Origin of the sequence: Microbacterium sp. KRD172 (genome assembly GCF_017168295.1) — a bacterium.
Lineage (GTDB): Bacteria > Actinomycetota > Actinomycetes > Actinomycetales > Microbacteriaceae > Microbacterium > Microbacterium profundi.
Genome location: NZ_JABFAS010000002.1, coordinates 2,289,715 through 2,345,411 on the forward strand (window position 1 = coordinate 2,289,715; position 55,697 = coordinate 2,345,411).

Sequence of the window (55,697 nt, forward strand, 5' to 3'; positions counted from 1 at the left end):
GGGTACGACATGACGCCGCGAAGATCGCGACCGGTGATGGTAGGAAGCGTGCTCATGTGTTCTCCTTGATAGTTTCCGGCGCGCAGTGTTGCGGTACCGGGCTTGTGGGCATGGGGATGTGTCAGTCTTCGAAACCAGGGGTGGATGCTGCCACCGCAGTGCCCGTCAGCCACTCGGGCACCGGCTCGTACGCCAGCACCTCGAACGGGGCGCCGATCGCGCCCGCAGCAGCGATCCACGTGCGTATCTCGTGCGCACCGTTGCCGGCCGCGTCGATCTCCTGAGGCGAGTAGCTCCTGAGTTGCTCCGGGTCGCCGCTCTCGATGCGAGCGAGGAAGTCCCGATCGAACTCTTCATTGACGGTGCCGGATTCCGGAAGGCCCACCCAGTGGGAGAGGCCACCTGTGCCGACGACGATGACACGTTGCACCTCATCCTGCGCTTCGATGGCCCGACGGATCATCACGCCGAAGTCGTAACTGCGCTTGGCCGTCGGCCACGGAGGATTCACTCCGTTGACGATGATCGGAACCAAGGGGTACTTCGACTCGGGATCGAAATGCTTGAACGGCACACAGAAGTTCTCGTCGAACGCCATCCCACCCTCGACCAGGGCGGGGTCGAACTCCTGGGTCAATGCGAACTCGTAGATGTGACGGCCCAGCGCGCCGTTGCTCGGATACTGGTGCTGTTCGACGTTGATGAACTCCGCCATCTCGGGCGTCACCGGACCGAGATGCGAATCCGCAGTGGAGATCGCGAATGCCGGCAGATTGCCGAAGTTGAAGTTGGTGAAGTGCTCCACCGATACCCCTACGATCGCGTCCGGGGCGAGTGCATCGATACGGCGTCGTGCTTCGGCGAACGCCTTCTCGATCGCCTCGCGCTTGTGCGGCTCGGCGCGCTCAGGCCATCCGGTGACGCCAGGCGAGTGGGAGCCTGCGAATGCTCCGACGATTTTGCCCATCAGTTCTTCTCCTCACGGATCTGCGCGTAGTAGTCGGCACGGTCTACCTGAAGCTGGATGGCGCAGAAATAGATCAGATACGGGTTCGCGCCGAGCTCGTGCAGCTTCTTGAAGTCGAGTTCGAGCATTGCCACGCGGGCTTCACCTTCCATCTCGTACTCGTCGAGGACCTCTGATGCGCTCGCGCGGAACCGCTGAGCCAGCGCCGGATCCTTCCGAATGTCCCAAAGCAGCGTGTGCAGGCGGTACATCTGGATGTCCTTCCTCGTGTCATCCCCGCGACCGTGCGGTGGGGTGGGTGCCCCGCCGATCGGGGCTGGTCGAGTGTTCTTCCGCTCAAGAGCCGGGCCTGACCGTGTCAGATTCCGTTGCGGCAGCGCTTCGGAATCAGGGCGAGATCTGCGCGGCTTCGAGCAGTGCCGCCACTCTAATCTTAAATGTCGACAAAATGCAACGGGGTCGCACCAAGAAGATCCCCTGGCCGAAATTCCCGTCTTGGTAAGCCGGAAAACCCCACACTTGCGCATGTAGATCCCCGTGAATTCAACGATCCTGGGGAGCGACCGATCCTAGAAGGCCCTCCTGTCGAGTCGGCACCGACGAGACGTCATCGCAGTGGACCGTACAAACAACACTCGCGTGTGAAGATTTTGTCTCACATTTGTCGACAATCACTCCCGCCTGAGCACGAGATACTTGCCGCGGGGCCTCTAGATGCCCGATTGAGAGTTTGTCGACATTTGTAGATGAGATCACACGGTCGAAGCCGTCTGGCGGATGCAGCTCCGATCGCGCTAGTGACCAATGAAGTCAAAGGAACGACGCCGGCTGGATACGACACAATTCCCGGCCATGCTCGTTGGATTTCCCACCTATGAGGCTTCAACTCTTGAGTTCTGTCGACATTCATGGCTAGGGTCAACCCAACCCGTCGCGACATTCTCGTACTTCCGTCGTTGATGAGAGCCCGTCCCGTGGGCCAAGGATCTTTGGTCGCCTTGAAAACACCGATGTTCGAAGGAGAACAAAATGCATGCACGCCGCACGCTGACCGGAATCGCCTTGATCGCCGCCGGTGCACTCGCGATGAGCGGATGCACGCCAGGTGGTGCTGACGCGGACACCAGTTCCGGCGAGACGATCAAGCTCACGTATGCGTTCTTCGCGCCGGCAGCCTCGTTTCCGGCTGTTCAGATGCAGGAATGGGCCGATCAGCTCAACGAACGCACCGACGGACGAGTCGAGGTCGAACTCTTCGTCGGCGGGACTTTGCTCGGCTCGGGTGACATCTACGATGGCGTCACCCAAGGAGTCGTGGACGTGGGCCTCGACTCACCTGCATATGACACCAGTCGATTCCCGCTTTCCTCCGTCATCAACGTGCCGATCGGCATGGAGAATGCCGAGACCGCGTCGAAGACCTTCCTTGATCTGCTTACGGAGTTCGAACCAGAGGAGTTCGACGACTTCGAGATCATCACAGCGTTCACCACGGAGGCGGCGTACATCCAGTCCGAAGACGCACTGACCAACCGTGACGACCTCGACGGCGTGTCCCTGCGGGGCTCGGCTGCGGTCGTCCCCGTGCTTGAAGCGCTCGGCGCTGCGCCGGTCGGCATGTCGATGTCCGAGGTCAGCGAAGCCATGAACACGGGAGTCATCAAGGGGTACGTCTCTTCACGCGAAGTGATGAAAGACTTCGGACTCGCCGAATCGGTGAAGTACGTGACCGATTACCCTCTGGGGATCAGCAATAGCTTCGTCGCTGTCATGGACAAGGCCCGCTTCGATTCACTTCCTGAGGACGTGCAACAGGTCATTCGCGACCTCAGGGTCGAGATGATGGAATTCGCTTCGGGTGTCCACGACGAGGCGGGCGTGCAGAGTGCGCTCGACTATGCGAAGGATGACTTCGGGGTCGAAACGGTCGAAGTCGATGCCGATGACGTCGACGCCTGGGATGAAGCAGTGAACGCTCGGCAGGCCGAGTGGGTCGCGGCCAACGAGTCCTCATCCTTCGACGCTCAAGAGGTGCTCGACCGTGCTCTCGAGCTCGCAGCTGACAACGGCGAGTAGCCCATGAATCTCGCAACACGCATAGTACGTGCCGCGACGATGGGAGCCGCGGGCGTCTCCGGCGTCCTGCTCAGCGCCGTGATGCTGATGCTCGTCGCCAACGTAGTGCTCCGGCTTCTCGGAATGCCCATTCTGGGGTTGTACGAGATCATGACGTCAGCATCCGTCATGATGCTCGGGCTGAGCCTCGCCGATGCCCAACGTGAGAAGCAGAACGTCGCCATCGATCTCGTGACGACGCGACTCCCGAAGCGAGTGCAGAACGCGATCGCTGCATTCACCACGGTTCTCTCGTGCGTGGTATTCGCGGTGATCGCGATCGCGCTCATTCGCTACGCAGGTTTCCAACTCGACACAGGTACGACCTCCGAGCTGCTGCGGTTGCCGACATGGCCGGCACTCGTCGCACTCACCGTCGGTATCATCCTGGTTCTGTGTGTCCTTCTGATGGATTTCATCCGCCAGACAGAGTCGCTCGTGACGGGCGTTCAGAAGAAGGAGATCTGGTGACCCCCGTCATGCTGTCGATCCTCGGGATCGTCTTGTTGCTCGTGCTGCTCGCGTTGCGGATGCCGATCGCGTTCGCGATGGCCGGCGTCGGGCTCCTGGGAATGGTGATGCTCCGCGGCATCGATTCCTCCATGCAGTTGGTCGCCGGCGATGTCTTCCGACAATTCGGTTCCATCAGCATGGCGGTGATCCCGCTGTTCATCTTCATGGGGCAGATCGTCTATCACACGGGAATGAGCACGAAGCTGTTCGACGCCGCGTACAAATGGTTCGGATCCTTGCCTGGGGGACTCGCAGCGACGACCCTGGCATCGAGCGCCCTGTTCTCTGCGGTATCCGGCTCGAACTCGGCGGGCACCGCCACCATCGGCGCGATCGCCCTACCCGAGATGAAGAAGTACAAGTACGACAAGGGCTTCGCGGCTGGAACCGTCGCGATCGGCGGGACGCTGGGTATTCTGATTCCGCCGTCAACGGCGCTGATCATCGTCGCAGTGCAGGCTGAGCAGTCGATTGCGACCTTGTTCCGCGTCGCTCTCGGACCTGGTCTGATGATCACCGCTCTGCTGATCATCACTGCAGTTGTCATCGCCAAGATCAGGCCGAACCTCGCCCCGACCGGCGAGCGGTACAGCCTGGGCGTGCGGCTGCGTTCGTTGAGTGGCGTGCTCGAGATCATCGTGCTGTTCACCGTGGCGATCGTGGGCATGATGGTCGGGCTGTTCACTCCGACGGAAGCTGCCGGCGTCGGCGCGTTCGGCGCGATCATGATCGGGCTGATCACACGCCAGCTTTCATGGAAGAAGTTCCTCAAGGCAACGATCGAGACCTTGCGGATCACATCGTTCGTCGTCATGCTCATCGTGTCTGCGGTGATCTTCGGCCGATTCCTGACGCTCACTCGGCTGCCTTTCGACCTCGCGATGTGGGCGGCAGATCTGCCGGTCGCCCCCGTGGTCGTTCTACTCCTCGTCATCGGCATCTATCTGATCGGTGGCGCGTTGATGGATGGACTCGGGTTCCTGGTCCTCAGCATCCCGCTGTTCTACCCCTTGCTCGGCGCTCTCGGATACGACCTCATATGGGTCACGATCATCGTCGTCCTGGTCACGACGATAGGCGCGGTCACCCCGCCCGTCGGAGTGAACGCATTCATCGTTTCCGGACTCGCCGACGAGACCAGCATCATCGACGTGTTCAAGGGAGTGGCTCCTTACTATCTGCCGTACGCGGTTGTGATCGCCGCGTTCATAATCTGGCCGGACCTCATCATGTGGGCGGCGTGATCTCGCTACGCAGGACCGGCCTCTGAACTGTCGAAGTCTGTCCTGTGTAGCACTCAGGCCTGAACCTCAATCTGATTCGAGTGCGACCACCACAGCTTCGACGGAGGCGCCAGCACTCGCAGCGCTCGACGCGCCTCGAGCGCTGGCGGCGTCAATGCTCTTCCGTCAACCCACGCACATGAGACCGGAACCGGGGCAGGAGTCGGATCGAGCGGTCGCGCGACGATTCCAAGCCCCTCATAGGACACATCGGAGGCGGGATGCTGCACGACGACCGAGTATCCGATCCCTCGAGCGACAAGAGAGCGCACAACCTCGAAGTCCTGGAACCGGAACCGCGGCTTGGACACCAATCCGTGTGCAGCGAAATACAGCCGAACGTTCTCTGAACTCGGTGGCGTGTCGAGCAGAATGAGGGTCTCTCGCATCAGTTGCTCAGGACGAACCACTTCTTGCGCAGCGAGTCTGTGTCCGTGGGGAAGAATCACGTGCATGCGGTCCTCGTACAGATCTTCCGTGTCAAGGGTATCCGTGGCATGAAGACCGTAACCGATCGCCAGCTCGATCTCGCCCGATTCGAGCAGTGCTTCCAATTCGTCATGCGCGCCTGTGCGTAATCGCAACTTCACTTCAGGGTAATTGTCGCGGAAGTGTGCGAACAACGACGGAATGAGGGTGGGCCCGAGCGACGCGAAGCAACCGATGCCCAACCGGCCAGACAGCTCGTCGCCGCGCAACGTCGCCTCGATGCGACTGGCCGATTCGATCAGCTCGTTGCTCATCTCCAGCAGGTGCACGCCGACAGGAGTGAGCATGACGCCCTTCGCCTTATGTCTGGTCAGCAATTGACAGCCGAGGATGGCTTCGAGATCGGTGATCGCCGAAGCGAGCGCGGATCTCGATATCCGTTCCTGCTCGGCAGCAGCGCTGATGCTGCCTTGCTGGGCGACGGCGCGGAAATACTCGAGTTGCCTGAAGGTGAAGTTCAACACCGAGAAACCACCGATCCCACATCGTCGAGTCGTCTGCGTGCAGGGGCGTCATCGACCCGCTTAGGTCATCGCCGTACGTGCACTGATTGTTCCATCGAATAGCGTCGAATGCGACTTTTGTCGACAAATTTTCTTCGAGATCAGATGGAACTAGGACTCAGAACTGAATCACCGACGCTGATTGTGGACAAAGTTATGCATCTCCCTTCCTCGCCGCGAGCTATGAGGATAGGCTCAAGCTCGCACCCCGTACGACACTCTGAAAGTATCCATGTCAACCGTTGATCATCCACAGAACATCAACTCTCCCGCAGATCTCCGAGAGGCCTTGAGACGTGACATCGCCAGCGGTGAGTACTCACCGGGGATGAAACTCGTCGAACGCGAACTCACCCAGCGTTACGGCGTCGGCCGCACCGGCATACGTGATGCCTTGAGGCACCTCGCTGCCGAAGGCCATGTCGAACTCACTGAGAATCGTGGGGCGCGCGTCAGCGAGCTCAGCTTCGCTGAGGCACTCGATATGTACCAGGTGCGCGGGGTTTTGGAGGGGCTTGCGGGGGAACTGTTCGCGGTTCGTGGGACCGCAACGGAGAAGATCGAATTCGCTGAATCACTTCCGCCGATCAGTGAGGCAATCCATCGAAAAGACATCTCCGGGGCTCTCGCTGCGAGCGACGTTTACTACGCTCACCTGCTCAAAGGCGCTCGCAATGCCGAGCTGCGAGAGAGCGTCGAACGACTGCATACTCGCATAACCCAGCTCCGCCGCATCTCGCTTTCCATGGCGGAAGGTTCAGAGGCGATGATACCGACGCTCCAACGCATCGTGAACGCCGTGCTTTCCGGCGATTCCAATGAGGCTCGTGAGGCATGCATCGCGCACGTCAAGCGCTCAGCCTCAGTCACGCTGCCGGCGCTGGCTGCGCTGGGCGGTGCCGCGCCCGTGGATGCCGATACCACGCAGTCGTAGTATCGCGTCGCTCGCTGCGAAAGCGGCTACGTGATACTCGATAAGCACGGCCACTGAGCGCTCACAGCTCCGTGACCTGCCCCGCCTCCACACGCCAGCGCCGATCGGTCTGCACGGTGTCGAGCATCCGCCGGTCGTGTGTGACCAGCAGCAGCGTTCCTCGATAAGAATCCAATGCCTGTTCCAGTTGCTCGATGGCCGGCAGGTCGAGGTGGTTCGTCGGTTCATCCAGCACCAGCAGATTGATGCCGCGCGCCTGCAACAGTGCCAGCGCCGCGCGTGTGCGCTCCCCCGGCGACAGCTCGTCGACGGGGCGCCCCACGTGGTCGGCCCTGAGACCGAATTTGGCCAGCAGCGTGCGCACCTCTCCTGAGGCCAGCTCCGGGACCAGCGCTTCGAAAGCCTCGGCGAGCGGCCGGTCGCCGGTCAGCAGCGAGCGCGCCTGGTCGATCTCTCCGATCCGGATGCTGGCGCCGAGGCTCACCGTGCCCTCATCCGGATGCTGCTGACCGAGCAGCGCACGCAGCAGGGTCGATTTTCCCGCGCCGTTGGGCCCGGTGATGCCGATGCGCTCCCCCGCATTCACCTGCAGCGAGACAGGGCCCAGGGTGAACGCTCCCTGCCGGAGCACGGCCTTGCTGAGCGTCGAGACCACCGAGCTGGAGCGCGGCGCAGAGCCGATCGTGAACTCGAGCTGCCATTCCTTGCGCGGCTCCTCCACCTCGTCGAGCTGCGCGATCCGGCTCTCCATCTGGCGCACCTTCTGCGCCTGCTTCTCGCTCGATTCGACGGATGCCTTGCGCCTGATCTTGTCGTTGTCGGGCGACTTCTTCATGGCGTTGCGCACGCCCTGGCTCGACCATTCCCGCTGCACTCTCGCCCGCGAGACGAGGTCGGCCTTCTTGTCGGCGAACTCGTCGTACTTCTCGCGTGCATGGCGTCGGATCGTGGTGCGCTCCTCGAGGTAGGCATCGTAGCCGCCACCGTAGACGCGGTTCGAGTTCTGCGCGAGGTCGAGTTCCAGCACGCGCGTGACGCTGCGTGCGAGGAACTCCCGGTCATGGCTCACGAGCACGACACCACCCCGGAGCCCACGGACGAACGCTTCCAACCGTTCCAGCCCGTCGAGGTCGAGATCGTTCGTCGGCTCGTCGAGAAGCACGATGTCGAACCTCGACAGCAGGAGCGCGGCCAGCCCGACGCGTGCGGCTTGACCGCCGGAGAGCGAAGTCATCAGCGCATCCTCGGCGCGCGCGCCTTCGAAGACGAGGCCGAGGTCGGCGAGCACCGCCGGGGTGCGCTCCTCGAGGTCGGCGGCGCCGCTCGCGAGCCAGCGTTCGAGTGCCGCGGAGTACACATCCGCCGGGTCGGCGCCGTCCGCAGCGAGCGAGGGGTCGCCGAGCGCCGCTGCCGCAGCATCCATCTCCCTTGTCGCGGCGGCGCAGCCGGTGCGGCGGCCGATGTAGTCGGCCACGGTCTCCCCTATGACGCGCTCGTGCTCCTGCGGGAGCCACCCGACGAACGCATCGGAGGGCGCCAAGGTGATCGAGCCCGCCTGCGGTTCGTCGATCCCGGCGAGAAGCCGCAGCAGCGTGGACTTGCCGGCGCCGTTGGCGCCGACGACGCCGATGACGTCGCCGGGCGCGACGGTGAGGTCGAGGTCATCGAACAGCGTGCGGTGGCCATAGCCTCCGGCGACGCCTCGAGCCACGAGAGTTGTGGTCATCAGACGATTCTCCCATCGGTCTCGTCACGATCTTCATCGCACTGCGGCACACTTGTGGAGTGGATGATCTGCGTGTGCCTCCTGGACCGGGAGCCCCGCACGGTCTCAGGATTCCGGCGAGTGATCTGATCGAGCAGTTCTCGCGCTCTTCGGGCCCGGGCGGACAGGGCGTGAACACCGCCGACTCGCGCGTACAGCTCAGTCTCGATCTCGCCGCGACAACCGCGTTGAGCGACGTCCAACGTGCGCGTGTCATCGATGGGCTCGCGTCGCGGTTGGCTGGCACGGTGCTCACCATCAGCGCCAGCGAGCACCGTTCACAGCGGCAGAATCGGGTGGCGGCGCGGGAGCGACTGTCCGGCCTCATCCGCGAAGCAGTCATGCCACCCAGCATCCGTCGCTCCACGAAGCCGACAAAGGGCTCGCGGCGGCGTCGGCTGGATGAGAAGCACCGGCGCTCGGAGACCAAGTCGGGTCGCAGACGGCCCACCGGTCAGGATTGACCGCTCGTCGTACTCAGCTCTTCGGATGCCGCGATCGCAGCTTGTCGAGACTCTGCTGCGCCCCGCGACGGACCTCGACCTCCGGGTCCTTGAGCAAGGCGCGAACCGGGTCGATGTCTTCCGCCGATCCGATGGCGCCGAGCGCCCTGACGGCAGCGGTACGCACCCGGGGCACCTCGTCGCCGAGAAGAGTGGCGAGTTCGGATGCCGCGTCGAGCTCACGTGCGGCCGCGAGCCTGGCACCCATCTCCCGCACGCGCCAGGCGGGGTTGGTCAGCGTGCTGATCAGCAGCGCGGTGGCGGGCTCGTCGATGACCGATGCGTCCCAGACGTGCAGCAGCGCACGTGCACCCCAGAGTTCGGGCCAGTACAGCACCGGTGCACCGTCGATGATGCCACGTGCGTGCTCACCGCCGACGAAGAGGAGGAAGTCCGCACCCTCATTGTTTCCGGCGAGCAGCGAGAGCGAGCGCGACACGACGGCCTGCTCGCCGTACCGCTCGACGGCGACCGCCAGACGACGCTCGAGGGGAAGCTCGACGGGAACGGGGGCCGGGGATGCAGGAGAGTTTCGGGACACACCTCAACCATAGGTTCTCTCGGGTCGCGGGAAGGCGATCCCTAGTCCCAGTCGAGGTACTCCTCGATGATCACGGCGGTCTCGATCGGATGCGTGGCAGGGAACAGGTGGTCGGCGCCGTCGACGATCTTGATGCTCGCACGCTCCGGAGCGGTGGCGTGCAGCGCCTCCGCCGTGGCAGGCGGCGTGACGGCATCATCCGTGGCCTGCACGATCAGCACGGGGATCGCCGGGGCCAGCGGAATCTCGTCATCCTCGACGCCGAGCAGCAGCAGTCCGTTGACACGATCGGTGTGCTCTGCGGCGAAGATGCGTGCCGCGGTGCCGCCGAAGGCATGACCGCCGATCCAGGTGTGATCGAGTCCGAGGTGGTCGATCACCAGAACGGCATCCTCGACGCGCTCGCGCAGCGTCGTCGCACGATCCTGGCCGCTCGAATCCGCTCTGGGGCCGATCCGCACGACGTGGAAGCCCGCCTCTTCTGCGAGATAGTGCGCGACCACGGCGAGCCCGTCGCCGCTGAGGGCGCGTCCCGAGATCAACACCAGGGGAACCGGGCCTTCGCCCTCCTCGATGTAGGGAATCGCACGGCCGTCCGACTCGAGGATGCTCTGCTGCGTCATATGTCGTCTTCCTCTGGTGCTGGTGGCGGCTGGCTGGGCCTGTTTCGTCGCTGACATCAACGATACTGGCCGACGTGATCGATCAGGATTCGAGAAGCGCCGGATCAGCCGCGGTCGTAACTTGGTCGTAGGTGCATTCGGCACCGCGATCGAGTGAGGAGCCCGTCATGGCTGAGAAGACTGCTGGACTGTCGAAGGACGAGCGCGACGCCGTCAAACAGCGCGCCGCTGAACTGCGCGCTGAGGCGAAGGCCGGGAAGACCCGTGCCGCCGGTGAGAAGGCCGTGCGCGAAGCCATCGCCGCGATGCCGGATGACGACCGCGCGCTCGCGGAAGGCATCGATCGCATCGTCAGCGAGGTCGCCCCGCAGCTGGTTCCGAAGACCTGGTACGGCTTTCCCTCCTACGCCGACGCAGACGGGAAGATCGTGGTGTTCTTCAAAGCGGCATCCAAGTTCACCACCCGCTACGCGACCCTCGGCTTCGAGGAATCAGCGCAGCTCGACGACGGCGACCTGTGGGTGACGTCGTTCGCGCTGCTGAAGTTGACCCCGGAGACGGAGAAGACGATCGCGGAGCACATCCGGAAGGCGGCAGGCTGAGGACGTTCGCGAAGTTGCGCCGAGGGGGCCCCGGAGCGGCAGAGTTCCGACGGCAGTCCTCGCCCGTGTCGGCTTCACCCGACGCCGTGATGCACGCTCTGCCCTCACCTGTGATCGGGAGCGCCGCTCCTGGTCCATCGTGGAGCAAGTGACCGGTTCTGCACCGTGGCGCTTCCGAGACGAACCGAAGGGTGGCCGACGTGTATCCGAGCGGCGACGATATGCCCTGGTGGGCCTGGCTCTTCCCCGTCGCCCTCGTGCTCGGACTCATCGTGCGGATCATCTGGGTGTGGAGGCGCGGCGGCTTCCGCCAGGCCGACACGCCTGCGCGGGCGACTGCCGAGCCAGGCGCGGCGACCTACCCGGAGGTCTGGGCGCGCGCCATGGAAGGTCGCACCCCTGAGGTGGCATCATCAAGCGACTCCGCAGATCCTGCGTCAATAACGCTAGACGTTAAACCGAAAATCAACCACGTCGCCACGGTTGTCGAATGTCAGCAGGATCACCCTGGGCCGGCTGCCGCGATACGCCGAACGAAGACGTCGACCCAGGCCATAGCCTCGCCAAGCGACGGCAGTACATCCAATCCGTCTGCCGCCTCGACGTAGAGGCTGCCCCACTCCTGTCGCGCGACAATGGACGGTGGCCACGCCTGCTGACGTCGATACTCGAAGAGCCTGACGCACGTCGTCGCAACCAACTCGAGGTCGAGGTCCTCAGCCCCATCGAGAAGTTGAAGGTCAACGAGGTCACGAGCACGTTCACTGCCTTCGCTAGAAACAGCGTGGAGCTTCTGCGCGACCTGGTGCTCAGCGCGCATCACCGGCACCGGCCTCGGCGATTCCAGACCGACCTCGGTGAAGAGGTCAGCCAGGTCTGTCGCGAGATGGAACTGCCATGCTGACCCGGCGGCGCAACGCCAACCCGTCGTCGCCTTCGAGGTTGCGGATGCGCTGTTCCAAGGAGCGCACATTCGTCGGTGCACCGCTGTATGTCATCGACGAATGTCCTTCGTCAGCTGCTGCCATTCGACGGTGGTGAGGAGTCCTTCCGCTCGCGCCTGCTTGGCGGCCGCCAGGAGACGCTCGCCCTCGATACGGCCGCGACACTCGAGGAGCGCGTCAGCAACCGTCTGAGACTCGAGCCCCTCGTACAGCGTCGTTTTCATCGCATCCCGAACCCGCGTCAGTTCGACGAACGCTGGCAGCTTCGGCCTTGCGCGCCTGGGGACGGCAATATTGATTCGTCGGGGATTCACATCAGCGAGGCCGAACAACGCCAGCACGGACTCGCCGTGCAGGTACGCGCCCTCACCAGCGCGCAGGAGCGCTTCAGCGAACTGGTCGTATCGGGTCGGAGGGATGTCCGGCACTCGGTACAGTCCGTAGGCGATGTTGTCCAGACCTCCCCGGGCTGCGAGCTTCGGGAGCTCGACGGCAGGCACTCCCGCTTCGGCGGCGGCCTTGGTGGTGACGAATCCGTAGTGGTCGAGCGCGATCTCGCGCACGACATCCCGGTACTTCGCCGTCATCGTCATGTCACAACTCTACCGAAAACGGTAGTCTTGTGACAAGTGGCATGGGATGTAAGACTTGGCGTATGGACCTCTTCCGAACCCCTCAGGTCGTCCTGTTCACACGTGACATCGACCGTGCCGTGGCCTTCTACGGCGCTCTCGGCTTCGACGAAGCGTTCCGCACGCCGACAGCAGGAACGCCTATCCACGTCGACCTTGTCCTCGACGGATACCGGCTCGGCCTCGCCACCGAAACCAGCACCCGCGATGACCACGGTCTCGACCCGGTCACCGATGGCCAGCGGGCAGCCGTGATCCTGTGGACTGACGACGTTCCCTCAGGCTACGAGCGACTCATCGAGCTCGGCGCAACGCCCGTCAAGTCGCCAGAGCCCTGGCTCGATCGTCTACTGATCGCCTGGGTCGAGGACCCGGACGGCCACCTGGTGCAGGTTGTCCAAGCCACGAGCTGACGAGACGTTGAACCGAAACGCGACTACACGTTGAAGCGGAACTCGACCGGGTTACGTCACCGTTAGCGGTCTCACCGAACTTCCGGGACGATCTCCCCGAGCCGCGCACCAAACCCGGCACACAGCACGTGGCCCTGATCGAGAGGAACCCAGTAGCACGTCCGCTGCTGCGCAACACCGCCATCCGACGGGGCTTCCTCACCAGCACCCCACCGCTCAGGTGGATCATCCAGGTCCACCAGCGCCAGTTGGAAGAAATGCCGCTCGTGCACTTCCGATTTGGAGGGCCACACGTCGTAGCGCTCGATACCCAGTGCGCTGACAACTCGAACGGCGCACCCCGTCTCCTCGAAGACCTCGCGCACGACGGCGGCCTCAGGAGACTCATCCGGCTCGATCGTGCCGGCAGGCACCTGAACACCGGTCACGTCGAGAGGCACATCGTCGTGCGTGAACACAAGCAGCCGCCCCTCATGCACGACGTAGCCGACGACCTTCCGGACGACTCGACGCTCTGGCCCGCTGCTCACGCGGCCTTCAGCGGTGTGATGGCGGCGACCTTGTCACGCAGAGCCCGTCGCTCAAGCCGCAGCTCGTAGTTCGACTGCAGGTTCATCCAGAACTCCTCCGAGGTGCCGAAGTAGCGTGCCAGGCGGATCGCGGTATCCGCGGTGATGCCGCGCTTACCATGCACGATCTCATTGATGCGCCGCGGCGGCACTCCAATCGACACTGCCAGCTTGTTCTGTGTGATCCCGAAGCCCTCGATGAAGTCCTCCATCAGGATCTCCCCCGGGTGGATGGGCTCGATCAGGTCAGCCTCAGTGATAATCGACGAGTTCGACATCTTCCGCTCCTCCATCTCTCCAGACGAAACAGATACGCCATTGCGAGTTCACCCGGATGCTGTGCTGCCCGCGCCGGTCACCGACCAACCGCTCCAACCGATTGCCCGGCGGGATCCGAAGGTCCTCAACATCCTTGGCCGCGTGAATCAACTCAAGCTTGCGCAACGTCGCTCGCTGCACCAGCCGGTCAACACCCTTGACGTACCGTTCATGCCAGATGCGCTCGGTCTCTTTGCTCCCGAACGATCTGATCACACGGTTAGTGTATAACGAAGAGCGTCATTAACGTTAGACGTTAAACCGGAACTCCACCACGTCGCCATCCTGCATGACGTAGTCCTTGCCCTCGAGGCGGGCCTTGCCCTTCGCGCGGGCCTCGGCGACCGATCCGGTCGCGACGAGATCGTCGAACGAGATGACCTCCGCCTTGATGAAGCCCTTCTCGAAGTCGGTGTGGATGACACCGGCGGCCTGCGGCGCCTTCGACCCCTTGGGGATCGTCCAGGCACGAGCCTCCTTGGGACCGGCAGTGAGGTACGTCTGCAGGCCCAACGTGTCGAAGCCGATGCGGGCGAGCTGGTCGAGGCCCGACTCGTCCTGACCTGTCGACGCGAGCAGCTCGGCCGCATCCTCCGGGTCGAGGTCGATGAGCTCCGACTCGATCTTCGCGTCGAGGAAGATCGCCTTGGCCGGTGCGACAAGCGCTTCGAGTTCGGCCTTGCGCCCAGCATCCGTCAGCACGGCCTCGTCGACGTTGAACACGAAGATGACCGGCTTCGAGGTGAGGAGACCGAGCTCTTTGATCGGGGCGAGGTCGATACCGCTCACCGAGAGCAGGATGCCGCGTTCCAGAGCATCCTTCGCAGCGTTCGCCGCCTCGAGCACCGAGGGATCGGCCTTCTTGCCACGCACTTCCTTCTCGAACCGCGGAATCGCCTTCTCAACGGTCTGCAGATCGGCGAGCATGAGCTCGGCGTTGATCGTCTCGAGATCGTCCTTGGGGTTGATCGCACCCTCGACATGAACGACGTCGTCGTCGTCGAATCCGCGCACGACCTGGGCGATGGCATCCGCCTCACGGATGTTCGCGAGGAACTGGTTGCCCAGTCCCTCTCCCTCGCTCGCACCGCGCACGATGCCGGCGATGTCGACGAATGACACGGCCGCCGGGAGGATGCGCTCACTGCCGAAGATCTCCGCGAGCACGTCGAGACGCGAATCGGGAAGGTTCACCACACCTACGTTCGGCTCGATCGTCGCGAACGGATAGTTCGCCGCGAGCACGTCGTTCTTGGTGAGTGCGTTGAAAAGAGTCGACTTGCCGACGTTGGGCAAGCCCACGATCCCGATAGTTAGAGCCACGGGATACGAGTCTACCCGGCGCGGATGCCGCGGCTCAGCCGCGCACGGCGCGGAATGCTCGCGTCACATAGGGCACATCGATCGTTCCCGATTCGTCGAGGCCGATCTCATCGAACAACGTGTCCATTCCGCGCCTGATGAGCCGCTTCTCGTCCTCTGACGCCGTGATGACGTAGCTGCGCGATGCCGCCATGCGGTGCAATTGCGCACGGGTCATCGGTCGGATCCATTCCCATCGCTGAGACTCCAGTTCGCCGAACGGCGCCGCCACCACGGGCCCCTCGTCCTCGAGGAGTTCCTCGGCGACGCTCGGGTGCATCGCCGCGGTCAGTCGACGCACCCACTCCACACGGCCATCGCGCGTGTTCCAGATCAGCCCCAGCGTGCCGCCGTCACGCACGACGCGCCCGATCTCAGCGGACGCTGCGACAGGATCCACCCAATGCCATGCCTGGCCGAGCACCACGGCATCGAGACCGGAATCCGGCAGCGGCAGGTGCTCGGCAGTGCCCGTGAAGGTCGGCACGCCGGGGACGCTCTCCCGCAGCTTCGCAAGCATCACCGGGTCAGGATCGATCGCGACGACCTCGGCATCCGGCGCCGCGACGAGCACGCGCGTGAGCTTGCCCGTGCCGGCGCCGACGTCGGCGATCCGGCGCGATCCGTGCGGCAGGTTCTCGAGCATCCAGGCGACCGCATCGAACGGATACTCCGGCCGCGCAGCCTCGTAGTGGTCGGCCGCCGCACCGAAGGAAGTCGCCCGCGCATCGCTCATATCGCCAGCCTACGGCGAGTCTGCGGCATCGCGCATGGCCCCGGAGAGAAGGTGGTCAGGTGCCCCTGGACTTCACCGCAATCGACTTCGAGACGGCGAATTCCAGTCCCGCCTCGGCATGCTCCGTCGGACTCGTCCGCGTTCGCGACGGCCGCGCCGTCGCCACCGCGAGCTGGCTCATCCGCCCTCCGGCAGGGCACGACGAGTTCCAGGACTGGAACATCAAGATCCACGGCATCCACCCTCACCAGGTGCGCACGGCCGCGACCTGGGAGGAGCAGTTCGACCGCCTGTGCTCGTTCGCCGGCGCCGACGTGCTCGTCGCGCACAATGCCGGTTTCGACACGAAGGTGCTGCGCACGGCATCCGAGGTCACCGGTCTCGAATGCCCGCCGTACCGTTCACTGTGCAGCCTCCAGGTCGCACGCAAGATCTACGACCTCGACTCGTACCGCCTGCCTGTCGCCGCCGCTGCCGCAGGGTTCGCCGAGTTCTCCCACCATGACGCGTTGGCGGATGCTCGGGCCTGCGCCCAGATCGTCATCGACGCTGCCGCGCGCGCCGGTGCCGCGGACGTCGACGAGCTCGCCCTGGCCCTGAGCCTGCGCATCGCAGAACCGCCCGTGCGCGTGCTGGAGCGCGCCGTGGCCTGACGCAGCGCGCCGCTGCCGCACCAGGGCACAATGAGTGCATGACGAATCCCACCGGCGACTCCCCCGTCAGCCTCGAGGTCATCGAGGGCACCTTCGATCTCGCGCGTCAGGGCCGGACCGGTCCGCTCGGCGAGATGATCGACGCCGGTGTGCCGATCGACGTGCGCAATCCGCGCGGCGACACCGTGCTGATCGTGGCGACGTACGCCGAGCAGGAGCACACCGTCGCAGACCTCGTGCGTCGCGGCGCCGACCTGAACGCGCTGAACGCCGCGGGGCAGACCGCGATCTCCTGCGCGGTGTTCCGCAAGAACGAGACCCTGCTGCGCATGCTGCTCGACGCGGGCGCCGATCCGGATGCCGGACCTCTGTCGGCCGTCGCGATCACCGAGCAGTTCGCGCTGCCAGAGATGCGCGCGATCCTCGACGAGTACGCGAGCCGCTGACACCAGCGGCGCCGTGAGCGGAGCGGCGTGCGTACGATGTCGGTGGCCGGGTGCACCCTGGAGCCATGGATGCTCCGCTGATCGCTCTCATCGCCGCAGTCGCACTCGCGATCGGCCTCGTCGTGGGCTGGTTCGCACGTGCGGCGCGTGACGCCGCCGAGCACACTCGCGACACCACCGAACTCGCTCGAACCCAGGCCGAGCTCGCCGCCGCCCGAGACGATCGCGACCGGCAGTACGACCTGTATCGCGATGCCGTCGAGCACTCCCGCACCGAGCAGCGCGCGGAGGCGCAGCGCGTGCAGCAGCAGAACGCCGTTCTGACGGCGCTGGCTCCGGTGCGCGAGTCGCTGCAGCAGATGCAGAGCAAGGTCGCATCGCTCGAGCAGGAGCGGCATGCGCAGTTCGGCTCCCTCACGGAACAGCTGCGCAGGGCGCAGGAGTCCGATGAGGCGCTGCGTGCGACGACCGAGTCACTCGCGGGTGCGCTCCGTTCGACATCGACCCGCGGAGTGTGGGGCGAGACGCAACTGCGCCGTGTGGTCGAGGCGGCGGGTCTCACGCGTCACGTCGACTTCGACCTGCAGTCCACGATCTCGTCGGATCGCGGCCAGGGCCGCCCCGACATGGTCATCCGCCTCGCCGGGGGAAGCTCGATCGCCGTCGATGCCAAGGTGCCCCTCGACGCGTATCTCGAAGCGAGTGCGCTGACGGGTGGTGACGCGCAGGAAGGGCAGCGCCGCCAGTTCATGCAGAGGCACGTCAAGGCCGTCCGTGCGCACGTCGACGCGCTGGCGAAGAAGGCGTACTGGTCGGGCCTCGATGCGAGCCCGGAGTTCGTGATCTGCTTCCTGCCCAGCGAGTCGCTGCTCGCGTCCGCGATCGACGAAGACCCGACGCTGCTCGACTACGCGTTCAGCAAGCACGTCGCGCTCGCCTCTCCTGTGAACCTGTGGGCCGTGCTGAAGACCGTCGCGTTCACCTGGACCCAGCAGGAGGTCTCGACCGAGGCGCGCACACTGCTCAACCTCGGAACGCAGCTGTTCGACCGCCTCGGCGTCGTCGCCGGGCACGCCGATGATATGAGACGGGCGCTGGAGCGCACGGTGGAGAGTTACAACCGCTTCGCCGGCTCGCTGGAGAGCCGCGTGCTGGTCACCGCCCGCCAGTTCCCCGGGATCGACGCGTCGGCACTGGAGGCGGCTCCGCAGCCGATCACGACCACACCGCGCCGATTCACCGCGCCGGAGCTGGTCGGCGACGCCGAGCCTGCTGAGCGTGCAGCGCTGTTCGAGAACGCACAGCTGGACGGGATCCAGGCCGACCTCGACGCCGTGCGGCACCGTGTGGACGAGAGTTAGGCGTTACCGGGCACCCAGCTGAGCAGGGCGATCACGAGGCCGGAGCTCACGACGAACGCGCCGATCATCCACCACGAACTGAGTTCGTGCCCCTCGGGCCGCCGCACGCGGAAGAGCACGTCTGCGCGGCGTGCAGGATCGACGTTCGGGGGCGCCACTGTCGCGGCCGCTGCAGCGGCGACACGCGCAGCCTCGTCTTCGGGAGTGATCCGAAGGATGCGGCCGGTGTTCGTGGTGACCGTAGCCGTCGCCCGTGACTTCGCGTCCCGTGTCTGCTCCGTGGTCATCTCACCCTCCTGGATGCCGTCACGAACTGTGACGGCGACGAACCCAGGGCCTATTGTGCCAGCAAAGGCTGAGTAAGACCGGTAGCAGCACCGCGCTGGTATACCGGCTGGGTAACGATCAGCGCGGCGCGAAATGCGGAAACGGGGAGTCTGGCCTTAGAGCCACTTGGAGACGAGGTGCTCTGAGGCGATGCGACGAAGCGTCCCGGACGCGCCGCGCAGCACGACCGATTCCGTGTACACGTAGTTTCCTTCGCGGCGCACGCCGGCTACCAGCTGGCCGTCGGTCACGCCGGTCGCGACGAAGATGGTGTTGTCGCCCTTGACCAGGTCGTCGGCCTCGTAGACGCGGTCCATCTCGAGTCCGGCGTCGATGCCGCGCTGACGCTCGTCGTCGTCCCTGGGCCAGAGCCGCCCCTGGATGTGACCGCCGAGCGCCTTGATCGCGCACGCCGTGACGATTCCCTCAGGGCTTCCCCCGACGCCGACGCACATGTCGGTGCGCGCACCGTGACGCGCGGCGTTGATGCCGCCGGCGACGTCGCCGTCGCTCATCAGGCGCGTCCCTGCGCCAGCCGCACGGATCTCTTCGATGAGCTTCTCGTGCCGCGGACGATTAAGCACGGACACGACGAGCTCATCGACGGGCTTGCCGAGCGCACCGGCGAGCAATCGGATGTTCTCCCCGATCGGCAGGCGGATGTCGACGACGCCGACGCCGGCGGGTCCGGTGACGAGCTTGTCCATGTAGAAGACGCTCGATGCGTCGAGCATCGTGCCCCGATCGGAGACGGCGATCACGGAGAGGGCGTTCTGACGTCCTGCAGCGGTGAGCGAGGTGCCGTCGATCGGATCGACGGCGATGTCGCACTCGGGACCGCGACCAGCGCCGACCTCCTCGCCGTTGAACAGCATCGGCGCGTTGTCCTTCTCGCCCTCGCCGATGACGACCCGTCCCTGGAAATTCACGGTGCCGAGGAACGCGCGCATGGCGTCGACCGCCGCACCGTCTGCTGCCTCTTTGTCTCCACGGCCGATGAACGGCACGGCCCGGATGGATGCGGCCTCGGTCGCACGAACCAGTTCGAGTGCGAGGTTTCGATCGGGACGCAGGGGGCTCATATCGGCCGTCAGACTCACCATGTGGTCAGCCTATCCAGGCGACTGCGTGGAATCGCGGGTGTTTCGCGCGAATTCACGCGAAGGAATCGCAGTTCTTAACAATGAGGAAGAGCGCCGGGCCAATGCGGGCCCGCGGGCCCGCGGCATCCGCTCGCCTGCACCGATAGAGTGAAAGCTGTCCCGGCTTCATCTATCGCAGGAGTTTCTCATGCCCGTCGCCACTCCGGATCAGTACGCAGAAATGCTCGACCGCGCGAAGGCCGGTGGCTTCGCGTATCCCGCGTTCAACGTCTCCAGCTCGCAGACCATCAACTCCGTCCTCCAGGGGCTGACCGAGGCCGGATCCGACGGCATCATCCAGGTCACCACGGGCGGTGCCGACTACTTCGCCGGTCACACCGTGAAGGCCCGCGCCACGGGCGCTCTCGCCTTCGCGCGCTACGCCACCGAGGTCGCGAAGAACTACCCCGTCACGGTCGCCCTGCACACCGACCACTGCCCGAAGGACGCCCTCGCGGGCTTCGTCGAGCCGCTGATCGCGGCATCCGAGGAAGAGGTGAAGGCCGGCCGCAACCCGATCTTCCAGTCGCACATGTGGGACGGCTCGGCCGTGCCGCTCGACGAGAACATCGAGATCGCGAAGGACCTGCTCCCCCGTATGAAGGCGATCAACGCGATCCTCGAGGTCGAGATCGGCGTCGTCGGCGGCGAAGAGGACGGCGTGCAGCACGAGGGATCGAACGAGGCCCTCTACACGACGATCGCCGATGTCACGCAGGCCGTCGAGGCCCTCGGCCTCGGCGAGCAGGGACGCTACATCGCCGCTCTGACCTTCGGCAACGTGCACGGCGTCTACAAGCCGGGCGGCGTGAAGCTGCGCCCTGAACTGCTCGGTGAGATCCAGGAAGGCATCGCGGCGAAGTTCGGCACCGGCGCCAAGCCGCTCGACCTCGTCTTCCACGGCGGCAGCGGCTCGACGGATGAGGAGATCGCCCTCGCGGTCGCCAACGGCGTCATCAAGATGAACATCGACACCGACACGCAGTACGCGTACACGCGTGCGATCGCCGACTACATGTTCAAGAACTACGACGGCGTGCTGAAGGTCGACGGCGAGGTCGGCAACAAGAAGCTGTACGACCCCCGCGCCTGGGGCAAGGTCGCCGAGTCGGCGATGGCCGCCCGCGTGGTCGGGTCGACCCGCCAGCTCGGCTCGTACGGCCAGTCCAAGAGCTGACCTGCAGATCCTGAGGATGCCTCGACCCGGTTTCGGGTCGGGGCATTCTCCTTCCCGTGCGCGGTCGATGCAGCAGGTGCTTGCCACACGGCGTCGCGAGGAGCATCGTGGAAGCATCCGATCCGCGAGGGAAGGGTGTGATGACGTTGCAGGCGAAACCCGGTGACCGATTGATCATCGAAGGGCGCACCGACACGGCCCACAGACGCGAAGGTGAGATCCTCGAAGTCCATGGCGACGAAGGATCGCCGCCATATCTGGTGCGGTGGGACGATGGGCACGAAGGCACGCTCTACCCGGGGCCCGACGCGCATGTCGCGGAGCGCTGAATCAGAGCACAAAGATGCCTCGACCGCTTCAGATCGAGGCATCCTCTGTTCCTGCGTCCCCACGCAGCTCGCGTCCCCAGCGCGAGGTCTTGTCGTCAGTCGACGGTGAGACTCCAATTGCCGTCCGCGCGGACTGTGATCACAGAAGGACCCCCCGAAAGCGGCACTGTGCCGTTGTACGTACCGATCTCGTTGACCAGCAGACCGAGGTTGAACACGTCCGAGTTCTCCTGCATCACGACGAAGTTGCTCGATCCGGTGTGCGCAGCAGTGAGCGACGCTGCATCGCCGTCGTAGACGAACACCGCGTCGCCCACGCCTTCGGCCGCAAGCGCGGGAGCCGAGCCCATCGGCCGAATATCGAAGGTCCAATCACCGTCCGCGGTCACCTGCAGCTTCACTCCATCGCCGAGGGCGGAGATGCCCCATGCCGTCGTGCCGCTGTATGCACCGATCGTGTTGACGAGCAGTTCACCGGTCGATCCGTTGTTCGCATCGAGCACGCTGACGGCGAAGTTGCTCGACCCGTTGTGCGTTGCGACCACGACGCCTCCGGTCGCACCGGCCGGAAGGTCGATGATGGTGTCGCCCGCACCGGACTGCTGGATCGGCGCGAACTCGCCCCAGGTGCTGTTCGCCCAGGATGCGGATGCGCTCTCGGCCGGCTCTTCGACGGCGGGTGTCTCCTCAGCGGCAGCATCCTCAAGCGCGCCATCCACGAGTTCTTCGGCGACGTCCGCGGTCTTCTCGAGTCCGTCGACCACCCCGGCTCGCGAAGCGCCTCCGCCGGATGCCTCTCCGGATGCACCGTTGACCGCGCCGGAGACGCCGCCAACGAGCACGAGCACGCCAGTGACGATCCAGGCGATGAGCTTGGTCTTGTCGTAGCCGTCGAGTCGATGACCAGCCTTGTCGCGCATGGCACCCGCGAGGATCAGGATCAGGTCGACCAGGTACCAGATGCCGAGTCCACCTAGTGTGAACAGCTTGAGCAGTCCGGTGCCGACCTTGCCGAGATAGAAGCGATCGACACCGAAAACGCCGAACAGCAGCGAGAAGAGCCAGGCGACGGTGAACGACTTGCCGACGGTGGGAGCCTCAGTTGTGCCGGGCACAGGAGGCGCGACGTAGCCGGGCGCAGGAGGAGGTAAAACGGACATGATGGGTTTCCTAACTTTTAGTCGATGATTTGATTCGGGTACGAGAGCGGTCAGTAATCCCACTCCCAGCCCGTCGGGCCGCCACCGAGGGTCATGACGACGGTGCCCGTGGTCGCGGCGACATCGAGCACGATGTAGCCGGAGACGCTCTGCCCCGGACCCACAGAAGACGGAAGGGTCGCAGCTTCACTCATGCACGACCACGCGTTCCCGACGGGGTCGTTGAGGCGCTTGCCGTGCGGGTCGTATGACTGCCAGTCGTATGGTGAGAACCACACTTCGGGGTTGTCGGACTGTGCCAGTTCGGGAGTCGTCTCGACGTTGATGTGGAGCGCGAGGTAGTGGCCGTTCGCAGGCGTGTCTGACCATCCCGAATCGCACACCGGGTCCAGGACGATATCGGTCACGACGAAGCGGGAGCCGATCGTGTCGGGATCACCGGAGATGCCGGTGCCGGCGAGCTGGCCGATCTGCTTGATCATGTTGCCGCGTGTGCTCAGAACCTTCTCACCGAACTCGGATTCCGGAGCCGGCGTGGACGCCTCTGGTGTGGGCGCGCTCTCCACAGGCGCTGTATCTGGCGTCTTACCTGTGTCGGCCGCGGGACTCGGAGCGGAACACGCGGCGAACGCGAAAGCGGCCAGCGCGACTCCCGACGCTGCCAGTGATTTGCGGAACATCAGTGCCTCCATGAATGTCTGTGAAACGGTGGACGAGTGCGTCCCCTCCACTCGCCCACCGTGGCGACGCGTGGTCGCCAGAAGTGACGTTAGAGACCTCTGCGAGATCAGGCGATTGATACTCTGATAAGACGGGTTATCAGCACTTTCATCGAAATGTTGTAACTCGTCGCTAGAGTCGCCTCATGACCACTGCACGTCCCTCTGACCGACGCCGGCCTGCTGATGCGGCCACCACGTCTGATGCGGCGACCCTGCTCATCTCGCTTTCCGAAGTCGCCGCACTGGCGAGGGTGCAGCGGCCAGTTGTCTCCATGTGGCGCACCCGCTTCAGCAGCGGCACGATGCCATTCCCGCGACCGAGGATCTCGTCGAACGGGCGCGACCGTTTCAGTGCTCTTGAGGTGGCGCAGTGGCTGTGCGACACCAATCACGGCAACAACCCGGATGCTGTCGCCGACGCCGCGGCGTTCGCGTTGGTCGACTCGCTGGCACTGACGGAGACGCAGCACGCCGATGCTCTCGGCGCTCTGCTCGCCCTGCGCGCGTTTGACGGCCGGCCGCTGCTCGACGGGGATCTGATCGAGCGCGCGGACGAGGCTGATCCCGACGACGAGATTCTCGTCCGCGAGATCGCTAGCGTCGATGCCTCCTGGGCTGCGTTCGCCGATCAGATGGCAGATGCCGCGTACTCCACGCTCGGCGCATGGGAACGGCTGCGCGAACGTCGACCGACATCGGGTCGTGATGGTTCGGCCGGGGCGCTCTCCGCGCAGGGCGGTGAGTTGATCACCGGTCTGTCGCGTGCGCTCCTCGACGACGACCGGCCCATGATCGCCGACGCACCGGGTGCCCTTTCCGCTCACGACACAGTCGCCACGGTGATCGCGTCGTTCGGCGAGAGCACCGAGGTCGAGGTGCACGTTCCCTCGGGTGACGCGGGGCGTAGCATCCGACGCGAACTTCTCGTTCGCGGGCTGTACCCGTTGCTCACCCAGCGGCCACCCGGCGGGGCTGCACCGGCTGTGCGTGTTGCACGGCTACGCGGCTCGGCACCGGAAGCGGAGCTCGCACAACTGGAAGAACTCGTGGTCGAGTTGGGCGATGCTCAGCGAGCGATCGTGATCGGACCCGACACGCTGCTCACCGAACCGTTGTTCGGCGCGTCCGAGGCCTCCCGCGATGCGGTGCTCCGATCGGGGCGCGTGCGCGGCATCCTGCGCCTTCCGCAAGGCATGGTGGTGACCGCTCCTCGCCAGGTGATGGCGATCTGGCTCATCGGCGGTCCGCAGGGCGGCACGCCCCTCGCCGACCGATTCACATTGACCGGCGATCTTCGCGGGATCGAGTTGAACGACGGTCGCACACGCGATGTGATCAGTGACTTGGTCACGTCACTCGGCACACGCCGAGATGTGCTCGCTCACGCGTTCCGCTTCCTGCGGTTCGTGCGCACCTCGTCGCTGCTCGCGGGCAACACGCCGCTGGTTGCGACGAGCGCGCTCCCCCGGCTGGGCGCCAACGGACCGGCGCCTGCCGACCTGCCAGTGCTGCTGGATGAGGCTACTGCCCGTCTTGAGATCGACCTCCCGCTGCGCACCACGACGACGCCTGCTGCACCAGCGTCCGTTTCACTGGGAGATGCGATCGATGCGGGTGACGTCCGAGCGCTGAGCGGAGCGCGACTGAGTGTCGAAGACTCCACCGGGGCCGACGGATTCGACATCATCGGCCGCGACGAAGTGCAGAGGGTCGCACGGGTACGTCGCCAGATCGACCGGCTGCGCCTCGCCGCGAGTTATCCACGCGCAGAGATCACGCGTCCAGGCGACGTCGTGTTCCTCGCCGGCGCCAGCCCGCGCGCGCTGGTCGACGGCGATGGTGCGAGTGTGGTCGAGTATCCGGCACGCATCCTGCGACTCGCCTCACACGCGTTCGTTCCCGAGATCGTCGCCGCCGATATCAACGCTCAGGGGGGCTCGTCGCCCTGGCAGCGCTGGATGCTGCGCCGCGTCGAGCCCTCCCAGCACGATGCCACGCGCGACGCGCTGCATCGTGTCAGCGCACTGCGCGCCGATGCCGATCGGCGTGCGGCAGAACTCGCAGCGCTCGAGAGCCTCGTGATCGACGCCCTCGCAGCGGGCGTCGTGACCGCAGAGCCCGTCCCCCATGACCCGTCCGACGAGACGTCGGAGCCTGACACCACACTTGACAGCAACACCGAAGGGACCAGCTGATGGCCGCACGCACGAAGGTCGACACCGCACCGTCGACGATGAAAGAGCTCAAGGACACGCTCTGGAAGGCCGCCGACAAGTTGAGGGGGTCGATGGATGCCTCACAGTACAAAGACGTCATCCTCGGGCTGGTGTTCCTGAAGTACGTCTCGGATGCATTCGACGAGCGCCGCGGCCAGATCCGCTCAGAGCTCGCGGCAGACGACTACGACGAGGAGCAGATCGCCGAGCTCATCGACGACACCGATGAGTACACCGGCCGTGGCGTGTTCTGGGTGCCGGCGAATGCACGCTGGTCGTACCTGGCGGAGAACGCGAAGGGACTCGGCCCGTCGATAGGCGAGGCGGAGAAGTCGGTCGGTCTGCTTGTCGATGAGGCGATGGATGCTGTCATGCAGGCGAATCCGCAGCTCAACGGCACGCTCCCCCGTATCTTCAACCGCGACAGCGTCGACCAGCGCAGGCTGGGCGAACTCGTCGACCTGTTCAACTCGGCACGATTCACAGGCCAGGGCAAGGGGGGTGCCGACGGACGCCGTGCGCGCGACCTGCTGGGCGAGGTGTACGAGTACTTCCTCGAGAAGTTCGCGGCGGCCGAGGGTAAGCGCGGCGGAGAGTTCTACACGCCGGCCGGTGTCGTGCGGGTGCTCGTCGAGCTTCTGCAGCCGACGAAGGGTCGCGTGTACGACCCGGCGTGCGGCTCGGGCGGCATGTTCGTGCAGGCCGAGAAGTTCATCGACGCGCACCACGGCGAGGGCTCGGACATCTCGGTGTACGGTCAGGAGCTCAACGAGCGCACCTGGCGTCTGGCGAAGATGAACCTCGCGATCCACGGCCTGAGCGGCAACCTCGGTGCGCGCTGGCAGGACACGTTCGCGCGCGATCTGCACCCGGATGTCGAGTTCGACTACGTGATGGCGAACCCGCCGTTCAACATCAAGGACTGGGCGCGTGATGAGTCCGACCCGCGTTGGCGCTACGGCGTGCCGCCGGCGGGAAACGCCAACTATGCGTGGATCCAGCACATCCTCTCCAAGCTCGCGCCGGGCGGCACGGCCGGCGTCGTGATGGCGAACGGGTCGATGTCGTCGAACTCCGGCGGTGAGGGCGCGATCCGTGCCGAGATCGTGGAAGCTGATCTCGTCTCGTGCATGGTGGCGCTGCCGACGCAGCTGTTCCGTTCGACCGGAATCCCGGTGTGCGTGTGGTTCTTCGCGAAGGATAAAGGAGCGCTCCTTGAGCCTGTCGAAGGGTCGCGTGGCGGCTCGATCGATCGCACCGGCCAGGTGCTGTTCATCGATGCTCGCAACCTCGGTCACATGGTCGACCGCGCCGAGCGCGCGCTGTCGGATGAGGACATCGCAAAGATCGCCCACACCTACCACGCCTGGCGCGGCATACCTTCCCCTGCGCGGACGCCGAATGACTCCGCGCCGGACGCCCCCACGCCGGAAGCCTCCACGCGGGTCGTTGAGCGAGCCGAAGGCGAGACGAAACGCGCTGAGCGAGCGCAGCGAGTCGAAGCCTCACAGCAGCCCTACGAGAACATCCCCGGCTTCGCTTACTCCGCCACCCTCGCCGAGATCAAAGCCGCCGACTACGCCCTGACGCCAGGCCGCTACGTCGGCGCCGCCGAGGTCGAGGACGACGGCGAGCCGATCGAGCAGAAGCTCGCGCGGCTGAAGGGCGAGTTGTTCTCGCAGTTCGAGGAGTCCGAGCGGTTGGCTGCGGTTGTTCGTGAGCAGTTGGGGCGGGTCGATGTCTGAGTGGCGGACGATGAAAATTGAGAACCTCGGCGAGATTTTCGATGGCCCACACGCAACTCCGACCCGCATCGACCAGGGCCCATACTTCCTCAACATCGCAAGTTTGAATCGCGGACGCCTCAGCTTGGATCTGTCCGATCATGTCTCAGAAGACGATTTCGCTCGTTGGACAAAGCGTGTCACGCCTCAGAGAGATGATCTTCTTTTCTCATATGAGACGCGACTCGGCGAAGCCGCGCTGATGCCAGATGGGATACGCGCTTGCCTCGGTCGAAGAATGGCGCTCATTCGGCCAAACCGAGAGGTGATTGACCCTCGGTTCTTCTTGTATCTCTATCTTGGGCAAGCGTTCCAAGAAACGATCGTGCTAAACACGATCCACGGTGCGACCGTGAACCGCATCCCACTCAACCGAATGTCCGACTGGGAGGTACAGATCCCGCCCCTCCCCGAGCAGCAGGCAATCGCCGAGGTGCTCGGCGCTCTCGACGACAAGATCGCCGCCAACACCCGGTTGATCGACCGACTCCTTGCGTTGTCGAATGCCGAGTTCATGAGGCGGTTCGGTGACCGTGCCTTGGAAGTGCCGCTAGGCGAGCTTGGGGAAGTCGTCGACTGCTTACATTCGAAGAAGCCCGAGCGCGTCCCGACTGGCGCCACGTTGATGCAGCTCAATAACATCCGCGATGACGGGCTCGTTGACCGGACATCGGCGTACTACATCTCCACTGAGGACTATGCGAATTGGTCACGGCGTTTCGAAACACGCGCATGGGACTTTGTCATCACCAACGTTGGGCGCATCGGCGCCGTCGCGAGGATCCCCGACGGGTACGTCGCCGCCCTCGGGAGAAACATGACAGGCATCCGACCGAACGATGCCAGCGAATCGGGTTCGTTCATTGCAGCAGCAATGATGTCGAGAGCAGTTCGTCGAGAGATTGATCAGCGCACTGACGCAGGCAGCGTCATGAGTGCGCTCAATGTCAAGAGTGTGCCGCTCCTGCGCCTGCAGGAGTCATCTCCGTCTGAACGCCACGACTTTCACGTCTTCGCCTTGCCGTTCTTCAAGTACGCAGATACCGCGCTCTCAGAGAACGCGACGCTCGCCGCCACCCGCGACGCGCTGCTTCCCAAGCTCATGTCGGGTCTGCTTCGTGTGAACGACGCGATACACCATGCCGAGGAGGTCCTCTGATGAAGTTCTGTCCCCAATGCGATAGCCCGCTACAAGACGGTGCGCGATTCTGCGGTGAGTGCGGGGCGCCGCTCGACGGGTCTGGCAACGTCTCCCAGTCCGTAGCAAAGGGTAACCGCGGCACGGTGATCCAAGCAGCAGCCGGGTCGACTGTGCATCACGGCCTCGAGTCCCCGAAGAACATACCGTTGAAGGCTCGGTGGACGTGGAACAGTCCCCTCACTCAATCTGCGCTGGCGTGGATCGGCACAGTACTGTCGCTGCTGACTCTGCTTCCGCTCGCGAAGATCGCCGAGCCGCTCTGGGCGCTACTTCGCGGAAGCGCCCCTTCCGTGACACCGAGCTGGGAGCGGTTCGTATGGATGGGCTTCTTTCTGGTGGTCGCCGTGCTCGCGGCGCTGAGTTGGAGCGCGTTCAACGTCGTGCGCAAGCGCCAGGTCAGACCCCTCGATAGGCTCGGCCTGTTTCCCGCTGCGTGGGGACGCGATGGCCGGCTGGGGCTCGCGCGCATGGAAGGGGAATGCCCCCAGTGTGACGGTGCGCTCCGGCTGAAGAACATCGCAACCATGTTCAAGATCGACACGGACGGTAATGAGCGCCCGACGAAATGGGAACCATTTGCTGTATGTCGTAAGAACCCTGAACAGCACCGGTTCGCTTTCGATGTCACTGCGACGATTGATGCTGCGACAGACGAAGCATCATGAGCTTCGCCGTCGTAGATTTCGAGACCACGGGCATACTGCCGTCGTACCACCACCGCGTGGTCGAAGTGGGCATCACCCACGTCGAACCCGATGGAACCATCTCGGGACATTGGGAGACGCTGATCAATCCCGAGCGCGATCTCGGGCCGCAGCGCATCCACGGAATCAAGGCGGCGCAAGTTGTTCAGGCTCCGGTGTTCAGTGACATCGCTGCCGACTTCGCCGCTCTACTGCAGGGACGGGTGTTCGTCGCGCACAATGCGTCGTTCGATCTGCGGTTCCTCAACGCCGAGTTCGAGCGCTCCGGGTATGCGATCTGGGGTGAGATCCCCCACCTGTGCACGATGCGGCTCGGCGCGCAGTTCGGACTCGGCGGATCCGTCGCCCTCGCGCACGCATGTGGCAGTTTCGGGGTCGAGAACGCCTTGGCCCACTCCGCTGGAGCCGACTCACTCGCCACGGCCAAACTGCTGGCCGCGTACCTCCGTACGACCGCAGAGGCACCGGCATGGCGCGATTACTGGTTCGGCCACATCGCCGCTGCGAAAGACTTCCCGTATCCACAAGGGCGTACCACTGGTGTTGCCTGGCAAGCACGCGGCGACGTTGAGGAGGAGGTCCACTTCTTGCAGCGGATCTCCGTCGACGCGAAGCATCCGCGCGCCACCGGCGTCGAAGCCGAATACCTCGGGCTGCTTGACCGCTGTCTGCTCGACCGTGTCATCTCGGTCAGCGAGGCGAGACAGCTCGCCTCTGCCGCCGACGAGCTCGGATTCAGCCGCTTCGAGATCGAAGATCTGCACGCGCAGTACTACGGCGCGCTCGCACAGGTGGCATGGGCAGACGGCGTACTCACCGACGACGAAGAACACGATCTCGACGCGGTAGCGGAACTGCTCGGCATCCCGGGCGTTACGCGTCCGACGATCACGGCCGGATTGAGCGCTTCGACAGGCTCAGCGCGCGAACGCGTCGACGCGGTGCCTATGGTCAACGCATTCACGCTGGCTCCCGGTGACCTCATCGTCCTCACGGGTGAGATGACGCGTCCGCGTTCCGACTGGGAGGACGAACTCCTGCTGCTCGGCTACGCACCCCACACCGGAATCACGAAGAAGGTGCGTCTGCTCGTCGCGGCCGATGCTGACACGCTCTCCGGTAAAGCGAAGAAGGCACGTGACTACGGCATCCCGATCGTCGACGAGAACGGACTGCGACGACTGCTTGGCAATGTCTAAAGGCGAATGTAAAGTCTAAAGAAATCTAAAGGAGTCTAAACGTGACAAACGTGAATGACAGTCCGTTTCGGGCGGGGTTCGGTAAGACCCCGCCGATGCTCGCCGGACGCGACTCCATCCTCGACGACTTCGCCGCAGCATTGGCCGAGGGCTCCTGGAGCACCGAACGCTCCATGCTCATCGAAGGCCCACGCGGCGTCGGCAAGACAGTACTCCTTAACGCTCTCGAAGACATCGCACGTGAGCGCGAGTGGATCGTGATCTCCGAGACCGCAACTCCCGGTTTTCTCGCGCGAGTCACGAACGACCACCTGCAACGGGCTATCGACCATCTGGACCCGCCGACGGAGCGCAGCATCACTGGCGTAGGAGTCGCTGGCGCCAGCATCACCACTCAGGTGACGCCGGCGCCCGCGTACCCCGTCACCCTCAGATCACAACTTGAGAGAGCCACGTCGCTCACCGAGCCGCACGGCGTACTCATCACTCTCGATGAGATCAATTCCTCTTCCATCGATGAACTCGCCGAGTTCGCAGCCGAACACCAGCACGCGATCCGGAACGACCTCGAAGTCGCGTTCGCCGGCGCAGGCCTCCGCGGTGCGATCAAGGAAGCACTCAGCCACAAGAGCCTGACGTTCCTGCGCAGATCATTGCGCCCGCCGATCGACTTCCTCGAGTACGACGACGTCGTCGATGCACTCCGGATCCCGATCGTGGATCGCGGACGTGAGATCGACGCAGAAGCACTGGATTACGCCGTACGCGCCACTCAGGGGTATCCGTTCCTCGCGCAATTGATCGGTGACCTCGCATGGAAGGCGTCGCCTCAACAAACCTTGATCTCGCTCGACGACGTGAGATCCGCGTATCGAAAAGCCCGCCGGACGATGGGTCGAAACATTCATGAGCCGTCGCTCAGCGATCTCTCCCCCACAGATCTGACGGTACTGGCGCGTATGGCCGCCGACGACGGCCCCACCGCCGTGAGCGATCTCCGCACCAGCCTCGGAGTCACCTCGAAGTACCTGAGCGTGTACCGCCAGCGGCTGATCGACGCCGGCATGATCGTTCCCGCCGGTCACGGCAAGGTCGACATCGCCATGCCCTACCTGCGTGAGTATCTCCGTGACCACGTGGTCTCCGACGCCACTACGGACCGCGCACTTCAGCGCCCCAGTTTCCCCGCGCCGCCGGCGCTCGATGAGGAGTGAGCAATCATGACCACGATCTCCGAGGCCGTCTGGGAGCAGAGCGCCCAGAACACGCTCGCCGAACCCCTGGGCTGGCATCCGTTGCACGGCGAGCAGATCTCCCCCGGCTCCGGCGAGCGCGACAGCTGGGACGAGCTGCTCATCCGTCCGCGCCTGCTCGAGGCGCTGCGCCGGCTGAATCCCGGCGTTCCCGCTCACTATCTGAAGCAGGCGGTCGTCGAGATCGCCTCGCCGACCTCGCAGGATGCGATCACCGAGAATCACCGCATCCACCGATACCTCACCAACGGCTACCCGCTCAGCTACATCGATCAGGACGGCATCGAGCAGAACCCCTCGCTGCGTCTGCTCAGCACTGATCCGGCGCAGAATGACTGGCTCACGGTGAACCAGGTCACCATCCGTCAGACGACACCCGGTCACGGAGAGGTGCATCGCCGCTTCGACGTCGTGCTCTACGTGAACGGCATGCCGATCAGCATCATCGAACTGAAGCGGGCCGGAGTCGGCGCAGCATCCGCTCACTCCCAGTTGCAGACCTACCTGCGCGAGTTCCCGATGGCCTTCCGATTCTGCGTCTTCACCCTCGCCAGCGACGGCCTCGAAGCCAAGTACGGCACGCCGTTCACTCCCCTCAACCATTTCTCGCCCTGGAACGTCGACGACGACGGCGTACCTCTGCAACAGCCGCGCATGGAGGGCGACGAAGACGTCCAAGCCCTCGACGACGCCCTCTCGGGCCTCTACAACCAAGAACGTTTCCTTCAGCTCACACGCAACTTCACCGCATTCGATGAGGGCTCCGACGGACTCGTCAAGCGCATCGCCAAGCCGCACCAGTACTTCGCCGTCACCAAGGCCGTCGGCAAGACCGTGCAGGCGGTGGAGACCAACGGCAAGGCAGGCGTCGTCTGGCACACGCAGGGCTCGGGCAAGTCGATGGAGATGGAACTCTACGCCAACCTCGCCGCGCGCCACCACAAGCTCAAGAACCCCACGATCGTCGTCATCACCGACCGCAACGAACTCGACGGGCAGCTGTTCCAGACGTTCGATCAGAGCCTGCTGCTGCCCGAGAAGCCCGTGCAGGTCGCCACTCGCAGCCAGCTCCGCGAAGAACTGCAGGCCCGCAACACCGGCGGCATCTACTTCACGACCCTGCAGAAGTTCGGCCTCAGCAAGGCCGAGAAGGATGCCGGAATCAAGCATCCGCTGCTCAGCGAACGCCGCAACATCATCGTCGTCGTCGACGAGGCGCACCGCAGCCACTACGACGACCTCGACGGGTACGCGCACCACCTGCGCCGCGCGCTCCCCCACGCCACGCTGATCGCGTTCACCGGCACGCCGATCTCATTCGCCGAGCGGAACACGCAAGACGTCTTCGGCGAATACATCGACATCTACGACCTCAGCCGGGCCGTCGACGACGGCGCCACGGTACCTGTCTACTTCGAACCGCGCCTCATCAAAGTCGCTTTCGCCGCAGACGTCTCGCCAGAGGAGATCGACGCCGCGGCCGATGAGTACACGGTCGGACTCGATGAGACCGAGCGGGCCCGGCTCGAAGCATCCGTCGCTGTCGTCAACGCCGTCTACGGCTCACCAGAGCGCATCGACGCCCTCGCAGACGACCTGCTCGACCACTGGGAGAAACGCCGCGCCGCTATGGCGCCGTTCGTCGAGGGTCCGGGCAAGGCTCTCATCGTCGGCGGCACGCGCGAGATCTGCGCCAAGTTGTACGCCGCGATCATCGAACGCCGCCCGGACTGGCACTCCGACGCGCTGGATGCCGGACGCATCAAGGTCGTCTACTCAGGCACCGCCAGCGATCAGCCGCCGATCAGCGATCACGTGCGTCGCGACTCTCAGAACGCGGTCATCAAGGATCGGTTGAAGGACGCTGAGGACGAACTCGAACTCGTGATCGTCAAAGACATGATGCTCACCGGCTTCGATGCGCCGCCATTGCACACGCTCTACCTCGATCGGCCGCTCAAGGGGGCGCTGCTGATGCAGACGCTCGCCAGGGTGAACCGCACATTCCGCGGCAAAGAAGACGGCCTGCTGGTCGCCTATGCGCCGCTGGCAGACAACCTCTCCAAGGCACTGCAGGAATACACCGTCACCGACCAGGAGAACAAGCCGGTCGGACGCGACGTCGAAGAGGCGCAGGAACTCGCCCTTGCCTACCTGGAGCAGATCCGCCCGTTGCTGGTCGGCCACGACTGGCGCAATGATCTGAAGGCGGGAGGGCCGCGCGCAGGCCTTCGGGCGGTGACGAGAGCCACCAGCTTCCTGCGCGAACCCGTCCGCAACCAGGCGGACAGCGACGGAGACACCTCGGCGACGACGGCCGTGCGCTTCCGCAAGCTCAGCAGTCAACTCGCCCGCGTCTGGGCTCTCGCCTCCGGCGGAAGCACGCTCACAGACGTGCGCGATGAGATCGCCTTCTACGAAGAGGTGCGCATCTGGATGGCGAAGTTCGACGCGCAGGATCGTCAGGCGCGCGACGAACCGATCCCCGACGACATCCAGCGCCTGCTCGGCGTTCTCATCGCAGAGTCGACCGAGACGGGCGATGTCATCGACATCTACGAGGCCGCCGGGATGCCACGTCTCTCGCTCGACGACCTCACGCCGAAGTTCGTCGAAGAGGTGCAGCACGCCCGCAACCCCCAACTGGCGATCGAGGCGCTCCGCGCCGCACTCATCGATGAGAGCCTCGCCGTGTCGCGGGGCAACCTGGTACGCCAGCGCGCGTTCTCCGAGCGGATCGCCGAGATCATGTTCCGCTACACGAACCAGCAGCTGACCTCCGCCGAGGTCATCGCCGAACTGGTGGAGCTGGCGAAGGAGGTGGCAGCCGAAGCATCCCGGGGCCAGCACTTCACGCCGGCGCTGTCGAACGACGAACTCGCCTTCTACGATGCGGTCGCGACCAACGAATCGGCGGTCGACGTGCACGGAGAGGACACCCTCGCGAAGATCGCGCGTGAACTCGTCGCCGTCATGCGCCGCGACGTGCGCACCGACTGGACCGTCCGCGACGACGTGCGGGCCAAGCTGCGCTCATCGATCAAGCGACTGCTGGTGAAGTACAAGTACCCGCCGGACAAGCAGCCTGCCGCCATCGGGCTCGTGATGGACCAGATGGAGGCGATGGCACCGCGGTACGCAGCCGAACGCGGCTGAGCCGATCGGCCTATCCGGCCCGGTACACCTCGAGGATCGTCGGGGCGTCATCCGGTCGCTCGAGAACGATGATCTCGTCGCCGGCCTCGATGCGCCCGTTCTTGACGACGCGCAAATAGGGGCCGAGTCGTCCCGCGGCAGAGAAGCGCTTGACCCAGCCGCGCTCGTCGTCACCGCCTACCCAGCGCGCGAAAGTCTGGCAGGGTGTGCGTGGCATGGTCACTTCGACAACCACAGCCCCGCCGATCTGCCATTGCTCGCCGATGCGTGCCGCGTTCACGTCCAGACCCTCGACACGCAAGTTCTCACCGAACCATCCCGGCGGCAGCTCACGCCCGAGTTCGTTCGCCCAGTACGCGGCGTCCGCCTGCGAATACGCGTACACCGCTTTATCGAGACCACCGTGGTTCTTGCGGTCCGCCTGCACGTCGGCGTATACCCCGTACGCGCCGACACGGACCGGACCCGTCACCGGACGCTTGTCGATCGCCGTCGACCCGACGGCACCGGCGTCTGGTCGCAACTGGTGCACGGCACAGACAGCGACCAGGCTCGCACCGCTCATCGACCCGACATCCCGTCGACATAGGCCATGAAGGCAGGGTCACCCATCATCGGAATCATGATGCAGATCGACACGATCAGCATGGTCGCAGCGGCACCGACGAGCGGCACCCACCAAGTGAGCTTTCCGGTGCGCAGGCGGCGCAGCGAAAGCCATGCCGTGATCACCCAGCCCACGACAAGGAGGATCGCACCGGTCGTGCCCCACAGCTTGCCCTGAGCGAAGTTCGTGAACTCGCCCTCGATGCCGAGGATTCCCATGCTCTGGTTCATGACCGTGGGCAGATCGAGGTACGCCATGCCGGTCATGAACACGTTGACCAGGCCGTAGGCCAGTAGGGCGATCGTGATGATCCGGTCCCACGGCCTGGCCTTGGTGATCGAGCGAGCGGGCGCGGGCTGCACCTGCTGCTCGATCGATGGGGCGGCAGGCACAGCATCCACCGGCGGAAGCCCCGCGAGGCGCCGTTGCTCATCCGGAGTCGCATACTCGCCGTACTGGGGCCGCTGATCGGTCATCCCGACATGCTAACCGGCTCATCGTTGAACGGATCGCAGGAACGGTTCCGCAGTCGCGCGACGCAGAGAGACAGCCATAGAGATCTCGACGGCCCCAGAGGAGTGGGGACTCCTCGGGGGCCGCTGAAGCGGAACGCTGGGGACGCTCACGCCTCAAGATGAAGCTGCGCTGGGGACGCACCCTCCATCTGCAGCACCGTGATACGTGTGCTGCACGACAAGCCTAAGACAACTGTGGCGACGAGCGCGCGGGGTTGTCGTTCAGGAGGTGGTCGAATCCGCTGTCGCGCGGCCACCGAGTGCACGCGCGTCGCGCTGGCCTGAGGAGTCCTGACGCAGTTCCTTGGGAAGCGAGAACATCAGATCCTCCTCGGCGGTGCGGATCTCCTCCACATCGCCGTAGCCGGCCGCGGCGAGCGTCTCGAGCACTTCGCGCACGAGGACCTCGGGAACGGATGCGCCGCTCGTCACGCCGACCGTCGCGACGCCGTCGAGCCACTCCTGCTTGATCTCTTCGGCGTAGTCCACCCGGTACGCGGCCTTGGCACCGTACTCCAGCGCGACCTCGACCAGGCGAACGCTGTTGGACGAGTTCGACGAGCCGACGACGATCACGAGTTCAGCGTCGACGGCGACCTTCTTGATCGCGACCTGACGGTTCTGAGTGGCGTAGCAGATGTCATCGGACGGCGGCGCCTGCAGATCCGGGAACCGCAGACGCAGCCTGTTGACGGTCTCCATCGTCTCGTCGACCGAAAGCGTGGTCTGCGAGAGCCAGACGACCTTCGACGGGTCCTTGACCACGACGGTGTCAGCCTCTTCCGGCGAGTTGACGATGGTCACTCGCTCCGGTGCGTGACCGGCCGTACCCTCGACCTCTTCGTGTCCCTCGTGGCCGATGAGCAGGATCTCGAAATCGTCGCGCGCGAAACGCACGGCCTCACGGTGCACCTTGGTCACCAGAGGGCAGGTCGCGTCGATCGCGAGCAGGCCCCGATCGGATGCCGCCTCCACGACCGCAGGAGAGACACCGTGCGCGCTGAACACGACATGCGCGCCGGACGGCACCTCGTCGACCTCTTCGACGAAGATCGCGCCCTTCTCTTCGAGCTCGGTGACCACATGGATGTTGTGCACGATCTGCTTGCGCACGTAGACGGGTGCGCCGTAGCGCTCGAGCGCCTTCTCGACCGCGACGACGGCACGATCGACGCCGGCGCAGTAACCACGGGGAGCGGCGAGCAGAACCCGCTTGTGTCCGTCCACCGGGTTATCCTGAAGCCGCGTCGCCCGCGATCGAGGGATGCGGGGAACGGGAAGATGTACGGTGGCCTGGCTCACCCTTCGATCCTACCTTCGAACGGTCGTGCCGGGCCTGGACGGGCACTCAGACGCATGAGCACGGAAGGGGCCAGATGACGGTCTTCGAAGCGACACCGGCGAAGGGCGAGGCTCCCGCGGCGGATGCCGTGGCTCCGCGCGACTCGACCTCGGACACCCCGACGTCCGTCGCCCGGTTGAACGGCACGATCCGCGATTTCATCGCACGGTGGAACGTCGTGTGGGTCGAGGGCGAGATCACTTCCTGGAACGTGCGCGGCGGCAACGTGTTCGCCCGCCTCAAGGACACCCTCTCCGACGCGCAGATCTCGATCCGCATCTGGTCGAGCGTGCGTGGACGCATCCCCGCCGATCTCGGCATCGGCGACCATGTCGTCGCGGCGGTCAAGGCAGACTACTTCGTCAAGGCCGGCGACTTCAGCTTCACCGTGTCATCCATGAAGCACGTCGGTCTCGGCGACCAGCTCGAGCGCCTCGAGAAGCTGCGCGCACAGCTGCGCCAGGAGGGGCTGTTCGATCCGTCCCGCAAGAAACCTCTGCCCTTCCTCCCGCACGTGATCGGTCTCATCACCGGCGAGCGCTCGGATGCCGAGAAGGATGTGCATCGCAACTCGGAGCTGCGCTGGCCGCAGGTGCGCTTCCGCACCGAGTACGCCGCTGTGCAGGGCGATCGCTGCGTGCCGGAGACCCTGGCCGCGCTGGCGACGCTCGACGCCGACCCGGACGTCGACGTGATCATCATCGCTCGCGGCGGCGGCGACCCGCAGACCCTGCTCGGATTCAGCGACGAGCGCCTCGTGCGGGCGGTTGCCGCGGCATCCACCCCCGTCGTCTCCGCCATCGGACACGAGAACGACCATCCTCTTCTCGACGACGTCGCCGACCTCCGCGCCTCGACGCCGACGGATGCCGCGAAACGTGTCGTCCCCGACGTCGGAGAGCAGCGCGCCCTCATCGGCCAGCTGCGCTCACGCGCCACGACGCGACTCACGCAGCGCATCTCGCACGACATCCAGCAGCTCGATCAGTTGCGCAGCCGACCGGTGCTGCGCTCACCCGACCCGATCGTCGAAAGCCGCGCGCAGGAGATCTGGCTGCAGGTCTCGCGCGGACGCGACACCATCACCCGCCGGCTCGACACCGCCGCACGCAAGACGACCGAATTGCGTGCTTCGCTGCGTGCCCTCTCGCCCGCCGCGACGCTGGCGCGGGGCTACGCGATCGCGCACCTCGACGGCGGTGTGATCCTGCGCGATGCGGCGGATGCTCCGGCCGGAGCATCGTTGACCATCACGGTCGACCGCGGATCGGTCGCCGCCCGCTCCGAGGGCGAGATCGCGGAAGCGGAGTGATGAGCGTGCTGGACGTAGGATGGAAACCGTGACTGCGCCGACCGACTCCCCTGTCGAGACCCTGTCGTTCGAGGCCGCTCGCGACGAACTCGTGCGCGTGGTCGCCGAACTCGAGCAGGGCGCCCCGACCCTCGAGCACTCCCTCGCTCTCTGGGAGCGTGGCGAGGCGCTCGCCGCACGCTGCGAGGAGTGGCTGCTGGGCGCGAAGCGCCGTCTCGATGAGGCCCGTGCCGCGGCATCCGATTCCCCCTCGAGGGAAGAATCGTGAGCAAGAGCGCTCCGATCGTCGCAGAGCTCGGACGTCCCGAGACGCCGGAGGAGACCGCTGCCCGCAAGGCGGAGTTCAGCAAGAACTACCGCGCGAGCCAGAACTTCCGCAACCTCATCGCCGCGCTGCTCGTCACTCTGGCCGTCGTCGCGGTCGTGATCTTCGCCGTCCCGCGTGGTGAGCGTGCATCCGAGACGAAGATCGATGTCTCCGCCATCGCCGCCGATGTCGAGACGACTATGGGCAGTCCGGCCGTCGTGCCCGAACTGGACGACTTCTGGCGGGTGAACGCCGCAGAGCTGCAGGGCGGCGCGACCGTCGTCTGGAACATCACCGTGGCGCCCGCCGCCGAGAACGAGCGCGGGTTCATCCGCATCGCGCAGGCATTCGACGACGACTCCTCGTGGGCCCCGCAGATGCTGAACGGTACGGCCGCCACCGACACCACGCGCATCGGCGGGCTCGAGTGGGACGTCTACTCCCTGGGACGCGACACCGAAGACAACGTCTCGTACGCGATCGGCACCCAGGCCGGCGACGACTACATCCTGCTGTACGGTTCACGCTCTGCCGATTCGACCGCCGAGCTCGCCGAGTCGCTCATTCCTCAGATCAACGTCATCGCGGAGGCCTCATGACGACACTCACCCCCACCGCGGCCTGGCAGCAGATGCTCGACGGCAACCGTCGATTCGTGAACGGCGAGCCCCGGCATCCGAATCAGGACGTGGAGCGACGTCACGATCTCGCCCATCAGCAGAATCCGGTCGCGACGCTTTTCGGATGCTCGGACTCGCGCCTGGCCGCGGAGATCATCTTCGACCTCGGCCTCGGCGACCTGTTCGTGGTGCGCAACGCCGGACAGGTGATCGGCGAGTCGATCGTCGGGAGCCTCGAGTACGCCGTCGAGATCCTCAAGGTGCCGCTGATCGTCGTGCTCGCCCACGACGAATGCGGTGCCGTGCGCGCCGCGATCGACGGCACCGCGATCGACGCCGACCCGCTGCCGCCGCACATCTGGAAGCTCATCGCACCGATCATCCCCGCCGCCCGCAAGGTGCTGGCTCAGAACGGCGGCACATCGCCCGCCGACATCGATGCCGAGCGGGTCGGACGCGAGCACCTGCGCAACACGGTGGCGAACCTGCTGCAGTCGTCCGAGCTGATCAGCGACGCGGTCGCCGAGGGCCGGCTGGGCATCGTGGGCGCCAACTACCGTCTTGCCGAGGGCACGGCCGTGCCCGCCATCTCAGTAGGAATCAACACCGGGGTCGAGGACGTCCCCGCAACCAAGGAGGGATCGCAGTGACCGACACTCACCAGCGCAGCGGCGAAGAATCGCAGGGCTACCGCATCGAGCACGACACCATGGGCGAGGTCCGTGTGCCAGTGAACGCACTGTACGGTGCGCAGACGCAGCGTGCAGTGGAGAACTTCCCGATCTCGGGCAAGGGCCTGGAGCCGGCGCAGATCGCCGCCCTCGCGCGCATCAAGAAGGCGGCGGCGCTCGCGAACAAGGAGCTCGGCACCCTCGACGGCGCCATCGCGGATGCCATCGCCGCTGCCGCCGACCGCGTGGCCTCTGGCGCGCACGACGACGAGTTCCCGGTCGACACCTACCAGACCGGTTCGGGCACCTCGTCGAACATGAACATGAACGAGGTGCTGGCGTCCATCGCCTCCAGCATCCTCGGCTCGGCTGTGCACCCGAACGACCACGTGAACGCGTCGCAGTCGTCGAACGATGTGTTCCCCACCTCCGTGCACATCGCCGTCACCCAGGCGCTCATCGACACGCTGATCCCGTCGCTGCACCACCTCGCCGTCGCCCTCGAGGCGAAGGCCGATCTGTGGAAGGATGCCGTGAAGTCGGGCCGCACGCACCTCATGGATGCGACGCCGGTCACGCTCGGCCAGGAGTTCGGCGGCTACGCCCGTCAGATGCGCCTGGGCATCGAGCGCGTGCAATCTGCACTCCCCCGCGTCGCCGAGGTTCCGCTGGGTGGCACGGCCGTCGGCACCGGCATCAACACGCCGCTCGGCTTCCCGCAGAAGGTCATCGCGCTGCTCGCGGAGGAGACCGAACTGCCGATCACCGAGGCGAAGGACCACTTCGAGGCTCAGGCCAACCGCGACGGCCTGGTTGAGGCATCCGGCGCTCTTCGCACGATCGCGGTGTCGCTGACGAAGATCAACAACGACCTGCGCTGGATGGGCTCCGGCCCGAACACCGGCCTCGGCGAGATCCACATCCCGGATCTGCAGCCCGGCTCGTCGATCATGCCCGGCAAGGTCAACCCGGTCATCCCGGAGGCCGTGCTGATGGTCTGCGCCCGCGTGATCGGCAACGACGCGACCGTGGCATGGGCGGGAGCATCCGGAGCGTTCGAGCTGAACGTCGCGATCCCCGTCATGGGCACGGCGCTGCTGGAGTCGATCCGTCTGCTGTCCAACGCCTCACGCGTGCTGGCCGACAAGACGATCGACGGTTTGAAGGCGAACACCGAGCGTGCGGCCGCGTTCGCCGGGATGTCGCCGTCGATCGTGACGCCGTTGAACAAGCTCATCGGCTACGAGGCAGCGGCGAAGATCGCCAAGCACGCCGTCGCCCAGGGCGTCACGGTGCGCGATGCCGTGATCGACCTCGGCTACGTCGAGCGCGGCGAGCTGACGCTGGAGCAGCTGGACGAGAAGCTCGACCTGCTCTCGATGACCCACCCGGGCTGAGTCCGGGTCACCTGTTCCACCTGTCGGAGCCTGTTGCGCCCGTCGGAGGTTTTGTCGAAAATCCTCCGACACCTGCAACAGGCTCCGCCGTGTGTAACATCCCGGCATCCATTCAGGATGCCGGGCATCCATTCAGCACGCCCGGCATCCGCCTCAGGAAGTCAGGGGCTCGGTTCGGAAGCGCACGAGTACGGTCTGAGTGTCGTCGTCGACGGTGAAGCTCGCGTTGCCCATCTCCTCGCGAAACTCCGGGCTGCGCCAGAACTCTTCATGTCCGGCGCGCCAGTCGGCGACGGTCGTGAATCCTTCGCCCTCGGCGACCGCGTGGTCGAGATCGACATCTGCGAGGCGCACAACACGAACCTCCGTGATCTCCTCGATGCATACCGACTCACCTGCGGAATCGATCACGATCGCCCGGTCGCCGACGGCAGGCAGCGGCTCGCCCTCGCGCTCGTACCCTACGACGAGTGAGGTCGTTGACGTCTTCTCGCCGCTGAGGATCGCCCCGACGAGCTGGTCGCGAAGCGGGCCGGGAAATGCGTACTCGGATACCGGCAGGTCGGTTTCAGGCATCCGCTCAGCTTACCCACGGATGCTGGCCTCCACGCGTGTCGCGGCCGCCGGAGTGTGTTGCACTTGTCGGATCATTTCGGCCGATTCCTCCTACGGGTGTCACACTCTCCGACGCATGCAACGCGCCCACTCTTCCTCCACATTCCGGTTCTCGTCGATCAACGGTGGATAGCCTCACCCAAGCGCTTGGACGCACCATCGTAGAAGCATGCTCGATCCATCGCAGACCATCGAACGCCTTGGCGGTATCGCACGAGGCTCTCATCTACAGCGCCTCGGCCTCACCCGTACGCAATTGTCACGCGCTGTTCGCGCAGGAAAGGTTCAGCGAGTGCGCCCCGGCGTCTTCGCCACGCACGACCTCAACGGCGACATTCGCACGGCCGCGACGCATGGCGGGGCGCTTACCTGCGCTTCCGCGCTGCGCGCTCATGAAGTCTGGGTGCTTCCCGATGACGACGGACTCCACGTCTGGATGGGACCGAGCGGTCGCGTGCACAACCATGCTGACTGCTCATGCACCAGCCACTTCTACACTGGTACGCCGCCATTCGGGTATGCCTCGATCGAGACGTCGCTGCTGCATCTGCGGCGTTGCGCCGGCGACGAGGCGTTCTTCGCCGCATACGAATCCGCGCTTCGGCTGAAACTGCTGCGGAGGGCTGCTCGACAACGCCTAATTGCAGCACTGCCAGCATCCGCTCGTTGGCTCGTCGACATCGCCCGAACCAACGCCGACAGTGGTCTCGAATCTCTGCTGCGGCTGCGTCTGCATCTTCTCGGCATCCGACTCGACTGTCAGGTCGAGATCAGCGGTGTCGGGATAGTCGACTTCGTCATCGGCGGACGTCTCATCTTGGAGGCCGACGGCAAGGTGAACCACGACGGCAAGATGCGCCACAAGGATCTGGTGCGGGATGCTGCCGCCTCCGCGCGCGGGTATGAGACTCTGCGATTCGACTACGCGCAAGTTCTGTACGACTGGCCCACTGTGCAAGCGGCCATCATCGGTGCGCTGCGCCGTCTGCGTGAATACGCCTGATGCGGCAATCCGCTGTTACATCTGAAGGAGACTGTCACACCTGTCGGACACTTTCGCCGGAAAGCTACGACAGGTGCAACACCCTCCGACAGGTGCAACATGGCCCAACCATCGACTTTCAGTTGAGCTCCCCGCCCTCCAGCAGCTCCGTGACGAGCGCCGCGATGGCCGAGCGCTCCGAGCGCATCAGCGTCACGTGCGCGAACAGGTCGTGGCCCTTCAGCGTCTCGATCACCGAGGCGATGCCGTCGTGGCGGCCGACGCGCAGGTTGTCGCGCTGTCCGACGTCATGTGTGAGCACCACCCGGGAGTTCTGACCCATCCGGCTCAGCACCGTCAGCAGCACGTTGCGCTCCAGCGACTGCGCCTCGTCGACGATCACGAACGCGTCGTGCAGCGAGCGGCCCCGGATGTGCGTGAGCGGGAGGACTTCGAGGATGCCGCGCTCCACGACCTCTTCCATGACGTTGCCCGAGACCACCGAGCCGAGGGTGTCGAAGACCGCCTGACCCCACGGGCCCATCTTCTCGCCCTGGTCGCCTGGCAGGTATCCGAGCTCCTGCCCGCCGACCGCGAACAGCGGGCGGAACACGATGATCTTCTTCTGCTGCTGCCGCTCGAGCACCGCTTCCAGCCCGGCGCACAGTGCCAGGGCCGACTTGCCCGTCCCTGCGCGACCTCCGAGCGAGACGATCCCCACATCGGGGTCGGTGAGCAGGTCGATCGCGATGCGCTGCTCAGCGGAGCGGCCGTGCATCCCGAACAGCTCGCGATCACCGCGCACCAGCTTGTACTCGCCGTCGCCGCTGATGCGGCCGAGTGCCGATCCGCGCTCGGAGTGGATGATGAGACCCGTGTTGACCGGAAGCCCTCGGGCCTCCTCGCTGATGCCGACCTCGCTCTCGTACAGGTCGCTGATCTCGTCGCCTGAGAGGTCGAGGTTCGCGATACCGGTCCAGCCGGAGTCCACGGCCTGCTCGGCGAGATACTCCTCGGCCGAGATTCCGAGAGAGGCGGCCTTGACCCGCATCGGCAGGTCCTTGGAGACGATCGTGACTTCCTGCCCGTCGTCTGCCAGGTGCATGGCCACCGCGAGGATGCGGCTGTCGTTGTCGCCGAGGCGGATGCCGCTGGGCAGCACCGATCCGTCGGTGTTGTTCAGCTCGACGCGCAGCGTGCCGCCTTCGCCGATGGGCACGGGGAAGTCGAGTCGTCCGTGCTCGATTCGCAGCTCATCCAGGTGCCGGAGCGCCTGCCGCGCGAAGTAGCCGATCTCCGGATCGTGACGTTTGCCCTCGAGCTCCGTGATCACGACGACCGGAAGAACGATCGAGTGCTCTGCGAAGCGGAAGAACGCCTGCGGATCCGACAGCAGCACCGAAGTGTCGAGCACATAGGTGCGAACGTCCTGATCCGACTTCCCTGAGGATGCCCGACGCGAGGACTGACGGGTGGACTGCTGTGCTGTACGTGTGGTCACGACCCACTCCCGACCCGGGATGTTTCCCGGCTATGCCACGAGTCGACCAGTGGGCCACGAGTCGCGATCCGAAGGCCGACCCGAACGGGCACCGTGCCCGATGCCTAGAACGTACGACCGGCCCGCCGACCCGCGTGCGCGACACGCCCGCGCGGCATATTAAGCGCAGGTGAACTCTCGCGCCTATGCCCCGAGAGTCCCGATCGCGTCATCGAGCATGCGCAGCGTCTCATCGCCCGTACCCGCGTGCGCCGCGAGACGAACGGTCGTACCACGGGTCGTGGCGACGATCCCCGCGTTCGTGAGTGCAGCGGAGAGCGCGGCCGGCTCTTCGGGCGCGAGCGTGACGATACCGGCGCGCTTGCTCTTCGTGCGCGGTGTGAGCACTGGGATGCCGTGACGGTCGGCGATCTCGAATATGCGGTCGACGCGTCCGCTGATCGCGTCGTCGATCGCTGCCACCCCGGCATCACGCACGTCGCGCAGGCCGATCGCCAGGCGGGCGACGGCGAGCTGATCGGGACTGTTGACCGCATACGCACGAGCGGATGCTGCGGGCGCCGGCAGTTCGTCGACGGGAAGCCCACCCTCCACGCCGGCGAAGCCCGACAGCACGGGGGCGATGCGCTCCCTCGCCTTTGCCGAGAACGAGGTGAAGCCGGTGCCGCGCGCGGCACGCAGCCACTTGTAGCCGTGCCCTGCCACGACGTCGGCGACGGAGTAGTCGTCGTCCACGACGCCGAACGACTGCACGGCGTCGACGATCAGCAGGCGGTCCGGGCCGAGCACGTCGCGGAGTGCTGCGAGATCGACGCGGTAGCCGGTGCGGAAGTCGACGTGGCTGACCGCGAGCGCGGTCACGTCGTCGTCGAGCGCCTCGGCCACGGCATCCGGGGTCACGAAGGTGTGTTCGGGCTCGATCCAGCGCGGAGTGAGCTCGCCCGCCGATGCCTGCGCGGCCCGTTCGAGAGTCATGCTGATGCTCGGGAACTCCGCCGACGAGGCGATGACCGTGCCCTTGAGCCCGTAGAACGCGTGCATGAGGCCGTGGGTCGACGATGGCTGCAGCGTCACCGTCTCGGCGTCTGCGTCGAGCAGTTCGGCGGCGATCTCACGAGCCTCACCGAACCGCTCACTGACGAGTGCCAGCGATGACGGACGTCCGCTGCCCAGCAGATCGGCGTCCGCGAACACCTCGGCGCGCACGGTCGGCGAAATCGGCCCGAATGCCGCCCAGTTCAGATAGCCAGGGTCGCCGTCGAAGGTTGCGACGTAGTCGTCGAGAGTGCTCACCAGAGGATTCTCCCACGTGGGCGACGCTTCGACAGGCTCAGCGAGCGCGACAGGCTCAGCGAGCGCGACAGGCTCAGCGAGCGAGACAAGCTCAGCGAGCGAGACAAGCTCAGCGAGCGAACAAGCTCAGCGAGCGAGACAAGCTCAGCGAGCGAGACAAGCTCAGCGAGCGAGACAAGCTCAGCGAGCGAGACAAGCTCAGCGAGCGAGACAAGCTCAGCGAGCGAGACAAGCTCAGCGAGCGCGACGCTCAGCGTCCGAAGCGCCGATCCCGGTCGACGTAGTCGCGGATAGCCCGCAGGAAGTCGACCTGGCGCAGGTCCGGTCCCAGTGCTTCCACGAAGTAGAACTCGCTGTGCGCGCTCTGCCAGAGCAGGAAGTCGCTGAGTCGCTGCTCGCCGCTCGTGCGGATGACGAGATCCGGATCGGGCTGGCCGCCGGTGTAGAGGTGCTCGCCGATCATCTCGGGCGTGAGGTGTGCTGCGAGATCCTCCATGGTTCCGCCTGACGCGTCGTGCTCGGCGATGATCGAGCGCACGGCGTCGACGATCTCGTTGCGCCCGCCGTAGCCCACTGCGAGGTTCACGTGCAGACCCGAATGCCCGGTGGTGCGCTCCTCCGCGTCGCGCAGCACGCGTGCCAGTTCGTCGGGAAGGATGTCGGAGCGGCCGACGTGCTTGACCCGCCAGTCGCCGTTCTGAGCGAGCGACTCCGCGAGCTCGGCGATGATCTCGATGAGATCGGCGATCTCCTTGGAGTCGCGCTTTCGCAGGTTGTCGCTGGAGAGCAGATACAGCGAGACGACGCGAACTCCGATGTCGTCGCACCAGCCGAGGAACTCCCGCATCTTGGCCGCGCCGGCGCGATGGCCGTCGGCGGGAGAATCGAGACCCAGTTGACGCGCCCAACGACGGTTGCCGTCGATCATCATCGCGACGTGATGCGGGACGGATGCCGGATCCAGCTGTCGCCGGAGCCTCTTGCCGTACAGCCGGTACAGCGGCCCCCGGCCCTCGCTCGTGCGTGCATTCACCTGCCTACGTTATCGCGTCGAGGCAACGATGCCCTGTGCGGCCGCGACGATCGCATGTACATCTGACGGCATGGACCGCGGCTTAGAGTGAGCACGTGAGCACTTCAGACGCCGACGCGATACCGGTTCCAGAGCTTCCGCTGCTCGACGCTGCAAAGGCGGACGCGGATGTCGAGATCAAGCCGACCTGGCGCGGATGGCTGCACGCCGCGACGTTCCCGGTGGCGATCGCCGCGGGCATCGTGCTGATCGTGCTGTCCGAAGGCGCGCCTGCGAAGTGGGCCGCCGCCGTCTTCATGGCGAGCTCGCTGCTGCTGTTCGGCAACTCCGCCCTGTATCACCGCATCAATTGGGACCCCAGGACCAAACTGATACTCAAGCGCATCGATCATGCCAACATCCTGCTGCTGATCGCGGGCACCTACACGCCGCTCGCGGTCAACGCGCTCGTGCCGGAGAAGGGCACGCTGCTGCTCATCCTGGTCTGGAGCGGCGCGGTCCTCGGGATCCTGTTCCGGGTGTTCTGGATCAACGCACCGCGCTGGCTGTACGTCGCCCTCTACCTCGTGCTCGGCTGGGCCGCTGTCATGTACATGGTCGACCTGCTGAACGCGAATGTCGCGATGATGGTGCTGGTCTGCGTGGGAGGGCTGCTCTACACCGGCGGCGCGATCGTCTACGCGTTGAAGAAGCCGAACCCTTGGCCGGGCCACTTCGGATTCCACGAGATCTTCCACCTGTGCACCGTGCTCGCGTTCCTGTGCCACTGGACCGCGTGCCTGCTGATCTCGATGGCGCCGTACGCGCCGTCCCTCGGCCTGCCGGGCTGATAGTAGTAGAACGCACCCTGAACGACGAAGGAGATCCCCATGGCCGATGTCGAGAGCTTCACCCTCGATCACACCGCTGTCCGGGAGGGCTGCACACCATCGAGCACGTCCTCGCCGGCCTGCTGCGCGACCACCTCGAGGGCGTCATCGACATCTCCCCGTTCGGATGCCGCACGGGCTTCCACCTGATCACCTGGGGCGAGCCGAGCGTCGCGGCGGTCGTGGCGGCCGTCCGCGTGGGGCTCACCGCGATCGCCGAGGACATCACCTGGGACGACGTCCCCGGCGTCGACGCGATCAGCTGCGGCAACTACCGGGATCACAGCCTGCACAGCGCGCGGGAGTGGTCCAGGCACATCCTCGAACAGGGCATCAGCCTTGACGCTTTCGAGCGCGTGGGAGTGTGATGTTCGGCGAGCTCAGCGCCGTGGATCGTCCTTCTCGGATGCTTCGTCGCCGTTCTCGTGCGCAGGGGCGGCGGTGCCGGCATCCGGGGTCCGCGCTTCCCGGCCTGCGGCCTCTTCCGCATCGAGCTCCTCGCGCACCTCTTCTCGATAGCGCACACGGCGCACGCGACGGTTCATGTCCCAGATGAGCAGCACCACGGCGATCACGACGATCACGGTCACGAGGAATCCGGCGGGGCCCGGTGTGACGGCGTTCGGGTCGACGGTCATCGTCGGCGTCGGAATCGGGGTCTCAGTTCCGAACTGCACGAGCATGTGTACGCCTTTCCTTCGCAGGTCGCATAACCTGGAACCACAAGCCTAACTATCGAAAGCACCTACCAGTGACGACTGCCCTCGAGCTCGATGAACGATATGGCCGCCGACGCCGCTCGCGCGCTTCGTGGATCATCGGCGGTGCGGTCGCCGTGGTGGTGATCATCATCGCCTCATGGGTGACAGTCTCGCAGTCGATCGACACGGTCGACGCCGACGACTTGAGCTTCGAACTCGTCGATGAGCGCACTGTCACGGTGCGCTTCCAGGTCACCACCCCTCAGGGTCGGGATATGGCCTGCGCGGTCGAGGCGCTCGATGAGGAGTTCGGCGTCGTCGGCTGGAAGATCGTCCAGATTCCCGCCGCAGACACTCCCATGCAGCAATTGACGGCGACCGTACCGACCGTCGCACAAGCCACGACAGGTTTGGTGAACTCCTGCTGGCCCTTATAGACTCCCCTGATACGACCGACGCCCTGGCCACTTGCCGGGGCGTCTTGGCATATCCCCACCGCCCTGACGGGCGTTCGACAACACCGCCCTGAAGGGCGTTCGACAAAGGAGCACGCTGTGTCCACAGACGCTCAGGTACCCTTCCTCACTCAAGAGGCATATGACCGGCTCGTCGCTGAGCTCGAGGCCCTGTCCACGACGGGTCGCGACGAGATCGCGAAGCGCATCGAAGCCGCCCGCGAAGAAGGCGACCTCAAGGAGAACGGCGGATATCACGCCGCGAAGGACGAGCAGGGCAAGCAGGAGGCGCGCATCCGCACGCTCGAGCAGCTCCTGAAGACCGCGAAGGTCGGCGAAGCCGTGGTCAGCCGCGGCATCGTCGAGCCCGGAACCGTCGTCACGGCACTCGTCGCCGGCGGCGAAGAGGTCTTCCTGCTCGGCAGCCGCGAGATCGCGGCATCCGGGAGCGACGTCGACGTCTACAGCGAGGCGAGCCCGCTCGGCCAGGCCATCCTCGGCCTGAAGGTCGGGGAGAAGACCTCGTACGAGGCGCCGAACGGCAAATCGATCTCGGTCGAGGTCACGAACGTCGAGACCTACGCCGGCTGAGTCCGACCCACAGACGCAGAACCGCGCCGGGACAGTGCAGCGATGCTGCTGTCTCGGCGCGGTTCTTCCGTTCCGCGATCAGTCGGGAACGACCATCGGGTCGTAGCCGGCCTGGCGGAGCGTGTCGAGTGTGAGCTCGGTGTGCTCCGCTCCCCTGGTCTCGATGCTCATCTGCAGGATGACTTCGCTGATCTGCAGTCCCTGGCCGTGCCTGGTGTGCATGACCTCCATGACATTGGCGCCGGCCTGCGAGACGAGCTCGGAGACCCTGGCGAGCTGACCGGGGCGGTCGGGCAGCGGGATGCGGATGGTCAGATAGCGACCGGATGCCGCGAGCCCGTGCGACACGACGCGCTGGAGCAGCAGCGGATCGATGTTGCCACCGGAGAGCACGGCCATGGTCTTGCCGGTGCCGGACACCTTGCCTGCGAGGATGGCGGCCACGCCGACGGCGCCCGCGGGCTCGACGACGACCTTCGCCTGCTCGAGCAGGATGAGGATCGCACGAGCGATGTCGTCGTCCGTGACGGTGACGACCTCGTCGACCAGGTCCTTGATGATCTCGAAGGGCACGGCCCCGGGCTTCGCGACGAGGATGCCGTCTGCGATGGTCGGATGCGTCTCGATCTCGACAGGATGGCCCTCGGCCAGCGAAAGCGGCATAGCGGCGGCGTTCTCGGCCTGCACTCCGATCACCCGCACGGTGCGTCCGGCCCGTGCTGCCGCAGCCTTCGCGGCGGCGGCCACACCGGCGATGAGTCCTCCGCCGCCGATGCCGACGAGGATCGTGTCGACATCAGGAGCATCCGCGATCAGTTCGAGCCCGAGGGTTCCCTGACCGATCACCACGTCGCGGTGATCGAAGGGGTGGATCATCACCGCCCCTGTACGCTCCGCGAACTCCGCCGCGAGCCGCAGCGACGTCGCGACGGTCTCGCCTTCCAGCACGACCTCGGCTCCATACCCCCGGGTGGCGAGCAGCTTGGGCACAGGCACGCCGAGTGGCATGAAGATCGTCGCGGGGATGCCGAGCGCCTGCGCGGCGAGCGCGACGCCCTGCGCGTGGTTGCCCGCGGATGCCGCCACCACACCGCGCGCGCGCTCTTCGGCCGTGAGCTTCGACAGACGGTACGCGGCACCACGGATCTTGAACGAACCGGTGCGCTGCAGGTTCTCCATCTTCAGCACGACGGACTCACCGAGGATGTCGGACAGCGCCCTGGACGGCAGGGTCGGCGTGTGCGAGATCACTCGCTCCAGCCCCCGTGCGGCTTCCTCGAACTCGCCCAGACTGGGGACTGCACTCATGTATTCCTCCGACGCCGCTCGAGCGGCACTGTACTCCAGATCAGGTCACCAGTGGGCCTGCCGCCGGTCTTCCACGAGCCGCTGCTGAGCGTCACCGCGACGACGTTCACGAAGGCTGCCAGCGGCACTGCGAACAGTGCACCGGGAATGCCGGCGATCATCGACCCACCGGCGACCACCAGAACGACGGCGAGCGGATGCACCTTGACCGCGGATCCCATCAGGATCGGCTGCAGGATGTGGCCCTCGACCTGCTGGACACCGATCACGACGACCAGCATCCAGAACGCGTTCAGCGGATCGTTGTACACAAGCGCGAGGAACACCGCCACGGCACCGGTGGCGACCGCACCGACGATCGGAATGAACGCACCGAGGAAGACGAGCACGGCGACCGGGATCGCGAGCGGGACACCGAGCAGGAAGGCGCCGATGCCGATGCCGATCGAGTCGATCGTCGCGACCAGCAACTGGGTCTTCGCGAAACTGACGACCGTTCGCCAGCCGTTGCGCGCCGCGGCGTCGACGGCGGGTCGCGCATCGCGAGGGAAGAGCATCGTCGTCCAGCGCCAGATGCCGCCGCCGTCGGCGAGCAGGCAGATCAGGATGAAGACCGTCAGGAGCATGCCGACCACGACGTGGCCGGCCGTCGAACCGATGGCGAGGGCACCGGACCACAGCAGTTGCGCCTGTTCCTGGATCAGCGCGAAGCCCTGATCGATGTAGTCCTGGATCTGCCCTGCGGACAGGTGCAGCGGGCCGTCCATCAGGTACTGCTGGAACTCGTCGAGCGCCTGCATCGTGCTCTTCTGCACCGATGGCCACTCGCGCGCGACCTGCCATCCGACGAGCCAGAGCAGGCCCGAGACGATCGCGAGCGTGCCGACGAGGGCGATCAGGATCGCGAGCCACCGCGGGAAGCGCTTGCGCAGCATCCATTCGAACACCGGCCAGAGCAGAGCCGTGATGAGGATGCCGATCAGCAGCGGGATGACGAGGAGCTTCAGCTGGATCACGATCCAGATGATGACGCCGGCGGCCGCGGCGATCAGCAGCATGCGCCAGGCGTAGCCGGCTGCGACACGCAATGACAGCGGCACTGCGTTGTCGGCCTCGGTCGTGACCGTGCGATCGGTCGGCATGCGACCCCACAGACGATCGCGCTTGCGGGGGCGCTGCTCATCCGTCATGTCGTAAGTCTAGTTCCGGTGTCGGAGGGATTCTGCGACGCGCGCTCCGACGACCATGTCGGAGGCGGACGATACGCTGACGACGTGACCGAGACCCTCAGTGCCGCGCAGGCTCGCCGCACGGCCCTGGCCGCCCAGGGGTTCACCCGACGTCGCCCGACGGCCACCGTCTCCGCCCGCCACGTGCACGGCGCGATGCAGCGCCTGGGTGTGCTGCAGATCGATTCCGTGAACGTCTTCGCGCGCAGTCACTATCTGCCGCTCTTCTCCCGGCTGGGCTCCTACGATCCGGCGCTGCTGGATCGAGTGTTCCTCTCGCGCACCACGCACTACGTGGAATACCTCGCGCACGAGGCCACGTTCGTGCCGGTCGAGGACTGGTCGCTGTGGCGCTTCCGCATGGAGGCGTTCCGCAAGCGCTGGGAGTCCGATCCGCAGTCGTGGCTGAGCCAGAACAGCCGCACGATCACATGGGTGAAGGACGAACTGCGCACCCGGGGCCCCCTGCGCCCGGCACAGCTTCGGGCCGATGCGCCGCGCGAGCGCGGCACCTGGTGGGATTGGGACGACGTGAAGCTCGCCCTCGAGCATCTCTGGCGCACCGGCGATGTCGCCATCAGCGGTCGTCGTGGGTTCGAGAGGCACTATGCGCTGGAGGAGCAGGTGATCCCCGCCGAAGTCCGCGAGCGGGTCGTACCGCGTGAGCACGCCATCCGCGAGCTCGTCCGCCGCGCCGCCCGCTCCTCCGGCGTCGCGACCGAATCCGACCTCGCCGACTACTACCGCATCCGCGATCGCGCGAGCATCCGACAGGCGATCGAAGATCTGGTCGACGACGGAGATCTGCAGCCAGTAGAGGTGCGCGGCTGGGAGCGCGGCGGCCGCCCGGTGCCCGCCTGGCTGCATCGTGATGCGGTGCTCCCCCGCCGGATCGACACCGCTGCGATCCTCACCCCGTTCGACCCAGTGGTGTGGTTCCGGGAGCGCGCGCTTCGCGCGTTCGACCTCGACTACCGCATCGAGATATACGTCCCGGCGCACAAACGGCGCTACGGCTACTACTCGCTGCCCGTGCTGGTCGGAGATCGCATCGTCGCGCGCGTCGATCTGAAGGCCGACAGGGCGACATCGACGCTTCAGGTGCAGTCCGCGTGGTGGGAACCGCAGTCGCGCGCAGAAGACGCAGAGGCGATCGCGCGCGAACTCGCACTCGCCGCGACCTGGCAGGGATTGGAGAACGTCTCGGTCTCGGGCTGGGGAGACGCCGCGGATGCCGTGGCGGGCGCCCTGCATGTCGAGCGCGGAGGCGTGCTGCGCCACGTGCATGCACGTCAGGAGTCGGCGTGAGGCGGCGCACATCTTGCGATGTGCTTCCCGGTCGCAGAGGCACCCGTCGTCCGCGGTGACGTGATCGTCGACGAAGACGACCTCGTGTTGCCGGTCTGGTGAGTCAGAACTGCACGCGTGGCGGCTCTGAGATCGCCGCGTTGTCGGCGACCTCGAAGAACTCCCGCTCGGTGAAACCGAGCCCACGGGCGAACAGGTTGTTCGGGAAGACCTTGATCTTCGTGTTCAGCTCGCGCACACCGCCGTTGTAGAAGCGGCGGGCCGCCTGGATCTTGTCCTCGGTGTCGACGAGGGCATGCTGCACCTGAAGGAAGTTCTGGCTCGCCTGCAGCTGCGGGTACGCCTCAGCGACCGCGAACAGGCTCTTCAACGCCTGCTGCAGGTGGCCCTCGGCGATTCCGGCCTCACCGGGGCTCGTCGCGGAAAGAGTCTCCGCACGAGCGCGGGTGACGTTCTCGAACACGGCCTTCTCATGCGACGCGTAGCCCTTGACCGTCTCGATGAGATTGGGAATCAGGTCGGCGCGTCTCTTGAGCTGCACGGTGATGCCGCTCCACGCCTCATCGACGCGGACATTCAATTGCACGAGGGAGTTGTAGGTCGCCCAGAAGTAGATGCCGATGAGCACCAGCACAGCGACGACGATCAGAACTGGAATGAGCCATTCCATGGCACATGACCCCCTTCATGAGTTTTACTCATCCTAACCACGGCGCCTGCGCGTGAACTGGGCGACTCGTCACTCTCCGAGCACTCGGTCAAGATGACGATTCGTGAACCTGCGATCGGGATCCAGCCGGTCGCGCACCGCTGCGAAATCGTCGAATCGCGGATAGCGCTCGCGCAGTTGCTGCGCGTTCAGGGTGTGGAGCTTGCCCCAATGCGGGCGTCCACCGTGTTCGAGGCAGATGCGTTCGACGGCCTCGAAGTAGGCCGTCGGATCGGCGCGCCAGTATCGATGCACGGCGATGTACCCGCTGGCACGGTCGTACGCCGTGGAGAGCCAGCGGTCATCCGCCGCAGCGAAGCGCACCTCGACCGGGAACTCGATCTTCCAGCCCCGCGCGGTGATGAGCGCTCGAATCGCCTGGACGGCCGGTAGGACGTTCGCCGCCGGGAGTGCGTACTCCATCTCCCGGAACCGCACGTTGCGGCGCTGTGTGAGCACCCGATGCGACAGGTCGGTGTATTCGCGGTCGCCGGTCAGCTTCACGGCGAGGCGATTGAACGGCGGCGTGATGGCCGGAAGCACCTGTCCTGCGGCGCACACCGTCCGGTACACGCCGTTGGAGAGCAGGGTCTCGTCGATCCACCTGCCGACGGTCGGCAGTGGCTTGCGCGGAGTCGATTCCGGCAACCTGGTCTGCTTCTTCGTGAGCGCCACCTCGGTGTGCGGGAACCAGTAGAACTCGAAATGGTCCGCCGCTGAGACCCGCTCGTCGAGCGTCTCCAGTACGTCATCGAGCGGCGCCGGCTCGTCGACGGCGTGCATGACGAAGGCGGGGACGCACTGCAGCGTCACGTCGACGAGGATGCCGAGTGCGCCGAGCCCCAGCGCGACGGCCGGCAGCATCTCGGTGTTCTCGGTGTCGCTCACCCGGAGGAACTCTCCCCGCGCGGTGATCAGGGTCACGCCGACGACCTGCGTCGCGAGCCCGCCGAAACGTGCCCCTGTCCCGTGAGTGCCGGAGGAGATCGCCCCGGAGATCGACTGGCGATCGATGTCGCCGAGATTCTCCATCGCGAGTCCGTACGGCGCGAGCAGGCGCGGGATCCGGTGCAGCCTGGTGCCCGCGAGCAGCGTCACACGGGCGCGGTCGGTGTCGACCGACACGAGCCCCTGCATGTCGTCGAGCTCGAGCAGCACGCCGGGAGCGACCGCGATGCCCGTGAAGCTGTGACCGGCACCGACTGCCTTGATCTGAAGGTTGTGGGCGATCGCTGCCTGCACCGCGCGCTGCACGCCCTCCGGCGTCCGGGGACGTTCGACGCTCGCCGGTCTGATCTTCGCCGAACGCGCCCAGTTGTGCCATGTTCCGCCGGGACGCGTCACAGGAACGCCTTGCCCTCGCCGCGATACGTGGGCAGCTCGTCGATCACCTCGGTGCCGGCGACCAGGTGATACGCGTCGATGCGCTCGGCGGGCTCGCCGCTCTTCGCATGGCGGAACCACACCCGGTCGCCGATGTCGAGTGTCCGCGCCGCGTCGCCGTGCAACGGCGTCTGCACCTCACCGGCGGCTTCGCGCGGCATCGTTCGCAGCCCTTGTGGCCATACCGCACGGGGCTGACGCGAGCCGAGTGCTGGACCCGACGCGATCCATCCCCCACCGAGCACCGTGGCGATGTCATCCGCCGGCCGTCGCACGACATCGAAGGCGAACGCGCTGGCAGGTGCGG

60 protein-coding genes and 1 pseudogene (1 of these 61 running past the window's edge) are annotated in these 55,697 nt (G+C 65.4%); 30 read left to right on the forward strand and 31 right to left on the reverse strand.

Annotation, left to right across the window (positions count from 1 at the left end; all coding sequences use genetic code 11):
- Positions 1-121: 121 nt before the first annotated feature.
- Positions 122-967, reverse strand: a complete 846-nt coding sequence (locus J1M43_RS11425; RefSeq protein ID WP_206476741.1) for a hypothetical protein — start codon at positions 965-967, stop codon at positions 122-124.
- Positions 967-1,218 (reverse strand): hypothetical protein, encoded by a 252-nt coding sequence (locus J1M43_RS11430; protein ID WP_206476742.1) that lies wholly within the window; start codon positions 1,216-1,218, stop codon positions 967-969. Before J1M43_RS11430 ends, J1M43_RS11425 begins: the two co-directional genes overlap by 1 nt.
- Positions 1,219-1,996: 778 nt before the next feature.
- Here J1M43_RS11430 and dctP point away from each other — a divergent pair.
- The 3 genes from dctP to J1M43_RS11445 are packed head-to-tail and all read left to right on the forward strand — an operon-like array spanning position 1,997 to position 4,839.
- On the forward strand, positions 1,997-3,043 hold the full coding sequence (gene dctP / locus J1M43_RS11435; RefSeq protein WP_206476743.1) for a TRAP transporter substrate-binding protein DctP: 1,047 nt from the start codon (positions 1,997-1,999) through the stop codon (positions 3,041-3,043).
- A 3-nt stretch (positions 3,044-3,046) separates the two neighbouring features.
- Positions 3,047-3,553, forward strand: a complete 507-nt coding sequence (locus J1M43_RS11440; protein WP_206476744.1) for a TRAP transporter small permease — start codon at positions 3,047-3,049, stop codon at positions 3,551-3,553.
- Positions 3,550-4,839 carry a TRAP transporter large permease gene (locus J1M43_RS11445; RefSeq protein ID WP_206476745.1) on the forward strand — a complete coding sequence of 430 codons (1,290 nt, stop codon included), beginning with the start codon at positions 3,550-3,552 and terminating at the stop codon, positions 4,837-4,839. The genes J1M43_RS11440 and J1M43_RS11445 overlap by 4 nt, the downstream gene beginning before the upstream one ends.
- Before the next feature lie 53 nt (positions 4,840-4,892).
- Here J1M43_RS11445 and J1M43_RS11450 read toward each other — a convergent pair whose 3' ends face one another.
- Positions 4,893-5,636: a LysR substrate-binding domain-containing protein gene (locus J1M43_RS11450; RefSeq protein ID WP_307823415.1), complete on the reverse strand. Its 744-nt coding sequence runs from the start codon at positions 5,634-5,636 to the stop codon at positions 4,893-4,895.
- Positions 5,637-5,648: 12 nt separating this feature from the next.
- Positions 5,649-5,831, reverse strand: a pseudogene (locus J1M43_RS17175) (LysR family transcriptional regulator); the annotation flags it as partial.
- Positions 5,832-6,102: 271 nt separating this feature from the next.
- Between J1M43_RS17175 and J1M43_RS11455 the strand changes: the two are divergent.
- On the forward strand, positions 6,103-6,804 hold the full coding sequence (locus J1M43_RS11455) for a GntR family transcriptional regulator (protein WP_206476747.1): 702 nt from the start codon (positions 6,103-6,105) through the stop codon (positions 6,802-6,804).
- Between the two features lie 61 nt (positions 6,805-6,865).
- On the opposite strand, the gene abc-f is transcribed toward J1M43_RS11455, so the two are convergent.
- Positions 6,866-8,530: a ribosomal protection-like ABC-F family protein gene (abc-f, locus tag J1M43_RS11460; protein ID WP_206476748.1), complete on the reverse strand. Its 1,665-nt coding sequence runs from the start codon at positions 8,528-8,530 to the stop codon at positions 6,866-6,868.
- Positions 8,531-8,589: 59 nt separating this feature from the next.
- Between abc-f and arfB the strand changes: the two genes are divergently transcribed.
- Positions 8,590-9,033 carry an alternative ribosome rescue aminoacyl-tRNA hydrolase ArfB gene (arfB, locus tag J1M43_RS11465; RefSeq protein WP_206476749.1) on the forward strand — a complete coding sequence of 148 codons (444 nt, stop codon included), beginning with the start codon at positions 8,590-8,592 and terminating at the stop codon, positions 9,031-9,033.
- 13 nt (positions 9,034-9,046) lie between these two features.
- Here the strand turns inward: arfB and J1M43_RS11470 are convergent, their stop codons facing one another.
- Entirely contained in the window at positions 9,047-9,613 is a 567-nt protein-coding gene (locus tag J1M43_RS11470) for a HEAT repeat domain-containing protein (protein ID WP_033104823.1), read from the reverse strand.
- 41 nt (positions 9,614-9,654) lie between these two features.
- Entirely contained in the window at positions 9,655-10,236 is a 582-nt protein-coding gene (locus tag J1M43_RS11475) for an alpha/beta fold hydrolase (protein ID WP_033104824.1), read from the reverse strand.
- A gap of 167 nt (positions 10,237-10,403) precedes the next feature.
- Between J1M43_RS11475 and J1M43_RS11480 the strand changes: the two genes are divergently transcribed.
- Positions 10,404-10,838 carry a hypothetical protein gene (locus tag J1M43_RS11480; RefSeq protein WP_033104825.1) on the forward strand — a complete coding sequence of 145 codons (435 nt, stop codon included), beginning with the start codon at positions 10,404-10,406 and terminating at the stop codon, positions 10,836-10,838.
- Positions 10,839-11,340: 502 nt separating this feature from the next.
- Here J1M43_RS11480 and J1M43_RS17180 read toward each other — a convergent pair.
- Complete coding sequence (locus tag J1M43_RS17180) at positions 11,341-11,811, reverse strand: nucleotidyl transferase AbiEii/AbiGii toxin family protein (RefSeq protein ID WP_084595472.1); 471 nt, start codon at positions 11,809-11,811, stop codon at positions 11,341-11,343.
- A 21-nt stretch (positions 11,812-11,832) separates the two neighbouring features.
- Positions 11,833-12,375 (reverse strand): hypothetical protein, encoded by a 543-nt coding sequence (locus tag J1M43_RS11490; RefSeq protein ID WP_033104826.1) that lies wholly within the window; start codon positions 12,373-12,375, stop codon positions 11,833-11,835.
- Between the two features lie 62 nt (positions 12,376-12,437).
- On the opposite strand from J1M43_RS11490, the gene J1M43_RS11495 reads away from it, so the two are divergent.
- Positions 12,438-12,827 (forward strand): glyoxalase/bleomycin resistance/extradiol dioxygenase family protein, encoded by a 390-nt coding sequence (locus tag J1M43_RS11495; protein WP_206476750.1) that lies wholly within the window; start codon positions 12,438-12,440, stop codon positions 12,825-12,827.
- A 71-nt stretch (positions 12,828-12,898) separates the two neighbouring features.
- Here J1M43_RS11495 and J1M43_RS11500 read toward each other — a convergent pair whose 3' ends face one another.
- Genes J1M43_RS11500 through J1M43_RS11520 form a run of 5 tightly spaced genes read right to left on the reverse strand, consistent with a single transcriptional unit; the run spans position 12,899 to position 15,812 of the window.
- On the reverse strand, positions 12,899-13,357 hold the full coding sequence (locus tag J1M43_RS11500) for an NUDIX domain-containing protein (RefSeq protein ID WP_206476751.1): 459 nt from the start codon (positions 13,355-13,357) through the stop codon (positions 12,899-12,901).
- Entirely contained in the window at positions 13,354-13,674 is a 321-nt protein-coding gene (locus J1M43_RS11505) for a HigA family addiction module antitoxin (protein ID WP_206476752.1), read from the reverse strand. The genes J1M43_RS11500 and J1M43_RS11505 overlap by 4 nt, the downstream gene beginning before the upstream one ends.
- The gene (locus J1M43_RS11510) at positions 13,649-13,930 is read right to left on the reverse strand and encodes a type II toxin-antitoxin system RelE/ParE family toxin (protein ID WP_084595474.1); all 282 of its coding nucleotides are present in this window, start codon (positions 13,928-13,930) and stop codon (positions 13,649-13,651) included. Before J1M43_RS11510 ends, J1M43_RS11505 begins: the two co-directional genes overlap by 26 nt.
- A gap of 33 nt (positions 13,931-13,963) precedes the next feature.
- Entirely contained in the window at positions 13,964-15,037 is a 1,074-nt protein-coding gene (ychF, locus tag J1M43_RS11515; protein WP_206476753.1) for a redox-regulated ATPase YchF, read from the reverse strand.
- 34 nt (positions 15,038-15,071) lie between these two features.
- A complete protein-coding gene (locus J1M43_RS11520) occupies positions 15,072-15,812 on the reverse strand; it encodes a class I SAM-dependent methyltransferase (RefSeq protein WP_206476754.1) in 741 nt (246 codons plus the stop codon).
- Between the two features lie 59 nt (positions 15,813-15,871).
- Between J1M43_RS11520 and J1M43_RS11525 the strand changes: the two genes are divergently transcribed.
- From J1M43_RS11525 to rmuC, 3 genes are all read left to right on the forward strand, one after another.
- Positions 15,872-16,465, forward strand: a complete 594-nt coding sequence (locus J1M43_RS11525; protein ID WP_206476755.1) for a 3'-5' exonuclease — start codon at positions 15,872-15,874, stop codon at positions 16,463-16,465.
- Between the two features lie 38 nt (positions 16,466-16,503).
- On the forward strand, positions 16,504-16,911 hold the full coding sequence (locus J1M43_RS11530; RefSeq protein WP_206476756.1) for an ankyrin repeat domain-containing protein: 408 nt from the start codon (positions 16,504-16,506) through the stop codon (positions 16,909-16,911).
- 65 nt (positions 16,912-16,976) lie between these two features.
- Positions 16,977-18,272, forward strand: coding sequence for a DNA recombination protein RmuC (gene rmuC, locus J1M43_RS11535; protein ID WP_206476757.1), 1,296 nt, complete (start codon positions 16,977-16,979; stop codon positions 18,270-18,272).
- Here rmuC and J1M43_RS11540 read toward each other — a convergent pair.
- Positions 18,269-18,559 (reverse strand): hypothetical protein, encoded by a 291-nt coding sequence (locus J1M43_RS11540; protein WP_206476758.1) that lies wholly within the window; start codon positions 18,557-18,559, stop codon positions 18,269-18,271. The genes rmuC and J1M43_RS11540 overlap by 4 nt on opposite strands.
- A 156-nt stretch (positions 18,560-18,715) precedes the next feature.
- Positions 18,716-19,702, reverse strand: coding sequence for a class II fructose-bisphosphatase (gene glpX, locus J1M43_RS11545; protein ID WP_206476759.1), 987 nt, complete (start codon positions 19,700-19,702; stop codon positions 18,716-18,718).
- Between the two features lie 187 nt (positions 19,703-19,889).
- Here glpX and fbaA point away from each other — a divergent pair, with 187 nt between their 5' ends.
- Entirely contained in the window at positions 19,890-20,918 is a 1,029-nt protein-coding gene (gene fbaA, locus J1M43_RS11550; protein ID WP_206476760.1) for a class II fructose-bisphosphate aldolase, read from the forward strand.
- A gap of 107 nt (positions 20,919-21,025) precedes the next feature.
- Positions 21,026-21,247 carry a DUF1918 domain-containing protein gene (locus J1M43_RS11555; protein WP_307823418.1) on the forward strand — a complete coding sequence of 74 codons (222 nt, stop codon included), beginning with the start codon at positions 21,026-21,028 and terminating at the stop codon, positions 21,245-21,247.
- A 95-nt stretch (positions 21,248-21,342) separates the two neighbouring features.
- Here the strand turns inward: J1M43_RS11555 and J1M43_RS11560 are convergent, their stop codons facing one another.
- Together J1M43_RS11560 and J1M43_RS11565 are read right to left on the reverse strand one after the other, a co-directional pair.
- Positions 21,343-22,407 carry a TM2 domain-containing protein gene (locus tag J1M43_RS11560; protein ID WP_206476761.1) on the reverse strand — a complete coding sequence of 355 codons (1,065 nt, stop codon included), beginning with the start codon at positions 22,405-22,407 and terminating at the stop codon, positions 21,343-21,345.
- Positions 22,408-22,457: 50 nt separating this feature from the next.
- Positions 22,458-23,087 carry a hypothetical protein gene (locus tag J1M43_RS11565; protein ID WP_206476762.1) on the reverse strand — a complete coding sequence of 210 codons (630 nt, stop codon included), beginning with the start codon at positions 23,085-23,087 and terminating at the stop codon, positions 22,458-22,460.
- A 185-nt stretch (positions 23,088-23,272) separates the two neighbouring features.
- On the opposite strand from J1M43_RS11565, the gene J1M43_RS11570 reads away from it, so the two are divergent.
- From J1M43_RS11570 to J1M43_RS11600, 7 genes are read left to right on the forward strand one after another with little or no spacing between them, the layout of a single operon-like run.
- Positions 23,273-25,324 (forward strand): hypothetical protein, encoded by a 2,052-nt coding sequence (locus J1M43_RS11570; RefSeq protein WP_206476763.1) that lies wholly within the window; start codon positions 23,273-23,275, stop codon positions 25,322-25,324.
- Positions 25,324-27,090 (forward strand): class I SAM-dependent DNA methyltransferase, encoded by a 1,767-nt coding sequence (locus J1M43_RS11575; RefSeq protein ID WP_206476764.1) that lies wholly within the window; start codon positions 25,324-25,326, stop codon positions 27,088-27,090. The genes J1M43_RS11570 and J1M43_RS11575 overlap by 1 nt, the downstream gene beginning before the upstream one ends.
- Before the next feature lie 10 nt (positions 27,091-27,100).
- On the forward strand, positions 27,101-28,288 hold the full coding sequence (locus tag J1M43_RS11580; RefSeq protein WP_206476765.1) for a restriction endonuclease subunit S: 1,188 nt from the start codon (positions 27,101-27,103) through the stop codon (positions 28,286-28,288).
- Complete coding sequence (locus J1M43_RS11585; protein ID WP_206476766.1) at positions 28,288-28,995, forward strand: zinc-ribbon domain-containing protein; 708 nt, start codon at positions 28,288-28,290, stop codon at positions 28,993-28,995. The genes J1M43_RS11580 and J1M43_RS11585 overlap by 1 nt, the downstream gene beginning before the upstream one ends.
- Positions 28,992-30,233 carry an exonuclease domain-containing protein gene (locus J1M43_RS11590; RefSeq protein ID WP_206476767.1) on the forward strand — a complete coding sequence of 414 codons (1,242 nt, stop codon included), beginning with the start codon at positions 28,992-28,994 and terminating at the stop codon, positions 30,231-30,233. Before J1M43_RS11585 ends, J1M43_RS11590 begins: the two co-directional genes overlap by 4 nt.
- 41 nt (positions 30,234-30,274) lie before the next feature.
- A complete protein-coding gene (locus J1M43_RS11595) occupies positions 30,275-31,447 on the forward strand; it encodes an ATP-binding protein (protein ID WP_206476768.1) in 1,173 nt (390 codons plus the stop codon).
- A gap of 6 nt (positions 31,448-31,453) precedes the next feature.
- Positions 31,454-34,642, forward strand: a complete 3,189-nt coding sequence (locus tag J1M43_RS11600) for a type I restriction endonuclease subunit R (protein ID WP_206476769.1) — start codon at positions 31,454-31,456, stop codon at positions 34,640-34,642.
- 10 nt (positions 34,643-34,652) lie between these two features.
- Here J1M43_RS11600 and J1M43_RS11605 read toward each other — a convergent pair whose 3' ends face one another.
- From J1M43_RS11605 to J1M43_RS11615, 3 genes are all read right to left on the reverse strand, one after another.
- The gene (locus J1M43_RS11605; RefSeq protein ID WP_033104846.1) at positions 34,653-35,207 is read right to left on the reverse strand and encodes an MOSC domain-containing protein; all 555 of its coding nucleotides are present in this window, start codon (positions 35,205-35,207) and stop codon (positions 34,653-34,655) included.
- Positions 35,204-35,725 carry a DUF6264 family protein gene (locus tag J1M43_RS11610; protein ID WP_206476770.1) on the reverse strand — a complete coding sequence of 174 codons (522 nt, stop codon included), beginning with the start codon at positions 35,723-35,725 and terminating at the stop codon, positions 35,204-35,206. The genes J1M43_RS11605 and J1M43_RS11610 overlap by 4 nt, the downstream gene beginning before the upstream one ends.
- Positions 35,726-35,986: 261 nt before the next feature.
- Positions 35,987-36,991: a 4-hydroxy-3-methylbut-2-enyl diphosphate reductase gene (locus tag J1M43_RS11615; protein ID WP_234000532.1), complete on the reverse strand. Its 1,005-nt coding sequence runs from the start codon at positions 36,989-36,991 to the stop codon at positions 35,987-35,989.
- Between the two features lie 149 nt (positions 36,992-37,140).
- On the opposite strand from J1M43_RS11615, the gene xseA reads away from it, so the two are divergent.
- Genes xseA through J1M43_RS11640 form a run of 5 tightly spaced genes read left to right on the forward strand, consistent with a single transcriptional unit; the run spans position 37,141 to position 41,413 of the window.
- The gene (gene xseA / locus J1M43_RS11620) at positions 37,141-38,418 is read left to right on the forward strand and encodes an exodeoxyribonuclease VII large subunit (protein ID WP_033104849.1); all 1,278 of its coding nucleotides are present in this window, start codon (positions 37,141-37,143) and stop codon (positions 38,416-38,418) included.
- 19 nt (positions 38,419-38,437) lie between these two features.
- On the forward strand, positions 38,438-38,686 hold the full coding sequence (locus J1M43_RS11625; RefSeq protein WP_033104850.1) for an exodeoxyribonuclease VII small subunit: 249 nt from the start codon (positions 38,438-38,440) through the stop codon (positions 38,684-38,686).
- Positions 38,683-39,324, forward strand: a complete 642-nt coding sequence (locus tag J1M43_RS11630) for a DUF4245 family protein (RefSeq protein ID WP_206476771.1) — start codon at positions 38,683-38,685, stop codon at positions 39,322-39,324. Before J1M43_RS11625 ends, J1M43_RS11630 begins: the two co-directional genes overlap by 4 nt.
- The gene (locus J1M43_RS11635; RefSeq protein ID WP_206476772.1) at positions 39,321-39,995 is read left to right on the forward strand and encodes a carbonic anhydrase; all 675 of its coding nucleotides are present in this window, start codon (positions 39,321-39,323) and stop codon (positions 39,993-39,995) included. Before J1M43_RS11630 ends, J1M43_RS11635 begins: the two co-directional genes overlap by 4 nt.
- On the forward strand, positions 39,992-41,413 hold the full coding sequence (locus J1M43_RS11640) for an aspartate ammonia-lyase (RefSeq protein ID WP_206476773.1): 1,422 nt from the start codon (positions 39,992-39,994) through the stop codon (positions 41,411-41,413). The genes J1M43_RS11635 and J1M43_RS11640 overlap by 4 nt, the downstream gene beginning before the upstream one ends.
- Before the next feature lie 153 nt (positions 41,414-41,566).
- On the opposite strand, the gene J1M43_RS11645 is transcribed toward J1M43_RS11640, so the two are convergent.
- Positions 41,567-41,989 carry an ASCH domain-containing protein gene (locus tag J1M43_RS11645; protein ID WP_206476774.1) on the reverse strand — a complete coding sequence of 141 codons (423 nt, stop codon included), beginning with the start codon at positions 41,987-41,989 and terminating at the stop codon, positions 41,567-41,569.
- Between the two features lie 208 nt (positions 41,990-42,197).
- Here J1M43_RS11645 and J1M43_RS11650 point away from each other — a divergent pair, with 208 nt between their 5' ends.
- Complete coding sequence (locus tag J1M43_RS11650; protein WP_206476775.1) at positions 42,198-43,031, forward strand: type IV toxin-antitoxin system AbiEi family antitoxin domain-containing protein; 834 nt, start codon at positions 42,198-42,200, stop codon at positions 43,029-43,031.
- 118 nt (positions 43,032-43,149) lie between these two features.
- Here the strand turns inward: J1M43_RS11650 and J1M43_RS11655 are convergent, their stop codons facing one another.
- The 3 genes from J1M43_RS11655 to J1M43_RS11665 all read right to left on the reverse strand — a co-directional run bounded on the left by J1M43_RS11655 (position 43,150) and on the right by J1M43_RS11665 (position 46,837).
- The gene (locus tag J1M43_RS11655; RefSeq protein WP_206477379.1) at positions 43,150-44,424 is read right to left on the reverse strand and encodes a PhoH family protein; all 1,275 of its coding nucleotides are present in this window, start codon (positions 44,422-44,424) and stop codon (positions 43,150-43,152) included.
- 270 nt (positions 44,425-44,694) lie between these two features.
- Entirely contained in the window at positions 44,695-45,804 is a 1,110-nt protein-coding gene (locus J1M43_RS11660; protein ID WP_206476776.1) for an aminotransferase class V-fold PLP-dependent enzyme, read from the reverse strand.
- A 250-nt stretch (positions 45,805-46,054) separates the two neighbouring features.
- Positions 46,055-46,837: an isoprenyl transferase gene (locus J1M43_RS11665; RefSeq protein WP_033104855.1), complete on the reverse strand. Its 783-nt coding sequence runs from the start codon at positions 46,835-46,837 to the stop codon at positions 46,055-46,057.
- A 95-nt stretch (positions 46,838-46,932) separates the two neighbouring features.
- Here J1M43_RS11665 and J1M43_RS11670 point away from each other — a divergent pair, with 95 nt between their 5' ends.
- Positions 46,933-47,667, forward strand: coding sequence for a hemolysin III family protein (locus J1M43_RS11670; RefSeq protein ID WP_206476777.1), 735 nt, complete (start codon positions 46,933-46,935; stop codon positions 47,665-47,667).
- Positions 47,613-48,074 carry an S-ribosylhomocysteine lyase gene (locus J1M43_RS11675; RefSeq protein WP_234000529.1) on the forward strand — a complete coding sequence of 154 codons (462 nt, stop codon included), beginning with the start codon at positions 47,613-47,615 and terminating at the stop codon, positions 48,072-48,074. The genes J1M43_RS11670 and J1M43_RS11675 overlap by 55 nt, the downstream gene beginning before the upstream one ends.
- A gap of 12 nt (positions 48,075-48,086) precedes the next feature.
- On the opposite strand, the gene J1M43_RS11680 is transcribed toward J1M43_RS11675, so the two are convergent.
- Positions 48,087-48,389 carry a hypothetical protein gene (locus J1M43_RS11680; RefSeq protein WP_033104856.1) on the reverse strand — a complete coding sequence of 101 codons (303 nt, stop codon included), beginning with the start codon at positions 48,387-48,389 and terminating at the stop codon, positions 48,087-48,089.
- A 68-nt stretch (positions 48,390-48,457) separates the two neighbouring features.
- Between J1M43_RS11680 and J1M43_RS11685 the strand changes: the two genes are divergently transcribed.
- Both J1M43_RS11685 and greA read left to right on the forward strand, forming a co-directional pair.
- Positions 48,458-48,844, forward strand: coding sequence for a DUF4307 domain-containing protein (locus tag J1M43_RS11685; RefSeq protein WP_033104857.1), 387 nt, complete (start codon positions 48,458-48,460; stop codon positions 48,842-48,844).
- A gap of 117 nt (positions 48,845-48,961) precedes the next feature.
- The gene (gene greA / locus J1M43_RS11690; RefSeq protein ID WP_033104858.1) at positions 48,962-49,453 is read left to right on the forward strand and encodes a transcription elongation factor GreA; all 492 of its coding nucleotides are present in this window, start codon (positions 48,962-48,964) and stop codon (positions 49,451-49,453) included.
- 78 nt (positions 49,454-49,531) lie between these two features.
- Here the strand turns inward: greA and ilvA are convergent, their stop codons facing one another.
- On the reverse strand, positions 49,532-50,761 hold the full coding sequence (ilvA, locus tag J1M43_RS11695) for a threonine ammonia-lyase (protein WP_033104859.1): 1,230 nt from the start codon (positions 50,759-50,761) through the stop codon (positions 49,532-49,534).
- Complete coding sequence (locus J1M43_RS11700; RefSeq protein WP_052166688.1) at positions 50,758-51,951, reverse strand: AI-2E family transporter; 1,194 nt, start codon at positions 51,949-51,951, stop codon at positions 50,758-50,760. Before J1M43_RS11700 ends, ilvA begins: the two co-directional genes overlap by 4 nt.
- 84 nt (positions 51,952-52,035) lie before the next feature.
- Here J1M43_RS11700 and J1M43_RS11705 point away from each other — a divergent pair, with 84 nt between their 5' ends.
- The gene (locus J1M43_RS11705; protein ID WP_033106198.1) at positions 52,036-53,298 is read left to right on the forward strand and encodes a winged helix-turn-helix domain-containing protein; all 1,263 of its coding nucleotides are present in this window, start codon (positions 52,036-52,038) and stop codon (positions 53,296-53,298) included.
- Between the two features lie 103 nt (positions 53,299-53,401).
- Here the strand turns inward: J1M43_RS11705 and J1M43_RS11710 are convergent, their stop codons facing one another.
- From J1M43_RS11710 to J1M43_RS11720, 3 genes are all read right to left on the reverse strand, one after another.
- Entirely contained in the window at positions 53,402-53,968 is a 567-nt protein-coding gene (locus tag J1M43_RS11710) for a LemA family protein (protein ID WP_206476778.1), read from the reverse strand.
- A 69-nt stretch (positions 53,969-54,037) separates the two neighbouring features.
- Positions 54,038-55,351 carry a D-arabinono-1,4-lactone oxidase gene (locus J1M43_RS11715; RefSeq protein ID WP_206476779.1) on the reverse strand — a complete coding sequence of 438 codons (1,314 nt, stop codon included), beginning with the start codon at positions 55,349-55,351 and terminating at the stop codon, positions 54,038-54,040.
- Positions 55,348-55,697 carry the end of an alanine racemase gene (locus J1M43_RS11720; protein ID WP_033104862.1) on the reverse strand. 886 nt of this gene lie beyond the right edge of the window, so the window shows 350 of its 1,236 coding nt (coding positions 887-1,236); its start codon lies beyond the right edge, outside the window; the stop codon is at positions 55,348-55,350. Before J1M43_RS11720 ends, J1M43_RS11715 begins: the two co-directional genes overlap by 4 nt.

Excerpts from the sequence above, each read along its gene's own strand:
- J1M43_RS11425 (WP_206476741.1), bottom strand. The coding sequence starts at position 967 with ATGGGCAAAATCGTCGGAGCATTCGCAGGCTCCCACTCGCCTGGCGTC.
- J1M43_RS11430 (WP_206476742.1), bottom strand. The coding sequence starts at position 1,218 with ATGTACCGCCTGCACACGCTGCTTTGGGACATTCGGAAGGATCCGGCG.
- dctP (WP_206476743.1), top strand. The coding sequence starts at position 1,997 with ATGCATGCACGCCGCACGCTGACCGGAATCGCCTTGATCGCCGCCGGT.
- J1M43_RS11440 (WP_206476744.1), top strand. The coding sequence starts at position 3,047 with ATGAATCTCGCAACACGCATAGTACGTGCCGCGACGATGGGAGCCGCG.
- J1M43_RS11455 (WP_206476747.1), top strand. The coding sequence starts at position 6,103 with ATGTCAACCGTTGATCATCCACAGAACATCAACTCTCCCGCAGATCTC.
- abc-f (WP_206476748.1), bottom strand. The coding sequence starts at position 8,530 with ATGACCACAACTCTCGTGGCTCGAGGCGTCGCCGGAGGCTATGGCCAC.
- J1M43_RS11475 (WP_033104824.1), bottom strand. The coding sequence starts at position 10,236 with ATGACGCAGCAGAGCATCCTCGAGTCGGACGGCCGTGCGATTCCCTAC.
- J1M43_RS11480 (WP_033104825.1), top strand. The coding sequence starts at position 10,404 with ATGGCTGAGAAGACTGCTGGACTGTCGAAGGACGAGCGCGACGCCGTC.
- J1M43_RS17180 (WP_084595472.1), bottom strand. The coding sequence starts at position 11,811 with ATGTGCGCTCCTTGGAACAGCGCATCCGCAACCTCGAAGGCGACGACG.
- J1M43_RS11490 (WP_033104826.1), bottom strand. The coding sequence starts at position 12,375 with ATGACGATGACGGCGAAGTACCGGGATGTCGTGCGCGAGATCGCGCTC.
- J1M43_RS11495 (WP_206476750.1), top strand. The coding sequence starts at position 12,438 with ATGGACCTCTTCCGAACCCCTCAGGTCGTCCTGTTCACACGTGACATC.
- J1M43_RS11505 (WP_206476752.1), bottom strand. The coding sequence starts at position 13,674 with ATGTCGAACTCGTCGATTATCACTGAGGCTGACCTGATCGAGCCCATC.
- J1M43_RS11520 (WP_206476754.1), bottom strand. The coding sequence starts at position 15,812 with ATGAGCGATGCGCGGGCGACTTCCTTCGGTGCGGCGGCCGACCACTAC.
- J1M43_RS11530 (WP_206476756.1), top strand. The coding sequence starts at position 16,504 with ATGACGAATCCCACCGGCGACTCCCCCGTCAGCCTCGAGGTCATCGAG.
- rmuC (WP_206476757.1), top strand. The coding sequence starts at position 16,977 with ATGGATGCTCCGCTGATCGCTCTCATCGCCGCAGTCGCACTCGCGATC.
- J1M43_RS11540 (WP_206476758.1), bottom strand. The coding sequence starts at position 18,559 with ATGACCACGGAGCAGACACGGGACGCGAAGTCACGGGCGACGGCTACG.
- glpX (WP_206476759.1), bottom strand. The coding sequence starts at position 19,702 with ATGGTGAGTCTGACGGCCGATATGAGCCCCCTGCGTCCCGATCGAAAC.
- fbaA (WP_206476760.1), top strand. The coding sequence starts at position 19,890 with ATGCCCGTCGCCACTCCGGATCAGTACGCAGAAATGCTCGACCGCGCG.
- J1M43_RS11560 (WP_206476761.1), bottom strand. The coding sequence starts at position 22,407 with ATGTCCGTTTTACCTCCTCCTGCGCCCGGCTACGTCGCGCCTCCTGTG.
- J1M43_RS11565 (WP_206476762.1), bottom strand. The coding sequence starts at position 23,087 with ATGTTCCGCAAATCACTGGCAGCGTCGGGAGTCGCGCTGGCCGCTTTC.
- J1M43_RS11570 (WP_206476763.1), top strand. The coding sequence starts at position 23,273 with ATGACCACTGCACGTCCCTCTGACCGACGCCGGCCTGCTGATGCGGCC.
- J1M43_RS11575 (WP_206476764.1), top strand. The coding sequence starts at position 25,324 with ATGGCCGCACGCACGAAGGTCGACACCGCACCGTCGACGATGAAAGAG.
- J1M43_RS11580 (WP_206476765.1), top strand. The coding sequence starts at position 27,101 with ATGAAAATTGAGAACCTCGGCGAGATTTTCGATGGCCCACACGCAACT.
- J1M43_RS11585 (WP_206476766.1), top strand. The coding sequence starts at position 28,288 with ATGAAGTTCTGTCCCCAATGCGATAGCCCGCTACAAGACGGTGCGCGA.
- J1M43_RS11590 (WP_206476767.1), top strand. The coding sequence starts at position 28,992 with ATGAGCTTCGCCGTCGTAGATTTCGAGACCACGGGCATACTGCCGTCG.
- J1M43_RS11600 (WP_206476769.1), top strand. The coding sequence starts at position 31,454 with ATGACCACGATCTCCGAGGCCGTCTGGGAGCAGAGCGCCCAGAACACG.
- J1M43_RS11605 (WP_033104846.1), bottom strand. The coding sequence starts at position 35,207 with ATGAGCGGTGCGAGCCTGGTCGCTGTCTGTGCCGTGCACCAGTTGCGA.
- J1M43_RS11610 (WP_206476770.1), bottom strand. The coding sequence starts at position 35,725 with ATGACCGATCAGCGGCCCCAGTACGGCGAGTATGCGACTCCGGATGAG.
- xseA (WP_033104849.1), top strand. The coding sequence starts at position 37,141 with ATGACGGTCTTCGAAGCGACACCGGCGAAGGGCGAGGCTCCCGCGGCG.
- J1M43_RS11625 (WP_033104850.1), top strand. The coding sequence starts at position 38,438 with ATGGAAACCGTGACTGCGCCGACCGACTCCCCTGTCGAGACCCTGTCG.
- J1M43_RS11635 (WP_206476772.1), top strand. The coding sequence starts at position 39,321 with ATGACGACACTCACCCCCACCGCGGCCTGGCAGCAGATGCTCGACGGC.
- J1M43_RS11645 (WP_206476774.1), bottom strand. The coding sequence starts at position 41,989 with ATGCCTGAAACCGACCTGCCGGTATCCGAGTACGCATTTCCCGGCCCG.
- J1M43_RS11650 (WP_206476775.1), top strand. The coding sequence starts at position 42,198 with ATGCTCGATCCATCGCAGACCATCGAACGCCTTGGCGGTATCGCACGA.
- J1M43_RS11680 (WP_033104856.1), bottom strand. The coding sequence starts at position 48,389 with ATGCTCGTGCAGTTCGGAACTGAGACCCCGATTCCGACGCCGACGATG.
- ilvA (WP_033104859.1), bottom strand. The coding sequence starts at position 50,761 with ATGAGTGCAGTCCCCAGTCTGGGCGAGTTCGAGGAAGCCGCACGGGGG.
- J1M43_RS11700 (WP_052166688.1), bottom strand. The coding sequence starts at position 51,951 with ATGACGGATGAGCAGCGCCCCCGCAAGCGCGATCGTCTGTGGGGTCGC.
- J1M43_RS11710 (WP_206476778.1), bottom strand. The coding sequence starts at position 53,968 with ATGGAATGGCTCATTCCAGTTCTGATCGTCGTCGCTGTGCTGGTGCTC.